The sequence below is a fragment of the Streptosporangium sp. NPDC006930 genome, assembly GCF_040635605.1.
Classification (GTDB): domain Bacteria; phylum Actinomycetota; class Actinomycetes; order Streptosporangiales; family Streptosporangiaceae; genus Streptosporangium.
In genome coordinates this window covers 173015-219029 of sequence record NZ_JBEYID010000014.1, presented here as the reverse complement: position 1 = coordinate 219029, position 46015 = coordinate 173015, and the positions used below count along the sequence as shown (strand labels likewise).

The following is a 46015-nucleotide window of genomic DNA, read 5'->3' as shown; positions in this document are numbered from 1 at the left end:
CAAACCGCCCCCGCACCTTACCCCGATGCCCCGCCCCCCGCCACCCCTGGGGCCCGTTTTAACTGGTTGGGGTGGCCACGATGGGGGGGGCGGGGGCCCGGCCGGGCCACCTCCCCCTCTCAGGACGTCACTGCTCGCCGGTGAGCGCCGTCACCAGCTCCGCGGCGGTACGGCAACGGTCGAACAGCTCGCCCACGTGGGCCTTGGTGCCGCGGAGCGGCTCAAGGGTGGGGACGCGCTGCAGCGACTCACGGCCGGGGATGTCGAAGATGACCGAGTCCCAGGAGGCTGCGGCCACCGACTCGCTGTACTGGCTCAGGCAGCGGCCTCGGAAGTAGGCCCGGGTGTCGTTGGGCGGCACCTCGATGGCCCTCTGGACCTCCTCCTCGGTGACCAGGCGCTGCATGCGGCCCCGGGCGACCAGCCGGTTGTAGAGCCCCCGGTCGGGACGGATGTCGGAGTACTGGAGATCGACGAGCTGCAGACGCGGGTGCGACCAGGGAAGGCCGTCACGGGTCCGGTATCCCTCCAGAAGCTCCAGCTTGGCCACCCAGTCGAGTTCGCCGGACAGCTGCATCGGATCCTCCGCCAGGCGGGTGAGGACCGACTCCCAGCGCTCCAGGATGTCCTTGGTGGGCTCGTCCAGGCCGTTGGCGCTGCGCTCCTCGGCATACTTGCGCGCGAGCTCCAGGTATTCCATCTGGAGCTGCACGGCCGTCAGTTTGCGACCGTCGCGCATGGAGATCTCGTACTTGAGCGTGGGGTCGTGTGAGACCGCGCGCAGGGCCTGGACGGGGTTGTCCACGGCGAGGTCGCGGGTGAAGTAGCCGTCCTCGATCATCGCCAGGACGAGCGCGGTGGACCCCAGCTTCAGGTAGGTCGAGATCTCCGACATGTTGGCGTCGCCGATGATGACGTGCAGGCGACGGTATTTCTCCGGGTCGGCGTGGGGCTCGTCCCGGGTGTTGATGATCGGCCGCTTGAGCGTCGTCTCCAGCCCCACCTCGACCTCGAAGAAGTCGGCCCGCTGGCTGATCTGGAAGCCCTCGCCCCGGGAGTCCTGGCCGATGCCGACCTTGCCCGCGCCGGTGACGACCTGCCGGGAGACGAAGAACGGCGTCAGGTGCCTGACGATGTCGGCGAACGAGGTGGCCCTGCGCATGAGGTAGTTCTCATGGCAGCCGTAGGAGGCGCCCTTGTTGTCGGTGTTGTTCTTGTAGAGCTGGATCGGGGCGTTGGCCGGCATCGCCGAGGCGCGGACCGCCGCGTCGTGCATCACCCGTTCACCCGCCTTGTCCCAGATCACCGCCGCCCGAGGATTGGTGCACTCGGGTGTGGAGTATTCGGGATGGGCATGGTCCACGTACAACCGGGCCCCATTGGTGAGAATCACGTTCGCCAGGCCGAGGTCCTCGTCGGTCAGCTGGCTCTGGTCCGCCACCTCCCGCGCGAGGTCGAACCCCCGTGCGTCCCGCAACGGGTTCTCCTCCTCGAAGTCCCATCGCGCGCGCCGTGCCCTGGCGGCCGAGGCCGCCAGATAGGCGTTCACGACCTGAGAGGAGGTCACCATCGCGTTGGCCCCCGGCTGTCCGGGCACGGAGATGCCGTATTCGGTCTCGATGCCCATCACCCGCCGTACCGTCATGCGCACCCTCTGTTCGTCAGGGACTGTTTCTCTCCGTGGTATCTATTCCCGACCCTAGACCCTTCACTATGCCCGGTGGTCGGACAGTTATGGCACCGAAGCCTTTTCGCCCGTTGCGAGGGGGATCGAGGAGAGCGCGGGGAGCTGTGACGGGGACGGGGATGCGGCCCCTCTCCGCCTCATGGATTTGACGAACTCCTGAAGCGGACGCTCGGCCACCCGGTACACCAGATAGGAGAACGCCGTCGCGGCCAGCACCGTGACCAGGGCGGTCAGCGGGGGCGGCAGCACGTCCCGCAGGGCGGGGACGATCAGGACCGCGGCCGGGGTGTGGAACAGGTAGAGCGGGTAGGTGAGCGCGCCCAGGACGACCAGGCCGCGCCAGCGCAGCCATCCCAGCCATCCCAGCGCCACCATGGCCATGAGCACGTAGAAACCGACCACCGTGGCGACCACGGCCCACTCGGGCACGGGCATCGCGGCGTAGCCGACCTTCTCGACGCGCCCGGCCACCCGGTCGATCGCCGCGCTCACGGCCAGGCCGCCGCTGATCCCGGCCAGGCACCACAGGACGAGCCTGGGACCGAACCTCGTCATCAGGAAGAACGCCATGCCGCCGACGAAGTACGCCGCGTACTTGGGCATGACCACGAGCTCGACCCACGCCTCGTCGCTTCCGGCGAAGAACCCGGCCGCCAGCAGCCAGACGCCCATGAAGACCAGGCAGCGGTTGAGCGTCACCCCGACGATCACCAGGATCGAGATCAGTACGTAGAAGCGGAGTTCCACCCAGAGCGACCAGTAGACGCCGTTGGCGTCGTAGACGCCGAGGGCCCGTTGGAGCATCGTGAGGTTGATCCCGTACTCGCCGAGGCTGAGCTTGGGATCCAGGGCCGTGGCGGCGGTCAGCCCGTACACCGCGGCGGTGACGGCCACGCTGACCCAGTAGGCGGGGTAGAGCCGCACCAGCCGGGAGAGGGCGAACGCCCCCAGGCTCCGCCCCCAGATGCTCATCAGGATCACGAACCCGCTGATCATGAAGAACAGCTCGACGCCGAGGATGCCGAGCCCGGAGACGGTGGAGATCGCCGGGAACAGTTCGGCCGGGCGGTCGCCCCACACCGAGGCGAAGGCGATGAAGTAGTGGAAGGCGAGCACCGCGATGGCGGCGAAGAAGCGCAGGAGGTCGAGTTCGGCGAGGCGGCCACTTCCCCGAAGCGCCTCGCGAGACCCCGTGCCGTTCACCGGGCGGCCGGGCCGGAATGTTCACGCACGCCACTTGGACGGCGTCTCGATCATTCGGGTTCCCCGTGACGGCTGTCTATTTCCGGCCATTTCCGGGGCGGGTGTGAAAGGAGAGCCGAATACACGAGGACAAAAAGGTTTAAACAGGACAAAACCCACAGGCCGTCGAATGTGTTGCGGCAGGCATGACGACGCCGACGGCGCGGCCCCCGAGGGGAACCGCGCCGCCGGTCACACGTGGTTACAGGTATTGACCGGTGTTGGCCACCGTGTCGATGGAGCGTCCGGCCTCTGTGCCCTGCTTGCCCGTCACGAGGGTGCGGATGTAGACGATCCGCTCGCCCTTCTTGCCGGAGATGCGGGCCCAGTCGTCGGGGTTGGTGGTGTTGGGCAGGTCCTCGTTCTCGGAGAACTCGTCCACGCAGGCCGCCAGCAGATGCTGGATCCGCAGGCCCTTCTGGCCGGTCTCCAGGAACTGCTTGATCGCCATCTTCTTGCCCCGGTCGACGATGTTCTGGATCATCGCGCCGGAGTTGAAGTCCTTGAAGTACAGGACCTCCTTGTCGCCGTTGGCGTAGGTCACCTCAAGGAAGCGGTTCTCCTCGCTCTCGGTGTACATCCGCTCGACGACCCGCTGGATCATGCCGGAGATCGTCTCCTGGCGGTTGGAGCCGTGTTCGGAGAGATCCTCGGCGTGGAGCGGGAGCTCAGGGATGAGGTACTTGGAGAAGATGTCCTTGGCCGCCTCGGCGTCCGGCCGCTCGATCTTGATCTTGACGTCCAGGCGGCCCGGCCGCAGGATCGCCGGGTCGATCATGTCCTCACGATTGGAGGCGCCGATCACGATGACGTTCTCCAGCCCCTCGACGCCGTCGATCTCCGACAGGAGCTGGGGAACGATGGTGTTCTCGACGTCGGAGGAGACGCCCGAGCCTCGGGTCCGGAAGATCGAGTCCATCTCGTCGAAGAACACGATCACCGGGGTCCCCTCGGAGGCCTTCTCGCGAGCCCGCTGGAAGACCAGGCGGATGTGCCGCTCGGTCTCGCCGACGTACTTGTTGAGAAGCTCGGGACCCTTGATGTTGAGGAAGAAGCTCTTGCCGGACTGGCCGGTCTTCTCCGCGACCTGCTTGGCCAGGGAGTTGGCGACGGCCTTCGCGATGAGGGTCTTACCGCAGCCGGGCGGCCCGTAGAGCAGGACACCCTTGGGCGGGCGGAGCTTGTGCTCGCGGAAGAGGTCGGCGTGCAGGTACGGGAGCTCGATGGCGTCCCGGATCTGCTCGATCTGCCGCATGAGCCCGCCGATCTCCTCGTAGGAGATGTCGGGCACCTCCTCCAGGACGAGCTCCTCGACCTCGGACTTGGGGATGCGCTCGTAGACGTAGCCCGAGCGCGGTTCGAGCAGCAGGGAGTCACCCGCCCGGATCGGCTGGTCCAGCAGCGACTCGGCGAGCTTCACCACCCGCTCCTCGTCGGCGTGTGAGATCACCAGCGCGCGCCGGCCGTCCTCAAGGAGCTCCTTGAGCATCACGATCTCACCGAGGTCCTCGAAGCCGAGGGCCTCTACGACGTTGAGCGCCTCGTTGAGCATGACCTCCTGGCCACGCTTCAGCGACTCGACCTCCACCGCGGGGCTCACGTTCACCCTGAGTTTGCGGCCACCGGTGAAGACCTCCACCGTGCCGTCTTCTCTGGCTTCGAGGAACACACCGAACCCGGACGGCGGTTGTGCCAGCCGGTCTACCTCCTCCTTCAAGGCGACGATCTGGTCTCTGGCCTCCTTGAGGGTGGCCACCAGACGCTCGTTCTGGCCGGTTACGGCCGCGAGGTTCGCCTGCACGTCATGGAGACGCTCTTCGAGAATCCTGGCCTGCCGGGGAGACTCCGTCAGCTTCCGACGCAACGCGGTGATCTCCTCCTGCAGGAAGGAGACCTGTGTTGTGAGGTCGGCGACCTCCCGTTCGCGCTGCGCGGCACGAGCTTCAGCGTCGTCGCGAGCTGCCACGGCGTCACCTCCTTCCCAGTCGAGACCGACTACTCAAAACCCTACCCATCTAAGGGCTGTCCCTTACCTGGCTGAGCGGTGTTCATATGACTACATTAAGTGCGTGATGATTAATCCCTTTTGGGGGTTTTAGTCCTAGAAGTATAAGAACACGAAGGTCTGCTCCCATGTCACGCTCCGACGGACCGTCGTGGCCGAATCGTCATCATGTGGCGGAAGACGTGGAAGTCGCGGACTCCTCGCCATGTGCCCCCTTCGCCGGACGTCTACGTCGAGGTGGTGGCGTCACCCCGTCGGCCATGCGACGGGCCGTGACCAGAAACCCGGTGTGGCCGACCATCCTGTGGTCGGGCCGCACGGCCAGTCCCTCGACATGCCAGTCACGAACCAGGGTCTCCCACGCATGGGGCTCGGTGAAACTCCCGTGCTCCCGCAGAGTTTCGACCGTACGCGAGAGCTGGGTCGTGGTCGCGACATAACAGCAGATCACGCCACCGGGCGTGAGTGCCCGGGCCGCGGCGTCCACACATTCCCACGGGGCGAGCATGTCCAGGATGATCCGGTCGACGTCGCTCTCGTCCAGAGCCTCGACGAAGTCGCCGACCACCAGGCGCCACTGCTTCATCGGGCCGCCGTAGAACTTCTCCACGTTCTTGGTGGCGATCTCGGCGAAGTCCTGGCGCCGCTCGTACGAGGTGAGGGTGCCCTCGGAACCGATGGCGCGCAGCAGGAAGCAGGTGAGCGCGCCGGAACCGACACCCGCCTCCACCACCCGGGCCCCGGGGAAGATGTCGGCCATGGCCACGATCTGGGCCGAGTCCTTGGGATAGATCACCGCCGCGCCTCGCGGCATGGACAGTGTGTAGTCCTGCAGGAGATGTCTGAACGCCAGATACTGGGTGCCGCCGGACGAACGCACCACCGAGCCCTCGGGCCGGCCGATCAGCTCACTGTGCGGGATCCCGCCCTTGTGCGTGTGGAACACGCCGTCTTCCTTCAGCGTCACCGTGTGACGCTTGTTCTTGGGGTCGGTGAGCTGAACCTGATCCCCGGCCTGAAACGGCCCATGCCTGCGAAAACCCATGACCGCAAGGTTATCGGCGCGCGACGGTGTCCTCGGACGGTCCGGAACACGGCCACGCGGGCAGGACGGGCGCGAACCTCGGGGCGCCGGGAGGGCGAAGCGAGAGAGATCGGAGAAGGGACGAGGAGGGAGGGGACAGGGCGGAGAGGGCGGAGGTCATCCGCAAATTGATTCGCCCTCATAAGAGGGCACCTGGTAGCTGTTATGGCGTGTTTTCCCATGATGTGATTCCGGCCGGCCCTGTCGTCCTGAGGCCGCTCGCCCCGGCCGACGCCGAGGCGATCACCCGGGCCTGCGCCGACCCGGAGATCGTCCGCTTCCTCCCTCTCGTCCCCGTGCCGTACACCCGGGACGACGCCCTTGAGTACATGGAACGGTGCCGCCAGGAGTGGCAGACAGGAGGTGCCCCGTTCGCGATCGCGGACGCGGCGACGGGTGAGTGGCTGGGCAACATCGGCCTCATGGCCCGTCCTCGCGGGGGCATCGAGATCGGCTACCTGGTCGCCCCGTGGGCGCGGGGCCGCGGGGTGGCCACGGCCGCCACCGCCGCGCTGACCGCGTGGGGGTTCCGCCACGGGGTCGAGCGCGTCGAGTTGCTCGCCAACGTGGAGAATCTGGCCAGCCAGCGGGTCGCCCTCGCCGCGGGGTTCCACCACGAGGGCGTGCGGCGCGGGGCCGAGGAGCAGCGTGACGGCACCCGGCACGATTTGGTGGGCTTCGCACGTCTGCGCGGCGACTCCGGCGAGCGCGTGCCGCCCCTGCTGCCGGAGTTTCCCGGCGGCTCGCTCACCGACGGGGTCGTACGGCTCAGGCGGCTCACCGTCTCCGACACCGCCGACTACCTGGCGCTGCGGAACCTGCCCGACGTCGTGAGGTACAGCGTCCCTTCCGAACCCTCCACATTCGAGAAGGTCGAGGAGCGCTGCCGTACCGCGGGCGCGGACTGGCTGGCGGGCAGAGGCGCCGAGGTCGCGATCCTGGACGCCGCGACGGGCGCGTTCGCCGGGGACATCCAGCTCACCGGGGTGATCCCCCCGCTGGGACAGGCGATGACGGGCTACAGCCTGCGACCGGAGTTTCGCGGCAGGGGCTTCGCCACCAGGGCGGTGAACCTGCTGGTCGGCTGGGTCTTCGAGCACACCCCCCTGGCCAGGATCATCGCGGGCACCTCTCCCGGCAACGTCGCCTCGCACCGCGTGCTGGAGCGCGCGGGCTTCACCCGCGAGGCGCTGCTGCGCGGGATGCTGCCTGGCCCGGACGGCACACGCCTGGACGACCTGCAGTGGTCTCGCCTGCGAGACGACGCCCGGCACTAGCCCGGACGACGCCCGGCGCCGGCCCCGATCGACCCGCGGTGATCGTCCGCCGCGCTGGATCGCCACGCCCGCGACTCCCGGCGCCGGCCGTACACCGTCACGGAAGTCGCGGGCGATCCGAAACGTCCGGCCGCCCCAGAAAGGCCCCGGCCGGGTCTCAGTCGGCGCCGAAGCGGGCCCTGAGCTTGGCGTAGGCGGCGTCGGTGCCCTGGAGTGCCCGATCGATGTCGGCGTCGGTGTGGGCCGCAGACAGGAACCAGTTGTGCCACGGGTGCAGGTAAACCCCCTCCTCCAGGCAGGCCGCGGCCCAGAACATGCCCTTGTCCAGCGTCGCGTCGCCCTCGAAGGAGAGCCACGGGATCTGCACCGGCCCCGTCTGGTTGACCGTGAAGCCGTGGGAGGCCGCCTGGGCGGCCAGGCCCTCGCGCAGGCGGGTGCCCGCGCGCTCCATCAGGGCGATGCCGTCGATGGCGCGCAACGTCTCGATCGTGGCCTTGGCCGCGGCCATCGGAGCGGCGTTGAACCAGAAGGAGCCGGTGGAGTAGAGCGTCTGGGCGGGCCCGCGCAGGGAGTCCACACCGGTGACCGCGGCGATCGGGTGGCCGTTGGCCATGGCCTTGCTGAAGGCGTACAGATCGGGGCGCACGCCCAGGGGCTCCCAGGAACCACCCAGGTCGATCCGCCAGCCCCCGCGCACGTCGTCGATCACCAGAGCGGCGCCGATCCGGTCTGCCAGGGCCCGCACCCCCCGGGCGAACTCCGCGGCGACGAGTTCCTGGTCCTCGAACGAGTCGTGCTTGAACGGCGTCACGATGATCGCGGCGACGTCGCCCTCCGCCTGGGCCGCGGCGGCCTCGACACTGGCGAGGTCGTTGTAGGTGAACTCGACCAGGTCGGCACGCTCGTTGGGAGTGGTCCCCGCCGGGCTGGGCGTGCACCACGGGTCGGCCCCGTGATAGGCGCCGTGCGCCATGAGGACCTTGGTCCTGCCGGTGGCGGCGCGGGCGACCATCAGTGCCTGGGTGGTGGCGTCGGTGCCGTTCTTGGAGAACATCACCCAGTCGGCCTGCGGGACGGTCTCCACCAGCAGCTCGGCGAGCTCCACGTAGACGGGGCCGGGACCGTTGAGGCAGTCGCCCGCGGCGAGCTGTGCGGCGACGGCGCCCTCGACTGCGGGATGGCGGTGACCGAGCACGACGGGTCCCCACGAGCACATGAGATCGACGTACTCACGTCCGTCGGCGTCACGTTGGCGGCATCCCTCTCCCCCGACGAAGAACTGCGGGTAGGCGGGACCGTGCAGGGCCGCGTTGAGATGGCCGTACATGCCGCCGGGGACGACCTTGGCGGCCCGCTCCCTGAGTTTGGCGTCGATGGACATGCGCCGTCCTTTCGTCTCTGGTCATGCCTGGATGGGTTCGGCCGCTCCCCGCCGCCCGTACGGTCGCGGGGCCGGGGGCCGTGAACGGCGAGGTCACTTCTCGTCCCGTAGCTCCCTCGCACCGTCCAGACCCGCGTCCGAGCCCAGGCCCCCGGCGACGCGGGCGGCCAGCGCGGTGCCGAGCCGCGCGGCACCGGCCACGTCACGGCCGTCGACCAGACCCGCGACGAACCCGGCGCAGTAGGCGTCGCCGCAGCCGGTGGTGTCGACCACGGGGACGTCGAGGGCGGGAACGCGGGTGACGCCCTTCGCGTCGGCGATCAGGCTCCCGTCCGCGCCGAGCGTGACCAGGACGGCCGAGGCCCCCTGCGCCAGCAGTGCGTTCGCGGCCTCCTGCACATCCCCCGCCTCACCGGCGCCGCTCATCAGCAGTGCCTGCTCCTCGTTGGGCAGGAGGTAGTCGACGTGTGGAAGGAAGTCGCGGACCCCCTGCATGAGATCCGGCATGTTGGACAGCAGGTCCATGGTGACGATGGTGCCCGCCGCTCGCGCCTCGTCCAGCAGCGCGAAGAACGCGGGGTCGTACAGGCCCCAGGTGACGTCCATGCCGCCCAGGTGCACGACCCGCGCGCCGAGGACGGTCTCACGGGCGACGTCGGCGGTGGACAGACCCAGGTTCGCGCCGGGAACGTGGAAGGACGGGCGCCCGCCGTCAGGACGGATCGGCAGGATCGAGGCGGCGGTCTGCTCCCCCCGCCTGCGGACGATCCCGGTCACGTCGACCCCGCGCCGCCCCATCATCATGACGAGCAGGTCGCCGAGCTCGTCGTCCCCGATCGCCCCCACCGAGGCCACCGGGACGCCGAGCGCGGCCAGGTCGACGGCGGTCGCGGCGGCGGCGCCCGCGGCGGTGACACGGATCTGCTCCAGCAGGTGGGTGTCCTGGCCGGCGGGGATCGACTCCACCGGTCTGGCGAGCACGTCCACGATGTGCGCACCGAGGGTGACGACGGTCATATCGAGTCCTCCTCATGTCTTCAGCGGATAATAGACGGGCGACCGACTAAAATGTCAACGAATCCGTTCAGGGAGGAGCGAGGTGCCGAAGATCGTCAACCACGGCGAGCGCCGCGAGGAGGTCGTGGAGGCCGCGCGCCGCGTCATCCTGCGCGAGGGCATCGAGGCCGCCACGACCCGGGCCATCGCCAGGGAGGCCGGTTACTCCAACGGCGTGCTGACCCACTACTTCGCCGACAAGGACGACATCATGCTGTCGGCGCTGCGCTCCTCGCACCGGCGCATCGTGGAGCGCCTGCGCGGCAAGCTGGCCGGTCTCACCGGCCTGGCCGCGCTGCGCGAACTCCTCCTCGACAACCTCCCGCTGGACGACGAGCGCGCCCGCGAGAGCGGGCTGGAGATCGGCTTCTGGAGCCGCAGCATGACCAGCCCGGCGATGCTGGAGGCGCAGCGCGCCGAGGCCGAGGAGCTGCGCTACCTGGTACGCAGCCTGCTCGGCGCGGCGGCCGCCGACGGAGAGATCACCACCGCCGACGACCTCGACGACGTCACCGAGCGGCTGCTCGCCCTCGTCGACGGACTGAGCGCGCACCACCTGCTCTATCCCGACAGGCTCGACGCCGCGCGCCTGGAACGGATGCTCGACGCCGAGCTGGACCGCCTCCGTCCCACCGGCGCGTAGGCCCGCACGGCCGGACGGCCCTGCCTGTCCCGGGACGAGGGCCCCCGCGCTCCCCGGAGAACGCACCGGGCGGCCGGACACCGGCCGGCCCTGAGCTCTCAGGGCCGGCACCCGCGGAGCGTCCCGGACCGGCGGGGACCTCCCCGGAGCCGCGGGACTCTCAGGCCAGCAGGGCGTAGAGCCGGTCGGCCACTCCCCTGGCGGTGGGCCGCTTGGCCGCGTCGCCAAGGCATGCCTGGACCAGGTCCGACAGCTCCGGTTCCAGGCTCGGGTGGATCGACGGCGTCGTGCTGTACACCTTGCGCAGGGTCAGCAGCGGGTCGTGGGTGGGCAGTTCCCCGTAGAGACCGTTGCCGCTCACCGCCCAGTGCAGCGTCGCGCCCAGCGACCACACATCGCCCCCGGGGGTCGGGGTCTCCCCCTGCAGCAGCGTGGGGTCGGTGAACTCCACCGAGCCGATGTCCCCCATCCCGGTCACCGTCGCCCCCGGCATCAGCACCTGCGACAGGCCGAGGTCGGAGAGCTTGCCGCCGTCCTCGGTGAGCAGCACATTGCCGGGACGGATGTCACGGTGAACGATGCCCTCCTCGTGCAGCGCCTGCGCCGCGTGGGACACGCAGGCGACCGCGCGCAGCACCCGCTCACGCGAGGGACGCTCCGCGGGACGCGCCAGCGAGCCACCCGGCAGGTATTCCATCGAGTAGTAGAACACCCCGCCCTGCTGGCCCGCGTCGTAGAGCCGCACCAGGTAAGGGGAACGCACCGCGGCGAACGCCTTCAACTCCCTCGTGGCGCGGCGGAACGCGTCGTTCCCGGTGCCGCCCACCACCTTCACCGCGACCAGGTCCGCCTCGACGGGCAACCGTTCCGGCCTCTTCGCCAAGTAGAACTCGCCGTGGTTGCCCGCCCCCAGTGACCGGACGAACTCGTAATCGGCGATGCCTTCCACCAACGGTCTCCCTCCATACCCACGCGACGTTCGCGGCGACATCCCCCACACGGTAACGTCGCCTTCGACATTCTCGGGGCTTTTCTTTGCATACGGAAAGCGTGCTCGCAAGTGCTGCACATGGATCTGCTCCTGCTCGACCTCGTCATCGTCCTCGCGGCGGCCCGGCTGTTCGGAGCACTGGCCAAAAGGCTCGGCCAGCCCCCGGTCATCGGCGAGATCGTGGCGGGCATCCTGCTGGGCCCCACGCTGCTGGGCCCCCTCATCGGTGACCAGCTGTTCGGGCCCGAGATGCGGCCCCCGCTGCAGGCGCTGGCCAACGTCGGCCTCGTGCTGTTCATGTTCGTCGTCGGCCTGGAGCTGGACCAGAAGCTGGTCAGGGGCAAGGGCCGGATCGCGGTGACCGTGGCGCTCGGCTCGACCGTGGTGCCCTTCGTCCTGGGGTGCGTGCTCGCGCTCAGCATCGCGGGCGAGCACGTGGGCCGCGACAGGACGCTGCCGTTCGTGCTGTTCATGGGGGCGGCGATGGCCGCCACCGCGTTCCCCGTGCTGGCCAGGATCCTCACCGACCGGGGAATGCAGCGCATCACGCTCGGCGGCCTCGCCCTCGCCTCCGCGGCCGTCATCGACGTGCTCGCCTGGACCGTTCTGGCGGTGGTCGTGGGCATCGCCGGGGCGGGAGAGGCCGAAGGGCAGTGGAAGGTCCTGCTCGCCCTGCCGTACGCGCTGGTGATGTTCCTGGTGGTCAAGCCCCTGCTGGCCCGTCTGGTGCCCGCGTACGAGAAGGCCGGGCGGCTCACGCCAGGGCTGCTTTCGCTGGTGCTCATCGGCCTGATCGGGTCGGCCTGGGCCACCGAGTGGATGCACGTCCACTTCATCTTCGGGGCGTTCGTGTTCGGCGCGGTGATGCCCCGCGAGGGAGCCGAGCGGCTCAACCACGAGATCCTGGAGCGGCTGGAGCAGCTCGCCGTGCTGCTGCTGTTGCCGATGTTCTTCGTGGTGGCGGGTCTCAACGTCAACCTGCGCGAGCTCGACCTGTCCAGCCTCGGCACGCTCGCCGCGATCCTGGCCGTCGCGATCGGCGGCAAGCTGCTCGGCTCCTACGCCGCCGCCCGGACGCAGCGGCTGCCCGGACGGCAGTCCTGGACGCTCGCGGCCCTGCTCAACACGCGAGGACTCACCGAGATCGTCATCCTCACCGTCGGCCTGCAGAAGGGCGTGCTCGACGACGAGCTGTATTCGCTGATGGTGGTCATGGCCCTCGTCACGACCGCGATGACCGGCCCGCTGGTGCGCAGGCTCTACCCCGACAGGCGGGTGGCTCGCGACATCGCCGACGCCGAGCGCGCCGCCCTGGGGGTGACCGCCGCCCACCGGGTGCTGGTGGTCGTGCCCGACCCTCCCGCCGAGCAGGCCCCGCTCGTCGGCCTGGCCACCGCCCTGGCCCTCTCGACGTCCCCGTCGACCCCTTCCGAGGTGGTCCTGGGCCACCTGCGCCCCTACCCCTCGGGGCGCCTGGAGGTCGGCATCGGCCTCTCCTCGGAGCTGGCGGAGCTGACCGAGATCCTTCACGAGCTGGAGACACTGGCCGCCACGGTTCGCGAGCGCGGCTCGGACAGCAGGGTGGTGAGCCGGTTCAGCGCGGACGTGGCGGGCGAACTGCCGGGGCTGGCCTCCGGTGCCCGTCCTGACCTGCTGGTGCTGCCCGCCGACGTCCCCGGCTACGCCGGTATGCGCGACGGCGCCACCTGCCGCGTGGTGACCGTGGCCGTGCCGGTGCCGCCGTCCGCGTTCGAGCAGGCCGGGCCCGGTTCCGAACCGGTGGCGGTGCACTACGGCCCGGGCGGCGACGCCGCCGCCCACGTGGCGCTCGGCCTCGCGACGCTGTGGGGACGTCCCCTCGTCGTCATCGGAGGGAACCGGGCCTCGGCGCTGGCCAAGCGGCTGGCCAAGCTCGGAGTGGAGGCCACCTCGGGCCCGGTCCCCGAGGGCGCGCTGGTCGTCGCCGCCGACACGGCGAACGTCCCCGAAGACGTCCATCTACTGGTCCGCGCCGAGCAGGACCCCGACCCCGTCGACTGGGCCGAGGCGGTCTCCGCCCTGCGCGCCCCGATCCCGCAGCCCTGACGCCTCCCCGCCGACTCTGCCCCCGGTTCGGACCGCCTGTCGCACCTCCTGGCCACCTGCTGCTGCCCGCATCCCCCTGAACGCGTATCGGCGGCACGGCCCACGGCCGTGCCGCCGAAAAAAGGCGAGAGGCGTTCCTCAGCGGTTGCGGTGCGACTCGTAGCGCATGGTGCGTGAGACGCCGATCCGCACGGTGGTGCCGGGCAGGATCGCGACCGGCTCGTTCGGCGGGATGTCGTAGAAGTTGGGGTCACCGGGCGGCTGGATCTGGGTGCCGTTGACCGACCCCAGATCGACCAGGTTGACGTCCCAGCCGTCCAGCGCCACCCGCAGGTGACGGCGGGAGACCGAGCCGTCGGGGCTGGTGACCTTGGCCGCGCGCACCGAGCCGTCCGCCACCTCGGGAGCCCGCTCGGGGTCACGGCCCACCAGATAGTCGGTGTCGAGCCGCAGCGTCAGACCGTCGTCCAGGAGCAGCACCCCCAGCGGCGGGCGCGGCCCTTTGTAGGGGACGAGGGTGCGCTGGACCAGCGCGATGCCACAGACCGCGCAGTAGGGGACGCGAGGGTCGTTGAAATGGTCGTTCTTGCAGTCGACCCCGTAGACCAGCGGCCGCGCCTCGGGCTCGGCCGCCGGGCCGGGCGCGGGAGCGGCGGAGGGTTCGTTTCCCGGCTGCGCTCCCCCGGGCGTCAGCAACTCGTACTCGAACGGCTGGTCGCGCACGTCGATGGGGTCGCCGCCGATCCCGCTCGCCATGGCGGTGTCGATGTCCTCGTGGTGGACGACCGCCGGAGCGGGCCCGCTGGAGGGACCGCCGGACTGCACCCCCGGGTGGCCCGGAGAGGAGAGCGGGCCCTGCGGCATCGGCTCGGAGTGCCATCCCTGCGGCTGCGGCTCGCGCCGCGGCTCCGCGGGCGGGGCGGCCGACGGATAGGGATCGGCCGGGCCCATGGGATAGGGCGGAGGCTCCGGAGGTGCCGACCACGCGGGGGGTGCCGACCGCTCGGGCGGCGCGGACATCGGGATGGACTCGGGGGCCGCGGGCTCCATCCGGGGGGCGGCGTGCTGTGCCTGCTGGGCATGCTGTCCCTGGGGGGCGGCGGACTCCGCCCGTGGCACGGCACGCGGGGCGGCGCCCGGCTCGGTCGGATCGCACGAGACCCCACCCGCGACGATCACCCCGGCGTCCAGCCGGGAGAGCGGGTGCGCGGCCTCCGCATCGGGCAGGCGCAGCTCCACCCGGGTCACCGGGCCGGGGACCAGCCGGTCGGACCAGGTGAGCGCGTCGCGCCCCGCGAGCTGGATCTCACCGTTCGCGCCGGTCACCGACGCGAACGCGGGGCCGCTGACCAGGACGGCCACTCCCCCGCCGACGGGGCCGGCGACGGCGCACGCCACCGGCTCACCCATCATGGCGGCGAGGATCTGGGCGACGCGGCGGGCCAGCGCCCTGCCGTCGCCGCCGGAGGCCGCGGTCTCCCGCAGCGCTCCCAGCAGATCCTCAACGACGGCCTCGGCCGCGTCGCACACCAGCAGCAGGCCACCCTCGTGGGCCACCAGCCCGTTGCCCGGAAGCGGACGCACCACTCCGAAGCCCTGGTCGGTCACAGAACTCTCCCTCCCCGGAAACGCCATCGGATGAACGGCACCCTCATGGGACCGTTCGTCACCAACCAGATGCATACCCAGACGACGGTGAAATGCGTCCAGAAGGCGGCCGGTGGGACCGGATCGATGAAATCAACTGCACCGGACCGTAGCAAAAAGTACAGCACAAGACCTTCGGGCACGAGCGTCAGCAGGCCGAAGAGAGTCGGCCAGTCCTTCTCCCATCTGAACTGCATCAGGAAGTGGTATATCAGCTCCCAGACGACCCCCAGCACGGCCACCGCCGCGATGACCAGGAGGCCGTTGACGTAGCGGCCGGAGAGCGGCCCCGAACCGGGGAGCAGGGGAACGATCAGCAGGGTGATGAACACGCCGACGGTGGCGAGCATGAGAAGGCGCGTCTGAATACGGCCCAGCAGTGTCGGAACCACGAGAACTACTCCTTACACCGGCGAGTTGCGGGCCCATTTGAACCACTGCGAGGTCGACCGTAGCGGTCCCATCTTCTTGACGAATCCACGCTTCGCCAGGTCGTCCGCTATCTCCTGTGCCGCGATCTGCAGGCCGAGGAAGGTGTCGACGCCGGGGAAGTAGCCGCCGAGCGTGGCCGACCCCGAGGCGTAGAGGGCACCGTCACCGTTGGCCGTCCCCTTCACCTCGAAGTGTCGCTCCACCTCCAGCCTGCCCACCGGGTTGCGGAACGCCCCGCCGTGCTGCAGCAGGTCCGCGAAGATCCGGTGCTCGGCGATGTCGGCCTCGAGGCCCGTGCAGTCGATGATGTAGTCGGACACCGGCTCACGGACGATGCCGTCGCTGCTGCGCACGTAGCTGACGAGCCGCCCGTCGTGGCTCTGCTCCACGCGGTCGACGGTGCCCTGCACGGGGTGGTAGTAGCCGCCGCTGCGGCCCGCCCGCATCTGCTCCTGCCAGCGCCGCCTGAAGGGGGTGTTGGTGCCTCCCATCTCCTTGTACTTCCTCGCCCGGTCGGCGCCCTCCAGCTTGCGCATCTGCGCCTTGAGCTGGCCGCCCCACACCGACTTGGGATAGTTGAAGCCCTGGTAGGCCCAGCCGTCCCCGCCCTTGCGGCGCGACCAGATGTGCGGCCCGTGGGAGCCGCTGACGAACGTGCGGAAGATGTGAATGACCTGGGTCTGCAGGTTGTGTCGCTCCCGGTCGTCGAACAGCCGCTGGAGCACCCGGGAGGCGACGATGCCGCCACCGCGGATGACCACGGTGCCCGGCCGGGTCTTCAGGAACTCGTAGACCTGCTCGTGCGGCTCGTAGGCGTTGACGACGCGCTGGTAGTCACCGTGCTTGGTGCGGAACTCCTGCAGGTCCGGCAGGAACTTCAGACCCGGATAGCCGATCGCGATGTGCACGAAGCGCGACCGGAAGATGATGCGCTTGGTCGGCGCCGCGCCGTCGGGCGGGGTGACCACGGTGAAGTAGCCGCCGCCCGCCCTGCGGCGGACCATCCGCACCTGCCCCTTGACCAGCATGTCCCAGTAGTTGATGCGCTTGGCCTCGCGTTCGAGGTTCTCGAAGACGGTGCCGGCGCGCGGGGTCCAGTAGTCGTTCAGGAGCGGCTCGGTGAGGATCTGCCACAGGTATGACGGATTCTTCTCCTTCCACGCCTCTTCCAGGGCGTAGGAGGGGAAACCCCACAGGTTGTCCGGGCGGGAGGAGGAGTCGGAGCGGATCCGCTCACTCCGGGGGATCTGCGAGCACCTGGTGAGGAACTCGTAGGTCTGCCACGGATGGTCGATGTTGGACACCACCCGCATCTGCGAGGTGGGAACGCCGTAGATCCTGAGGTAGTCGAGCGTCACGAAGGATCCCATGCCACCACCGACCGTGAGGAAGGGGATGTCGTACATGGGGATGCCCGCGGCCGCGACCATCTGATCGGTCCATTCGGGGGCGCCGAGAAGATCCGGCGTCAGATCACCGGCAGGCGCCGGTGTTTGGGGGGGTGCCAATTGACGTCCCTTAAGCTACGTGGCCAGCCCATTCGCTGGCCAAAACCCTAGTCCTGGTGAGAGCCGAAGACGAGTGGGACGAACAGGTACGTTCCTCTCCTGTCATCCCCTGTCATCGGCGAGTATCCAGTGAGACGCCTGTAAACCACCTGTGGTTCGCTTAAACCCCGCTGAACACGCGGTTCACATCCGAGGTCGCGAGCACGCCGAAGATCTCGCCGCCACGCTCCACCAGGAGATACTCCCCGGCCGGGGCTTCGCGCATGGCGTCGATCAGCGGCTCCCCCTCCAGGTCCGCGGCCAGCACCAGCGACGGCTCCAGGCTGCGCGCGAGCGAACCCGCCGTCACCCAGGGGCGACGGCTCTCCGGGGTGGACTCCACCGCGACCTCGTTGACGATGCCCGTGGGATGACCCTCGTGGTCGACCACCACCATCGCCCCCGCCTGTGCCTCCGCGGCCCGCCGCAGGGCCTCGGCCAGCGGCACGTCGCCGGTCACCGCGATGGCCCGCCTGGCGAGGGCGCGGGCGTTGACCTCGGGGATCCGGGCCCGTACGCGGGCGCCGCGCAGCGACTGGGTGGCGCCGAACCAGATGAAGGCGGCGAGCAACAGCGACCAGATGAGCATCAGGCCCGGTTCCTGCCCGGCCACCAGCGTCAGCCCGACGGGCAGTACGACCAGGGCGATGGCCAGCACCCGGCCAGCCCAGGCCGCCGCGACCGTGCCGGAGAGCGGCTTGCGGGTGATCTTCCAGACGCCCGCCCGCAGCATGCGCCCGCCGTCGAGCGGCAGCCCCGGGAGCAGATTGAAGATCCCGACCATCAGGTTGGCGAGCCAGAGCTGGAAGACCAGGACGCCGGCGATCGTGCCGGGGTCGATGACGTAGGAGGCGGCGAATCCGATCGCGGCCAGCCCGAGCGAGAGCAGCGGCCCGGCGAAGGCCACCATGAACTCCCTGCCCGGGGTCTCCGGCTCGCGCTCGATCTCCGAGACACCGCCGAGCAGGTAGAGCGTGATGCGCCGTACCGGCAGGCCGTACATCCTGGCCACCACGCAATGTGCCAGCTCGTGCAGGAGCACCGAGACGTACAGCAGCACCGCGAAGACGAACGCGACGACATAGGTGAGCGGGATGCTCAGATCGGGCAGCCTGTAGGCCACCACGCTCTGGAACGAGTAGGTGATGAACGCCGCCACGATGAACCAGGTCGGCGAGACGTAGATCGGGATGCCGAACGGGCGGCCCATCAGCAGCCCTGGATTGTCCTGGCGTGGGCTGTCGCTGCTCACCGCTGCTTCACCATTTCCTCGTTCAATCCACCCTCAGTCCTCGATGGTACGCGCCATCGGGCCTCCGGTAGACGCCACGGGGGCACCTCGGGCACAAACTGTCGTCACCGTGACCTACAGTGCGGTCATGTCACCGACCGAGCCCACGATCGTCGGAGCCCTGTCGCCGTCGCGCGCGGGTGACTTCATGACGTGCCCACTGCTCTACCGCTTCCGGGTGATCGACCGGCTTCCCGAGCCGCCGTCGCCCGCCGCGGTGCGCGGCACGATGGTCCACTCGGTGCTGGAACGCCTGTACGACCTTCCCGCCCCGCAGCGCACGGTCTCCGCGGCCCACGACCTGCTGGAGCCCCAATGGCACAGGCTCCAGCAGGAGGATCCCTCCTACGCCGGGATGTTCACCGGCGACGACGACCGCGCCGAGTGGCTGGCCCAGGCCCGCGTCATGCTGGAGCGTTACTTCACCCTTGAGGACCCCACCTGTCTGGAGCCCGCGGAGCGGGAACTCTACGTGGAGGCGGTGCTCGGCAGCGGCCTGATGCTGCGGGGTTACATCGACCGGCTGGACGTGGCGCCCACCGGTGAGGTCCGCGTCGTCGACTACAAGACCGGCAGCGCCCCGGGTCCCGCCTTCGAGGCCAAGGCGCTGTTCCAGATGAAGTTCTACGCGCTGGTCCTGTGGCGGTTGCGCGGCTCGGTGCCCCGCATGCTCCAGCTGATGTACCTCGGGGGCGGCGGAGAGGTCCTGCGCTACACCCCCGACGAAGCCGACCTGCTGGCCACCGAGCGCAAGGTCCAGGCCCTGTGGCAGGCGATCGAGCGCGCGCTGGAGACCGGCGAGTGGCGCTCCAGGCCCAGCAGGTTGTGCGACTGGTGCAGCTACAAGGACCTGTGCCCGGAGTTCGGCGGCACTCCCCCGCCCGTTCCCGAGCGGCAGCCGGGCGACACCGTGCGCAGCAACCGGCGGTCCGCCAAGATCTCGAGGGCGGCCACCGACGAGCTGTAGTGACCGTGGTGGCGGCGCCGGAAGCCCTTCCGGCGTTCTCCCCCGCGCTCTTCGACCCGGCCTCACCGCGCTCCCCGCTCCGGTTCCCGGGTGGGTCTCTCCGCGTGGCCTTCCTGCTGTTTCGCGGAGCGGATCCTTCGTGGGGATGAGGGTGATATCCGCCTCTGGCAGGGTGGCGCCGGTGGAAGGGCGCCTACATTGATTGTGTGCGCGACACCATCGGCAGCCTGCGGACGTGGTTCCACGGGCACCCGCTGATTCCCGACGTGATCTTCGGTGGAGCGCTGGCCGCCGCCTCGGTCCCCTTCGCCCACGTGGCCCACGTCTTCGGTGATCCCGACCGTCTGAGGGAGCCCGACGCGATGGGCCTCGGCCTGATCGTGGCGGGCTGCCTGTCGGTGGCACTGCGCGGCCACCGGCCGTTCCTGATGCTCTTCCTGGTCTGCGTGGCAGAGGTCACGCTGACCTCCACGGGACGCAACCCCTCCCTGCTCTGGCTCGTCACCCTGGTGCTGGTCTACACGATCGCCGGCCGGCGCGGCCTGGCTCTCAGCCTGTGCGCCCCGGCGCTCGCCCTCGCCGGTCACCTCCTGTCGGCGGCGGCGGGGGGTCGGCTCGGCGAGTGGAGCGGCCATCTACTGATGGCCGTCTTCACCGTCTCCCTGTGGATCGCGGGCCGGAGCGTGCTGCTGCGCCGGGCCTACCAGGCGGAGCTGCGCGACCGGGCGCGGCGCATGGAACGCGTCAGGGAGGCCGACACCCGGGCGGCGAGGGCCGAGGAGCGCTCCCGCATCGCCCGCGAGCTTCACGACGTGGTCGCCCACCATGTGAGCGTGATGACCGTCCAGGCCGCCGCGGCGCGCCGGGTGATGGCCGGCAACCCCGAGGGGGCGAGAGAGGCGCTGTCGGCGATCGAGGAGCTCGGCCGGACGGCGATGGCGGAGATGCGCAGCATGGTGGGCGTGCTCAGGACCGAGGGGGCCCTCGTCGAGCGCAGCCCGCAGCCGGGGGTGCGTGAGATCCCCGCCCTGGTCGACCAGATGCGCGAGGCGGGGCTGCGGACGCAGCTGTGCATCGAGGACGAGCGGGCCACCCCGGAGACGGCAGGAGCGGCGGAGGCGGCGGGGACGGCAGGAGCGACAGGGACGGCGAGAACGGCGAGAACGCTGCCTCCCGGTGTCGACCTGGCCGCGTACAGGCTCGTCCAGGAGGCCCTCACCAACAGCCTGCGGCACGCGGGGCCGCAGGCACGGGCCTGGGTGAGGGTGCGGCACGAACCGGGCGGACTGGCCATCCAGGTCGAGGACGACGGCCTCGGCCCGCAGGCGCGCGAGGATGACGCGGAGGCGACCGGGCACGGATTGGCGGGTATTCGCGAGCGTGTCGCCCTCTATGGTGGACTTCTGAGGATCGGCCCGCGCGACGGGGGCGGATTCGAGGTCAATGCCCGGTTTCCCCTCAAGGACACGTGATGACGATCAGGGTGCTGCTGGTGGACGACCAGCCACTGCTGCGCACCGGCTTCCGCCTGATCCTGGAGGCCGAGGCCGATCTCACCGTGGTCGGCGAGGCCGGAGACGGCAAGGCGGCACAGGACCAGTCGCGGGCGCTGCTGCCCGACGTGGTGCTGATGGACGTCCGGATGCCGGGGGTGGACGGCATCGAGGCGACCCGCAGGATCGTGCGGGAGGCCACCGTGGGCGCGCACGTGCCGCGGGTGCTGGTGCTGACGACCTTCGACCTCGACGAGTACATCGTGGAGGCGCTGCGCGCCGGGGCGAGCGGGTTCCTGCTGAAGGACGTCCCGCCCGAGGAACTGGTGCAGGCCATCCGGGTGGTGGCGGCGGGCGACGCCATCGTCGCGCCGAGCGTCACCAGGCGGCTGCTGGACAAGTTCGGCGCGCACCTGCCCTCGGTGCACCAGCAGTCGACCCCCGCGCGCCTTGACCGGCTGACCGAGCGCGAACTGGAGGTGCTCCGGTTGATCGCCAAGGGCATGTCCAACGCGGAGATCGCCGCCGAACTGGTGGTGAGCGAGACGACGGTGAAGACCCACGTCGGCAACGTGCTCACCAAGCTGGGCCTGCGCGACCGCGTCCAGGCCGTCGTCCTGGCGTACGAGACCGGTCTGATCACGCCGGGCGCGCTTCCCTGACGCCCCTCACACGCCCGCGCCGGTCCTGGCCGCCCCTCACACGCTCGCGCGAAGGCGCCAGGGGCGCCCGGTCGCGCGGGCCCTCACGCACCCGCCCGCGCGGCGTACGGGAGCGCGGCGAGTGCGGTCAGCTCGAGACGGCCTGCAGAGGCGGTTGCTCCGTGGAGGCGTTCTCCGGGAAGTGGCAGGCGACCTGGTGCCCCGGGGCCAGTGTCTCCAGTGGCGGTTCCACCGTCTTGCAGATCTCCTGGGCCTTCCAGCACCGAGTGTGGAACCGGCAGGCGGGCGGCGGGTTGAGCGGGCTGGGCACGTCGCCCTGGAGGCGGATGCGCTCACGGTCCCTGCGCCGGGCCGGGTCGGGGACGGGCACCGCGGACATCAGCGCGGTGGTGTATGGGTGCATGGGCGACTCGTACAGGTCCTTGCGGTCGGCCAACTCGACGATCTTGCCGAGATACATGACCGCGACCCGGTCGCTGATGTGCCGGACCACCGACAGGTCGTGCGCGATGACCACGTAGGTCAGGTCGAGCTCGTCCTGCAGGTCCTCCAGGAGGTTGACCACCTGTGCCTGGATCGACACGTCCAGCGCGGAGACCGGCTCGTCGGCGATGATGAGCTTGGGCTTGAGTGCGAGCGTGCGGGCGATGCCGATGCGCTGGCGCTGGCCGCCGGAGAACTCGTGCGGGTAGCGGTTGTAGTGCTCGGGGTTGAGCCCGACCAGCTCCAGGATCTCCTGGACCGCCTTCTTGGTGCCCTGCTCGGTCTGGATCCCCTGGATGCGGAACGGCGCGCCGACGATGGCGCCGACCGTGTGGCGGGGGTTGAGCGAGGAGTAGGGGTCCTGGAAGATGATCTGCACGTCGCGCCGGAGCGGCCGGATCTTGGACTGCGACATGTGGGTGATGTCGTGTCCCTCGAAGACGATCTTTCCGCCGGTCGGCTCGATGAGCCTGGTGATCATGCGCCCCGTCGTGGTCTTGCCGCAGCCGGACTCGCCCACCAGGCCGAGGGTCTCACCCTTCAAGACGTCGAAGCTGATCCCGTCGACCGCTTTGACCGCACCGACCTGGCGTTTGAGCAGGCCCTTGGTCACCGGGAAGTGCTTCTCCAGCCCTTGCACTGACAGAATTGGCTCGGTCACAGACTTTCCGTTCGTCGAACGCACGGCCTGGGCAACGGGTGTGTCGGCTCGCTCGCTCACGATGACCCCAGGTTCGCTTTGATCTCGTTCTCCCAGATGTCCCGCCTGACCTCACGGGGCAGGTGGCACCGGACCAGATGGCCGCCCTCGCCCTCGATCAGCTCGGGCACCTCGGTGTTCGCCCTTCCGCCGGTACGGTCGGCGTATTCGCAGCGCGGGTGGAAGGCACACCCGGCGGGCACGTTGATCAGGGAGGGAGGAGTGCCCTTGATCGGCAGCAGCCGTTCGGTCCGCTCCCTGTCCAGACGTGGCATCGATCCCAGCAGACCCCAGGTGTAGGGATGCTCCGGCCGCTCGAAGATGCTCTCCGACGTGCCGTACTCGATGCCCTTGCCGCCGTACATCACCAGGATGTCGTCCGACAGCTCCGCGACGACACCCAGGTCGTGGGTGATGACGATCAGCGCGGCGTTGAAGTCACGCTGCAGGTCGCGCATCAGGTCCAGGATCTGCGCCTGTACCGTCACGTCGAGGGCCGTGGTCGGCTCGTCCGCGATGAGGAGCTCCGGGTCGCAGGAGAGCGCCATGGCGATCATCGCGCGCTGGCGCATGCCGCCGGAGAACTCGTGCGGATAGCTGTCGACGCGCCTGTCCGGCTGCGGGATGCCCACCCGGCCCAGCATGTCGATGGCGTGCTTGCGCGCGACCTTCTTGCTGACCTGATTGTGGATCCGGTACGCCTCCACGATCTGCGCGCCCACCGTGTAGAAGGGGTGCATCGCCGAGAGCGGATCCTGGAAGATCATCGCCATCTTCTTGCCGCGCAACGTCCTGACGTGGTCGGCCGAGGCGGTGACGAGTTCCTCACCGTCCAGCCAGATCTCGCCGGAGATCTTCGCCCTTCCTCCCTTGTGCAGGCCGAGGATGCCCAGCGAGGTGACACTCTTGCCGGATCCGGACTCGCCCACGATGCCGAGCGTCTTGCCGCGCTCCAGCTGGAAGGAGAGCCCGTCCACGGACTTGACGAGGCCGTCGTCCGTCGGGAAGTGGATCCGCAGGTCCCTCAGTTCGAGAAAGCTCGACGGAGCGCTCATCCAAGCCTCACCCTCGGGTCGACCACCGCGTACAGCAGGTCGACGATCAGACTGGCCAGCACGACGAAGAGCGCCGCGACCATGGTGACACCCATGATCTTCGGAAGGTCGTTCGTCACGATGGCCTGGACGGCGTAGTCGCCGATGCCCTTCAAGGAGAACGTGCTCTCGGTGAGCACCGCGCCACCGAGCAGCAGGCCGAGGTCCAGACCGAAGATCGTCAGGATGGGTGTCAGCGCGGCGCGCAGCCCGTGCTTGACGACCACCCTGGACTCGCGCATGCCCTTGGCCCTGGCCGTGCGAATGTAGTCCTCGCTCATGGTCTCCAGCATTCCCGCCCTGGTCAGACGCGCATAGGACGCGGCGTAGAGGAACGCGAGTGTGATCCATGGCAGGAGGAGGTTGTAGGCCCACTGCGCTGGATTCTCAAAAAACGGCGTGAAACTGCCACCCGGCGCGGTGATGCCCAACCCGTAACTGAAGACGACGAGGGAGACGATGCCGGTGAAGAAGATCGGCAGAGAGACCCCGGCGAGCGCGATGCTCATCGCCGCCCGGTCGAAGATCGTGCCTTTTCTCAGCGCCGACAGCACGCCCGTCGCGACGCCGCCGAGCAACCAGATCACCGAGGCGCCCAGTGCGAGCGAGAGGGTCACCGGGATGCGTTCCACCAGGTCGGGCCAGACAGGCTGTCTCCTGATGAAGGAGTAGCCGAAACAGGGGGCGGGGCACTCCTCGATGGAGGCGCCGGTGTCGAACTCCGAGCCGACGAAGACGCCTGAGATCCAGCGGCCGTACTGCACGGGAACCGGGTCGTTGAACCCGAGTTTCTCCGCCGTGACCGCGATCATCTCCGAGTCCGCGGACCTGCCCATGTAACGGCTGGCGAAGTCCTCGGCCGTGGCACCCGCGATGCGGGGAATCACAAAGAAGATCGAGAACGTGACCATGCTCACGATGACGAGCATGAGCAGCGCGCCGACCAGGCGGCGGATGATGTAAGTGACCACAGTCCCCCCGGCTCCAGGGGCCGGCCCAGCGGGCCGGCCCCTTCAAGCCTCGACTAACCGAACTCGACTAACCGAACTGGATTTCCGACGCTTACTGGACACCCAGGTTCAGGTAGTCGTACATGTCGAACGCACCGGTGACGAAGACGTTCGTCGCCCCCTGGGGACGGACGAGGACGCCCTTGGACCAGACCGAGGGCAGCACGTAGGCCTGCTCCATCACCCTCTGGTCGATCTCGCCCCAGATCGCGTCACGCTTGGCGACGTCGTTCTCCTGGAGTGCCTGATCGATCTTCGCGTCGATTTCCTTGTCCTTGATGCTGAGGTTGTAGTTACCGCCCGACTCACGGATGGTACGGCTGTCGACGATCTGCGACATGAAGCCGAAGCCGTCGTTCCAGTCGGCGCCCCAGCCGTTGGTGGCCAGGCCGACGCCGTTCTTCTTCACGAAGTCCGGCTTGCCGGCGTAGAGCGCGAAGTAGTCACCGGTGGGGTAACCCTTCAGCGTCAGCTTGATGCCGGCCTTGGCCAGCGCCTGCTGGAGCGACTCGGCGGTCGCCTTCTCCTTCGGGCGGTCGGCGCGGTAGGCCATGGTGGTCTCGAAACCCTCGGGCTTGCCGCACGCGGTGAGGGCCTCCTTGGCCTTCTCCACGTCGCCGGTGCCGGTCGGGTAGAGGTCCAGCTTCTTCCAGCCTCCGATCGACGGCGGCATCAGACCGGTCGCGATGTCACCACCGGCGAACTCACCGCCGTAGGCGTTCTGCAGGCCCACCCGGTCGGCGGCGAAGATGATCGCCCTGCGGCAGTCCACGTTGTCCAGCGGGGCCACGTCGGAGATGATCGAGGTGTACCAGGTGCGGGCGCCGGTGGGGTTGTCCGATCGGGCCTTCAGCGTCGGGTCGCCCAGCACGCGGCCGAGCGCGGCGGGCTGGACGCCCGAGCCGGCGAGGTCGATGTGCAGGTCGCCGGAGATGATCCGGTTGTCCAGGTCGTCGGCGTTGACGCCGAGGGAGATCTCGTAGCTGTCCGGCAGCGCCTTGCGGATCGGGTCGGTCGCCGGGTCCCAGTGCTCGTTGCGGACCAGGGTGTACTGCTTGCCCGCCTCGACCTTGTCGAACTTGTAGGGACCGGAGGCGATCACGTGATCACGGTACTTGACGCCGGTGTCCTTGGCCTGAGGGACCGGGATCGTGCCGGGCAGCGCCGCGAAGTTGTCGAAGCCCGCGTAGGCCTTCTTCAGGTGGAAGACGATCGTCTGGTCGTCCGGCGTCTCGATCGCGGAGTCGGTGTTGACGTCCGGAGTCTTGTAGACGCTCTTGAAGTCCTTCGGCAGGTCCAGCCAGTCGTTGAAGTACGTCGGGCCGTTGACCAGGGTCTCCTTGTCCATGGACCGCAGGACCGCGTACTTGACGTCCTTGGACGTGATCGGCGTGCCGTCCTCGAACTTCAAGCCGGCGCGAAGCTTGTAGGTCCAGGTCTTGTTGTCGTCACTCGACTCGCCCAGGCTCTCGGCCAGGTCGGGGGAGAGCTTGCGGCCCTCGGCGCCGGGGGCCGGGGTGTAGGTCACCAGCGAACGGCCGTAGATCCGGACGAGGTTCCAGGAGAGCGCGTAGTAGGTGTCACCGGGGTCCACCGAGTCCCAGTCCTCGGAGATGGCCATCTTCAGGACGCCACCCTTCTTGTCGGAAGGGTTGAACACCGCCTCGAGTCCGGCGTTGAACGCGTCCGCGGCCGCCGGCGCGCCCGACGAACCGTCGGCCGGCTTCGTCTCGCCGCCGCCACCGCCACCGCAGGCGGAGAGCCCCAGGGAGAGAGCGGCACCCGCGGCCGCGAAGGCCACTGCGGATCTCTTGTTCATTTACTTGCACCCCTTGTTAATCCGGGAGAACGGGAGGTTGAAGGTCAGCGGGACGCTTTCGGGTCGAGGGCATCGCGCAGCCCGTCGCCGAAGAGGTTGAAAGCCAGCACCGTGATAAAGATCGCCATGCCAGGAAAGAACATGAAATGCGGCACGTTATAAAACTTCACCGCTTGTGAGAGCATGCCTCCCCAGGTCGCCGTGGGCGCCTGGATACCGACTCCCAGGAACGAGAGCGCGGCCTCGAACAGGACGTTCGTGGGAATGAGCAGCGTCGCGTAGATGAGGATCGGCGCGATCAGGTTCGGCAGGATCTCCCGGAACAGGATGTACGGTCCGCGGGCGCCCAGGCTGCGGGCGGCGTCGACGAACTCGCGTTCCCTCAGTGACAGTGTCTGGCCTCTGATGATCCTGCCGATGTAGGGCCAGTTGAAGAAGCCGATCACGAAGATCAGCAGGCCGATGCGCAACGTGTCGCCCGTCACGCCGAGGCTCTGCTCGAACTGGCCGAGGACACCGACCAGGGCCATCGCGAAGACGAGAAGGGGGAAGGCGAGGAAGACGTCCATCGTGCGGCTGATCAGGGTGTCGACCCAGCCGCCGAAGTAACCGGCCATCACTCCCATGACGGTGCCGATGACCACCGAGAGCACGGTGGCGAGGACCGCGATCAGCAGCGAGATCCGTGCTCCGTAGACCACCCTGCTGAAAAGGTCGCGGCCGTTGACCGGCTCCACCCCGAACAGGAAGTCCCCACTGATGCCCGTACCGCCCTGGGGGGTCATGGTGGAGGTGTCGATCATCTCCTGGTGGAACTCGTTCGGCGGGTGGCCGAACACGTCCACGATCAGCGGAGCGAATATCGCGGTGAGGATCAGCAGGACGACCACGCCGGCGCCGGCAAGCGCGACCTTGTCGCGCTTCAGACGCATCCATGCGATCTGTCCGAGCGATCGGCCTTGGATGGCTTTCACGCCCGCTCCCGCGAGCACTGCCTCCGGCGGGACCTCGGGAGCCTTACCGGGGGCGTCGAGCGGTGCGGTCATACAGTTGGCCCCCTGGATCCCAGACGACGTCGTCCGTTAACGCGTTCCCCGGGTCGGGGTAGCGCGCCGTTAGTCTACGGGCCGTTATTAGTGGTCCCGAGGGCAGAATCTATGGGCTGAACTGCGCTGACCAGTCCCCTGAGGCGCTATGTGGCTCAACTGTGATTCACGCGAAATTCATTCGTTTTGATCTTGAAGGTAATGTCCGGACGCCGTTCCGCTTCTGTCTCGGATTCGTGACATTGAAATGAGACGCTTACGCAGCGTCACCCGATCCCGTGACGCTTGAGGATGTCCTCGACATCGGAGAAGTCGTCATCGGCGGCCGGCTTCGCCGCGGGCTTCGATCCGGCGGCCCGGGACACGGGCGAGGGCGCGGGCGTGCGCTTGGGGAGCGGCTGCGTGGCGGCCGTCGCACCGGGCGTGCCCGATGTCACGGCCTCGCTCCGCACCGGGGCGCCCGTGGCGGACGCCGGGGATGTCCCGGACGCCGCGGCCTTGAGGCGGCGGCCACGCATGAAACCGGAGATCAGGAAGAGCAGCACGGACAACCCGGTCACCGCCACCCCGGACCACACCACGGGGTTGAACACCAGACCGGTGAGGAACCCGCCGATCGCCGTGCCGATCCGCCACACGGTCGGCAGCGCGCCGGTCAGGTAGGCGGCGACGGGCAACAGCGACCAGGCCACCGCACGCAACCCCGCCGCGGCGCCCCGGCGGCGCATCAGCAGGAAACTCAGCACCAGCCCCACGCCGGTGACCCCGGCGCAGAGCGGCAACCACGCGATCTGTTCGTACGACACAGCGGACCGCCCCTCATATCGGCTTACCCGGATATCCATCCTGGCACGTCGAATCGGGACGGGCCCTCCTTCCTGAGGAGGGATCGCCCCCTAAGGGATACGGCCCGGCTCGCGTGAAATATCAGGGACGACCCCCATCGGACCGTCCCCGGGGAAGCCGTCCGCCCTGTCGGCTACCCGGTGAGGAGTTCTTCGTGGAGGGACTAACCGTCGGAGGTACCTGCGACGGAGGACCCACGGGCGGGTGGCTCGGCGAAGGGCGGCTCGCCGAGGGAGAGCGAACGCAGTACCGCCACGTCGACCTCCAGCAGCGAGCCGACGACGAGGCGGCCGGGCGCGGAGGGAATCGGCAGCACGCTCGGCACCGCCACCACCCGGCAGCCCGCGGCGGTGGCCGACGTCACCCCATTCGGGGAATCCTCCAGGGCGACGCAGCGGGCCGGATCGACACCCAGCAGCCGGGCCCCCGTCAGGTAGGGCTCGGGGTGGGGCTTGGTCTTGGTGACGTGGTCAGCGGTGACCACGTGGTCGAAGTTGTGCTCGCCGATGCTCTTCAGGCACGCCTCGGCGATCGGCCTGGCCGAGGAGGTGACCAGGGCGGTGGCCAGCCCCTCCTCGCGCACCTCCGACAGCAACTCCAAGGCCCCGGGCATCATCTCCACCCCACCCGAGAGCTTGGCGATCATGCCCTCCAGCATCCAGGTCTCCACCTCGGCGCAGCCGGCGTCACCACCGGAGATCCGCAGCATGTAGGCCGCGGTGACCGCCATGGAGCCGCCCACCGTGTTCTCCTGGTGGGCCTCCCCCCACTCGCCGCCGAGTCGTTCCATCACCTCGGTCTCCACCTGAAACCAGATCTTCTCGCTGTCGACGAGAAGCCCGTCCATGTCGAAGAGAACAGCTTCCATTTCCCGTGAATCCTCCTGGCCGATCACACACCGGTCATACGTTGAAATAGTTGGCTTCGGGATGATGGACGATCAGCGCCGACGTCGACTGCTCAGGGGGAGCTGGAACTCCTCCGACAGCTCGACACCGATCCTGGCCGGATCGAGCAGCCCCGTCAGCTGCACCTGGTCCTCCAGGTTGGGGCAGGCCGGATAGCCGAATGAGTATCGAGGGGAGCTTGGTGCCCGGTCCGATGGAGCCGAGCACGAAGCGGGGGCGGCCGGGGGTGGAGTGGGCGTCGGCGGCCTCGCGGGCGACGCGGGCACCGGCCTCGGAATACTCGAAGACACGCTCGGAGATGTGGTATTCGCCGAGAGCTGAAGGATCGGCGCCGAAGGTGTTGGGCTCGACGCGGTCGACCCCCACCTCGAAGTAGGCCTTGCGCACGGCGCGGACGCTGTCGGGGCGTGTGACGTTGAGCACCTCGTTGCAGCCCTCGTGGCCTCGGAAGTCGTCCATGGTGACGTCGTGGGCCTGAAGCGTCGTCCCCATCGTCCCGTCGGCGACCGTCACGCGCTCGGCCAGGACCTCACGGAGAGACGGGCTGCTTGTCATGGGGCAAGCGTACTGGGATCCGTCCGGGCGCTGATTGTTCTTGACAGTGACTGAACTTATCCAATTAATTGCGCTAATTTCCTAAGCATTTCCTTATGTGCTGATGATGGATGATCGCACCATCCCCATCGGTTCCTGCCGCCCCTGCCCGCGCGGGCGATTCCCCGGGGCGCCAAGGGCGCCTCTCTCGGCCGATGGCTGAGAGCCCGGCGAGCCCGGCGGACCCTCGCGAGGATGGTGAGGCTCGGCGCGCGGACCGCAACGTCCTGATCGTCCACACCGCGCCGGGAAGGTGACGTGAAGGCCCCCTCACCACATAGGCTTAGCCGGATAGGGCGTGAGGTGAGAAGGAGGGGGCGCGTGATCGAGATCGAAGGTCTGCCCGAGCTCGTCGACCCGGTGATGATCGCCGCGTTCGAGGGGTGGAACGACGCGGGTGAGGCTTCGAGCGGAGTGATCGCGCATCTGGAGGACGAGTGGAAGGCGACCCCGCTGGTCTCCCTGGACCCGGAGGAATACTACGACTTCCAGATGACCCGCCCGATCGTCGAGATGGGTGAGGGGCTGACGCGCTCCATCACCTGGCCGACCACCAAGCTGTCGGTGGCCAGACCCCCGGGCGTCGACCGCGACGTGGTGCTGCTGCGCGGCATCGAGCCCAACATGCGCTGGCGTGCGTTCTGCGAGGAGATCGTGCTGGTCTGCCGCGAGCTGGGAGTCGAGCTCGCGGTTCTGCTCGGCGCGCTGCTCAACGACTCGCCGCACACCCGCCCGGTGCCGATCGTGGGATCGGCGACCGACGAGGGCCTGGCCAGGGCGATCAACCTGGAGCTGAGCCGCTACGAGGGACCGACGGGCATCGTCGGCGTCCTCCAGCACTCGCTGGGCGCCGCCGGGCTGCACGCCGTGTCGCTGTGGGCCTCGGTGCCCCACTACGTGGCCCAGCCGCCCAACCCGAAGGCCACCATGGCACTGCTCAGCCGGATGGAGGACCTGCTCGACATCCCGATGCCGCTGGGCGAGCTGGCCGAGGAGTCCCGGGCCTGGGAGCACGGTGTCGACGAGCTCGCCTCCCAGGACAGCGAGGTCGCCGAGTACGTCAAGGAGCTCGAGGAGCGCAAGGACGCCGCCGAGCTGCCCGAGGCGAGCGGCGACGCCATCGCCGCCGAGTTCGAGCGCTATCTGCGCCGCCGCGACCGTGACTCCGACGGCTGAACTCACGGCGTACGGTTACCACCGGACGCCCTTTTTCGCCTAGGTTGAATCCAGTTGATCCTGGGGTCAGGCCCGGGCCGACAGCACTGATCGGGCGCGTCCCGGACCCTCGGGGACGCCGAACGGCAAACCGGACGTCGGTGACTCCACGGCCAGGAAGGACACGGCCTCCCGCGAGGGGCCGACGGACGACGCATCACTGCCACGACCACCTGTCCATGTGACTGCGCACGTTAGGGCGATCATGGCGACTCCCTATATCGACCCCTACCACAAGACCGCCGACCCGCACAGGAACGCGCAGGACGCGCGGCTCCGCGTCCTCGAGCTGGCCGCGTTCATGAAACGCGAGGAGGCCGACGACGCCTCGCAGCCGCGCTCCCGGGGCACCGCCTCCGGACACGCCGTCGACATGTTCCTCGCCCTGCTGCAGGACCGGCTCCCGGTCTGGCGGCGCATTCTCGACGACCTGATGTATCTGGTCGGCAAGGGCCGGGTGAGCGAGAACCTTCTGCCCATCGCGCGAGCCGGCATCGACTACTACTGCGAGGTCCAGTCGGCGGCGCTGCCCGCCTTCACCTCCCCCTCGGTCACCGTCCGGTTCCGCGAGGCGATGCGCGACAGCGACATCGACCCGATGTCGGAGATCATCCCGCTCGCCACATATCTCGCGGCCGAGGAGCGGGCGGGGCGCCTCTCCCCCGGGGTCGTCCCGGTCGCCAGCGCCAGGCTGCTGCTCGCCGGGTGCTTCCGCCACGCCTACTACGAGATACTTCTCGGCCCCGACTTCCTGCCGTCGCGCGACGAGGTCGCCGAGGAGATCGTCCGGGAGCTGAGGCTGGAGCCCCAGCGAGACTGATCGGCCCCCGGGACCACCGGCGCCAGGTGCCCCCCGCCTGAGCCGGGACGTTCGCGCTCCGGCGCTGCCTGGCGTGCCCCGGCCCCCGCCGCCACGGACGTCCGGCGGGCCTGGCCGCCTTTCGAGGCCACCGACGCCAGGCGGGCCTGGTCGAACCGGGCCCACACCAGCGCGGCCAGGTCGGCGTCCACCCCCAGGGGTGCGGCGACCAGGTCGCCGCCGGACGCCTCCAGGCGGTCCTGGAAGAAGCCGGGAGCCAGGAGATAGGAGGCGAGCGCGATCCGCGGCGCGGGTCCCGAGCGCAGCCGATCCAGTGCCTCGGCGACCGAAGGGGCGCCCGTCGCGGCGAAGGCCGCGGTGACCGGACGGGAGAGCCGGACCGACAGCAGCCGGGCCGCCGCCCGCACGTCGGCGAGCGCGGCGGGATCGGACGACCCCGCCGCCCCCAGGATCACCGAGTCGGCCGCCCTCAGCCCGGCGGCGGACAGCCGCCTGGCGAGAACGGCGGCGAGCAGCGGGTGCGGCCCCAGCGGCGGCGCCACCACGGCGTCCGGCCTGGCCGCGGCCACCACGGAGGGCAGGTCGATGTGCACGTGGTAACCACCCGCCAGCAGCAGCGGGACCACCACGACGGGGCCGGGCAGTCCGGGAAGCATGTCGGCGAGCAGAGGTGCGCTGATCTCCAGGAACGCCTGCTCCACACGTGTGCCCCGGCGACCCCTGCGCACCAGGTCGCGCAGGCCCGCCAGGGTCTCCTCCCCAGAAGAGCTGCGCGTGCCGTGCCCGGCCAGGACCAGAGTCGTCACAGGCCTTCGCCCCGGTCGCAGGCCAGGCGGTAGCCGCGCTTGACGACCGTCTCGACGATCCCCGCGGGGCCGAGGGCGCGGCGCAGGCGGGTGATGGCCATCTCGACCGCGTGTTCGGCCGAGTCGCGCGAAGGGCCGCCGGGGAGCACGGTCCTCAGATCCGAGCGGGCCACCACGTGTCCCGGCTTGTCCGCCAGACGCTTGAGGACCGCCATCGGCGCCGGCGGCAGCGGCTTCAGCTCGCCGTCCACCGCGACGGCGTGGCCGCGAATCTCCAGCTGGTGGCCCCCCGCGACCAGACGGGTGACGCTGTGCTCGGGCAGGTGCCTGGCGAGGGCACGGGCCAGCGTGCCCAGGCGGGAGCGCTCGGGCTGCACGGTGGGCACCCCGCGCGCCTCCAGCGGCCCGGCGGTGACCGGGCCCACGCAGGCAGCGACGACCGGTCCCGCGAAGGCCGCGATCAGTGCGTCCTCCAGGCCGTCGGCGCGGGCGGAGTTGAGCATGGCCAGCACGGCCGGGGCGCTGGTGAAGGCCACCGCGTCCACCCCGCCGGAGATGGCCTGGCTGACCAGCCGCCGCAGCGGCGAGACGTCACGGTAGGGCAGCCACCGGTAGACCGGCACCTCGATGACCTCCGCGCCCGCCTCGCGCAGCGCGGTCACGAAACCGGTCAGCGGCTCCCCGTGCAGTTGTACGGCGATGCGGCGGCCGCGCAGGTCCTGGGCGAGCAGGTGCTGCTTGACCTCCTCGCACGACTCCGTGGGCGGGGTCCAGTGGTCGACCAGGCCCGCCGCCCTGACCGCCCCGCGCGCCTTGGGCCCTCGGGTCAGCAGCCTGGCCGAGGTCAGATGCTCGGAGAGGTCGCCGGAGAGCCCCCAGCCCTCGGCAGCGGCCATCCAGCCGCGGAAGCCGACGCCGGTGGTGACCACCACGTCGTCGATCGGGGCCGACAGGCTGGCACGGGTCGCGGCCAGCAGGTCGGCGTCCTCCGCCAAGGGAACCAGCCGGATCGCCGGGGCGCGCACCACCCTGGCGCCCCTGCGTTCCAGCAGTGCGCAGAACTCCTCGCGCCGCCGGGTGGCGGTGACCCCGATCGTGAACCCGGCCAGCGCGTCGGGCGCGGTCTCGGGAGAGCCGATAGGACTGTCCAGAACGGCCATGCTCATCTGTCGTTCACCACTCCTCGCTCGATGTTTCCTCGGTATCCGGCCGTCCGCGACTCCACGCTGCCCGCCCCGCACCCGCCCGCGCTCACGCGGAGCCCACCTCCACCGTTGTGCCGGTGACGCGGATCGAATAGGTCGGCACGGCCACCGCGGGATCGTCCAGGCACACCCCCGTCACGAGGGAGAACACCTGCTTGTGCATGGGGGAGGCCACCACGGGCTCTCCGGCCCTGGTGCCCACGATCCCGCGGGACAGGACGTGGGCGCCGCTGAACGGATCGAGGTTGCCGATCGCGAACAGGGAGCCGTCGAAGGCGCGGAACAGCGCGATCTGCCTGTCGCCGACGAGCGCGCACGCTCCGCGCTCGGGCAGCAGGTCGGTGTAGGAGCAGACCGGGGTCCAGCGGGTCGTCTCCAGGTCTTCTCTCAGTGCTGTCATCGGTGAAGGTCTCCTCTCCTCGGGTCCTCGGGATGCGACGGTCACGGTGACGGTCCGGTACGGGCGGGCAGGGCTCAGAACGGTCCGGGACCGCTCAGGAACGGACGACCTCCAGCGGGATCAGGATCGGTTTCACCTGGTCGCGCTCGGTCTCGAAGGCGATGGACGGGTCCGGGGTCCCGGGTGCGTTGACGAAGGAGACGAACCGCCGCAGCTTCTCCGGGTCCTCGATCGTGGCACGCCACTCGTCGGCGTAACCGGCCACGTGCCGCTCCATCTGGGTCTCCAGGTCGGCGCAGATCCCGAGGGAGTCGTCCAGGACGACCTCCCTGACGTAGGCCAGGCCCTGGGCCTCCAGCCAGGCGGAGGTGCGCTGCAGGCGGTCGGCGGTGCGGATGTAGAACATCAGGAACCGGTCGATGACGCGGACCAGCTCCTCGGTGCTCAGGTCGGAGGCGAACAGGTCGGCGTGGCGCGGGGTGAAGCCGCCGTTGCCGCCCACGTAGAGGTTCCAGCCCTTCTCGGTGGCGATGACGCCGAAGTCCTTGCCGCGGGCCTCGGCGCACTCGCGGGCGCAGCCGGAGACGGCCGACTTCAGCTTGTGCGGCGAGCGCAGGCCCCGGTAGCGCAGCTCCAGCGCGATGGCCATGCCCACGGCGTCCTGCACCCCGTAACGGCACCAGGTCGAGCCGACACAGGACTTCACCGTGCGCAAAGCCTTGCCGTACGCGTGCCCGGACTCGAAACCCGCGTCCACCAGGCGCTTCCAGATCAGCGGGAGCTGCTCCACGCGGGCCCCGAACAGGTCGATCCGCTGCCCGCCGGTGATCTTGGTGTAGAGACCGAAGTCGCGGGCCACCTCGCCGATCACGATGAGGCTCTCCGGGGTGATCTCCCCGCCGGGGATGCGCGGCACCACCGAGTAGGTGCCGTTGCGCTGGATGTTGGCCAGGAAGTGGTCGTTGGTGTCCTGCAGGGCGGCCTGCTCGCCGTCGAGGATGTGGCCGTTGCCGAGCGAGGCGAGGATCGAGGCGACGACGGGCTTGCACACGTCGCAGCCGCGCCCGGTGCCGTGCTCGGCGATGAGGTACGAGAACGTCGTGATGCCACGCACCCGGACGATGTCGAACAGCTCCGCCCTGCTGTACGCGAAGTGCTCGCACAGTGCCTTGGAGACCTCGACGCCCGAGGAGACGAGGATCTGCTTGAGCGTCGGAACGCAACTACCGCAGGTGGTGCCGGCGCGGGTGCACGCCTTGATGCCGGGGACGTCGGTGAGGCCGTGCTCGGCGATGGCCTCGCACACCTGTCCCTTGGTGACGTTGTTGCACGAGCAGACCTGCGCGTCGTCGGGGACCTCCATGTTCGCCGGGCCGCCGGTGAACAACAGCTCGCTCGGCGACCCCGGAAGGTCACGGCCGACGAAGGGCTTGAGGGTGTTGTACGGGGTGGCGTCGCCGACGCAGATCCCGCCGAGAAGGGTGCGGGCGTCGTCGCTGACGAACAACTTCTGGTAGACCCCGCCCACCGGGTCCATGAAGGTCACATCCAGCGCGCCCTCCATCGCACCGAACTGGGCGACCTCCACACCGAGCAGCTTGAGCTTGGTCGACAGGTCCGCGCGGGTGAAGACCGCCTCGCCCCCCATGATGCGGTCGGCGGCGACCTCGGCCATCGTGAAGCACGGCCCCGCCAGCCCGTAGACCACACCCTCGTGCAGGGCGCACTCGCCGACCGCGTAGATCGCCGGGTCGCCGGTGCGCATCCCGTCGTCCACGGCGATCCCGCCGCGCCCGCCGACCTCCAGGCCCGCCTGCCTGGCCAGCTCGTCGCGCGGCCTGACGCCCGCGGAGAAGACCACGATCTGCGCCTCGACGGTCTCGCCGTCCGGCTTGACCAGGCCCGCGACCCGCCCGTCCGGACCCGCGACGATCTCCTTGGCCCCCGCCTCGGTGTGCACGCTCAGGCCGAGCGCCTCCACGTGGCCGCGCAGGACGGCGCCGCCGCCCTCGTCGACCTGCCGGGGCATGAGCCAGCCGCCCATCTCCACGACGTGCGTCGCCAGCCCCAGGCCCCGCAGCGCGTCGGCGGCCTCCAGCCCCAGCAGCCCGCCGCCGATCACGATGCCGCTCGTGGCGCCCGAGGCGGCCTGCCTGATCGCGTCGAGGTCGTCGATCGTGCGGTAGACGAAGCAGCCGTCCAGCTCCCTGCCCGGCACCGGTGGCACGAACGGGCTGGAACCGGTGGCCAGCACCAGCACGTCGTACGGCTCTCGGTGCCCGTCGGCGGTGGTGACCTCACACGCCTCCCTGTCGATGCGCACGACCCTGGACGACAGCCGCAGCACGACCCCTTCCGGCGTCGGATAGGTGAGGTCCTCGATGCTCCTGCCCGCCAGGTAGGAGGTGAGCGCCACCCGGTCGTACGCCGGCCGGGGCTCCTCCCCCAGCACCGTGATGTCGCCCGCGAAGCCCTTGGCGACCAGCGCCTCGACCAGCCGGTGCGATGTGGGTCCGTGTCCTACCACGACGAGCCGTGACATGGCCGCGCTCCTTTTCCCGTACGCTCCGCTGTCGTCTTCCCGTACGTTCCGCCGTCGTCCGCCCGTCCCTCGGGACCGGTCGTGGCGCCGCTCTTCCCTGCCCGCGGCGCGACCGTCTCTCCCGGGGGACGGGCGCCCTGACGTGAGGCGATGATGGTGACGGTCTCGTCCGCCGCGGCGTTTCGGCCGTACCGCGAAGCGCGGTGGGGGCGGTACGCCGTCGTCCCAGCCTTCACACGCGTCTGGGGGGGAAGTGAGACCGACATGGATCCGATGGTGCTTTCAGGTGGTTTCACGGCGTGGTCTCCCCTGTTACCGATGTGCTACAAGCCGCTAACCGCGTTCACATACGCGATGAGGCCGATGTGAGTTGTCCGTCGGCAGGGTCGGTGTCGGATGTGAGCGAAACCGGTTACCTGTCACGCCGGCGATCACACGCGCGCCGCCGCCAGGCTCGGCACCGATCCCGCGGTACGCAGGTAGCAGGCCCAGGTGATGACCGCGCACACCATGTAGAAGGCGGCGAAGGATGCGAGTGCGGCACCCGCTCCCCCGGTGGCGGCGATGGAGCTGCCGAAGCCACGGTTGATGAAGAACCCGCCGAAGGCGCCGATCGCGGAGATGATCCCGATCGCGGCGGAGGCGTCCCGCTTCCCGACGGCCACGGCGGCCTCGTGGGCCTCGGTACCCGCCGCGAGACCCGCCACGGCCTTCGCCCGGAAGATCGCCGGGATCATCCGGTAGGTGGAGCCGTTGCCGATGCCGGTGGTGGCGACCAGGAGCATGTAGGCGCAGAAGAACAGTGCGAAGGCGTGCTGGGACAGGCCCTGCCAGACCAGCGCCGCCGCGCCCGCCATCGCGGCGAAGTTGAAGAACGTCACCCGCGCCCCGCCGAGCCGGTCCGACAGCCAGCCTCCGATCGGGCGGACCAGCGAGCCGAGCAGCGGGCCGATGAAGGCCAGCGCGACCAGGGATGCCTGCTCGGGGAACTGGCTCTTGATGAGCAGCGGGAACGCGGTGGAGTAGCCGATGAAGGAACCGAAGGTGCCGATGTACAGGACCGACATGATCCAGGTCTGGGCCCGGCCGGCGACCTTCAACTGGTCCGCGGGACTGGCCTTGGCGGAGGTCAGGTTGTCCATGAAGAAGTAGGCGCCGATCGCGGCGGCCAGGATGAACGGGATCCAGAACAGTCCCGCGGCGGCCAGGCCGAACGCCCCGATCACCAGGGGCATGACGAGCTGCACGGAGCTGACCCCGATGTTGCCGCCCGCCGCGTTGAGCCCGAGCGCCGAGCCCTGCCTGTCCTGGGGATAGAAGTAGGTGATGTTGGCCATGCTGGAGGCGAAGTTGCCGCCGCCCAGGCCCGCCGTGGCCGCGATGACCAGGAATACCCAGTAGGGGGTGGCGGGGTTGCCGACCGCGACGGCGAGCAGCACCGCGGGCACGAGCAGGAGCAGGGCGCTGACGACGGTGAAGTTCCTGCCGCCGAACCTGGCCGGGGCGAAGGTGTACGGGATGCGCAGCGCGGAACCGATCAGGTTGGGCAGGGCGACGATCCAGAAGAGCTGGTCGGTGGAGAAGTCGTAGGAGCCGAGTTGCACGGCCACGATGCTCCACACGGTCCACAGCGTGAACCCGAGGTGCTCGGCGAAGATGGAGAAGACCAGGTTCCTGCGGGCCACCTTCCTGCCCTGTCCTTGCCAGAAGTCGGGGTCGTCGGGCCGCCAGTCGCTGATCCAGGGCTTGGCCATCGTTCGTTCCTCCTGCGATTTCGGGGGCTTCGATCCCGAAATCTAAGAGGACGGCATTACGCACATTTACTATCTGTGATGGTGCGCCGGTTACGTGTAACTAACCATGGAAATACGCAATGCACAGGTCGCACCCTCGCAACATTCCGGAAACACAAAGGGGTGACGCAGTAACGATTGAGTCAGGGCGGCAACGGGAACCGTCTTCGACGTCAGTCCGTCCGCTTCGGGGAGTGCGCGTGGCCGTCCAGCCGATCCGACTGTTCGACGATCCCGTGCTCCGCACGGTGTCCGAGCCGGTGACCACCTTCGACCGCGAGCTGCGCGTCCTGGTCAAGTCGCTCCAGGCCACGATGCGGGCCGGCACGGGCCGAGCGGGGCTGGCCGCCCCACAGATCGGCGTCCCCTTGCGGGTCGTCGTCTACGAACTGGACGGCAAGTCCGGCCATCTGGTGAATCCGCGCCTTGAGCTGTCCGATCGGAAGATCGTGGCCGATGAGGCCTGCCTGTCCGCGCCGGATCGCTGGTGGCCACTGGAACGCTCCTACATGGTCACCGCCCGTGGCCGCGACATGTTCGGCAAACCCGTCACCGTCCGCGCCCTGGGCATGCTCGCCCGCGTCCTGCAGCACGAGGCCGACCACCTCGACGGCACCCTCTTCGTCGACCACCTCCCCGAGGAGGATCGCGAGCGCTTCCTCGACTCCATTTCGTGACTTGCGCATCACTGCAGCCTCGGATAGGATTGCATGGTTGCAGTCGTAGCTCTCAGTTTAGCCTTATCATCTCAAGTGCTTATGAGAAGTCCGCCGACAGCGGACGTTACACAGTTTCTCCGGATGGTTTCCGCGGGTGCATGGTAGGGTCCGCAACGCAGCCCCGTGCCGCCGACCTGGTGGTTCGGTGAGGCTCCCAATGAGGAGAAGTAGTTTTGTCTGAGGGCACCGTTAAGTGGTTCAACGCCGAAAAGGGCTTCGGATTCATCGCACCGGATGACGGCACCGCCGATGTCTTCGTGCACTACTCGGCTATCAACTCCGGCGGCTACCGCAGCCTGGAGGAGAACCAGCGTGTCAGCTTCGTCACCACGCAGGGCCAGAAGGGCCCGCAGGCCGACCAGGTTCAGGTCATCTGATCTGGTTTGACCTCAAAGGCTTCAGACTGAGCCCGCACCGCTCGCGCGGTGCGGGCTCAGTCGTCTCTCGGGCGCGGACGACCGTCGGCCCCTAGAGTTCGACCCCGAGCAGCGCGTCCACGGTCTTCCTGACGAGGATCGGCGCGTCCGGGTCGTTGCCCCCCTCCGACAGGGCCCGCTCGGCCCAGTCGTCGACGGCCGCGAGGGCTCCGGGAGCGTCCAGATCGTCGGCGATCCGGGCGCGTACCCTTTCGAGCACGACCCCGGCGTCGGGGCCGGTCTGCAGTCCCGCGGCCGAGCGCCAGCGCGCCAGCCGCACCTCCGCCGAGGCCAGCTGCTCCGAGGTCCACTCCCAGTCGGCACGGTAGTGCTGGGCCAGCAGGGCCAGCCGGATGGCCATCGGGTCGGTCTCCTGGCGCAGGCGGGAGACGAAGATCAGGTTGCCCTTCGACTTGGACATCTTCTCGCCGTCCAGGGCGACCATGCCCGCGTGCACGTACGCCCTCGCGAACGGCCACTCCCCGCAGGCCACATGGCCCTCGTGGGCGCCACACTCGTGATGGGGGAAGATCAGGTCGGAACCGCCACCCGCGACGTCGAAACCACTGGACAGGTTCGCCAGGGCGATCGCGGTGCACTCGATGTGCCAGCCGGGCCTGCCCAGGCCGAAGGGAGAGGGCCAGGACGGCTCCCCCGGGCGCTCCGCGCGCCAGAGAAGCCAGTCGAGCGGATGCTTCTTGCCTGGCCGGTCCGGATCTCCCCCGCGCTCGCCGAACAGGGCGAGCATGCGCTCCTCCGAGTAGCCGGAGACGGCGCCGAACTTGGGGGCCGCGGCCACGTCGAAGTAGACGTCGCCGTGGAGCTCGTAGGTCGCGCCCTTGTCACGCAACGACACGATCAGGTCGGCGACCTGATCGATCACCTCGGTCACGGCGACATAGTCGCGCGGCGGCAGGACGCGCAGCGCCTCCATGTCGGTCCGGAACAGCTCGATCTCGCGTTCGGCCAGGTCACGCCAGTCGATGCCGGTCCGCCCCGCACGTTCGAGCAGGGGGTCGTCGACGTCTGTGGCGTTCTGGGTGTAGTGCACCTCATGACCGGCGTCGCGCCAGGCACGATTGACCAGGTCGAAGGCGAGGTAGGTGTTGGCGTGGCCCAGATGGGTGGCGTCGTAGGGCGTGATGCCGCAGACGTACATCCGTGCCGTGGGACCCGGCTTTGTGGGGCAGACCTCTCGCGCGGCGGTGTCGAACAGCCGCAGCGGGACACCGGCACCGGGAAGCCGAGGAACCTTCGGCTCAGACCACGATCTCATGATAATGAAGCCTATCCAGCAGATAGACCACCCCGGTTGGCGCGGGGTGGTGGGTATACGGGGCACTCACCTCAACTCCGGAAGCCGACCGGATCATTCCGTGAGGATCTCGCGGAAGGCGCCGGGATCGCGAGGGTCGGCGGTGAAGTCGTAGCGCACGCCGCCGGGTGCCAGGGCCAGCAGGGTGACGGACCCCGAGCCGAAGATCCGTCCGTCGGGCAGCTCGTGATGGACGATCATCGTGCGAGGATCCTCGGAGGAGATCCCCGCCCCCGTGGCGAGTTCCCTCCACTCATCCCATGGACCGTCGAGCTTCGAGGGGCGGCCCGCTCCTGCGAACAGGGGGCGGAAGAACGCCACGCGCTCGTTCTCCTCACCGCGCTCCCACCCGCCGTTGACGATCATGTGGGTTCCCGGGGGAAGGTCGTCCCTCTTCAGGGTGATCCCGTCCCAGTGCCACAGTCGAGCCCCGCCGGGATCGGCCCGTAGCAGGTGGAAGGGGTCGTAGTGACCGAGTTCACCCTCCGTCGGCCGGCCTCCGTCGGCCGCCAGGAGAGCCAGGTCGCCCCGTGAGCGGCGGGACTCCTCCGGAGCGAGCACGCCGAGCCCGTTGAGGAGGGCACCGACCCTCCGGGCCCCGGGGTCGACGGCCAGCCAGGTGCCGCCTCCCAGGAGATCGCACCCGCCGATCAGGCCGGGCCGGCTCTGTGGCCAGTGCCGGGCCGGGGGAACCCAGGGGCGGGCGGTGAACTCGTCGCGCACCCCGACCACGATCAGGGGGATCTCGGCGCTCGGATCGATACTGACGACAACCGTGCACATGCCCGGAGGGTACGCCCTCGCGGGAGGCGGGCTCGGACCGGGGTCACGCTGCCCACGGGAAGACCGCGGTAAGGCCGCGCCAAGGCAAGGGCGCGGGCGTCGCCGCGCGCGGGCGGCGAGGCGCCTCAGATCGGCGGCCAGGGGATGGCGGGCCAATCCTTGGAGGGCAGGGGGTGCAGGCCGGTGTCGAGGAGCCTGCGGACCCTCGCCCAGGTGGCCTCGACCTCGTGGAGGGTGAGGAGCTCACGGAGGCGGCGGCCGAGGCGGCCCTGCTCCAGGTCGGCCTCAAGGCGGGTCAGGGCGTTCATCGCCTCGCGGGACAGGGGCTTGCCGCGCCACTGCCAGAGCACGGTGCGGAGCTTGTCCTCCGCGGAGAAGGAGACCCCGTGATCGACGCCGTAGACATGGCCGTCGGCGAGCGGCAGCAGATGGCCTCCCTTGCGGTCGGCGTTGTTGACGACCGCGTCGAAGACGGCCATCCGCCGCAGGGAGGGCTGGCGGCTGCGGATCAGCACCATCAGGTCGATCTCGGGGTCGGTGTCGATCCACAGCTGGCACATTCCCGGGCCGAAGGGGCCGTCGCGGTAGACGGTGGGCGGCACGATCCGCCAGCCGATCGCCGCGGAGACCTCGTAGGCGGCGACCTCGCGGGCGGCCAGGGTGCCGTCGGGGAAGTCCCAGAGGGGGCGTTCGCCCCGTACCGGCTTGTACACGCACGCCGCCGCGAGCCCGCCGAGCCTGACCGAACAGTAGAGCGTCATGTTGGTCGCCTCGACCAGGCGGCCCGCCACATCCAGTTGGCCGTCACGGAGCAGACGCGTCGCGGTCTCGTCGTCCAGCCCCGCGGCCGGCGCCGCACTCAGCGTCGGCTCGCTCTCAGCACTCATTCGCCTCCTCCAGCAGATGAAGCGCTACTACCCCGGTAACCGTTGAGCCGCACACAAATATGCCCCTCGGCATCGAGAGGCTGGGCGCAGAGCGGGCAGGGCGGGCGACCGGCGGCGACGAGAGCCATGGCCCGCTTGGTGAAGGCCCTCGCGGCGCCGGGACTGATGTGCACGCGCAGCACCGTGGGCTCGACGATCGGGGACGGCTCGAACTCCTCATCCTCGGCGACGGCCTCCTTGGCCTCGATGACCACCTGTGCGGCCTCGGAGTCCCAGGCCAGAGCCATGACACCGACGCGGAAGTCCTCGCTGATCGGCACATCGAGGGGGGCGTTGTCCGTCAACGCGGCCGGGGCGACGGCGGGGACGGCGGCACCGCCCTCACCTCGCCGCAACACCTCGTCGAGCAACTCGTCGAGACGATCGGCCAGCGCCGCGACCTGGAACTTCTCCAGCGCCACGGTGGTCAGCCTGCCCTGGCCTCGCGCCTGCAGGAAGAAGGCTCGTGATCCCGGTTGCCCCACGGCACCGGCCACGAACCTCTCGGGTGGATCGTAGTCGAAGACCGGCATAGCCTGACCCTACGTGGTTCCGGATCCGCCGCCGACTGCGGCATCGCTCCCGGTGGGATTTTCTCCCCCCTCCTCACCGTCCGAACCCTCCGGAAGGCGTAATCCGGCCACATCTCCACCCAGGTCGTTGAGTCTGAGCACGAAGGGACGCAAGGGGGTGTAGCGAATGGCGGTGAGCGACGCCGGATCAGCGGTTATCCGCTGGAACTGGTCCAGATGGAGCCCCATGGCGTCGGCCACGATGGCCTTGATCACATCTCCGTGGCTGCAGACGAGATAGACCGCCTTCGGACCGAGGCGCTCGTTCCACTCCCTGACGGCCGCCACGGCGCGATGCTGGACGGCGGCCAGGGACTCTCCCCCGGGGAACGTCACCGCGCTCGGGTGGGCCTGCACGACCGGCCAGAGGGGATCCTTGGCGAGCTCGGCGATCGGGCGGCCCGTCCAGTCGCCGTAGCGGCACTCGCCGAAGCGCTCGTCGGTCAGCACCTCCGCCTCCCGCCGTCCCTCGGCTACCGCCTGGGCGGTCTCCTGGCAGCGTTCCAGCGGGCTGGAGACGATCGCGTCGAGTTCCAGGGAGGTGAGCCGCGCGGCGAGCGCCTCCGCCTGGGCCCGTCCCGCGTCGCTGAGGTGGACATCCGGGGTCCAGCCCGCGAGGACCGGGCCGGTGAGGTGGGTAAGGCCGTGTCTGGCCAGCAACAAGGTCGTCACGCGGGCAAGTCTTGCAGTCCTCGCTCCACTACTTTTAAGTGGCCGGGCGGTAATCTGGCCGGATCATGGAGCAGCGCTATGTGGGCCGGAGCGGCTTGTCGGTGTCCCGCCTGGGACTCGGGACGATGACGTGGGGACGTGACACCGGCGCCGAGGAGGCCGCGGCACAGCTCCGCACGTTCGCCGAAGCCGGCGGCACGCTCATCGACACCGCCGACGTCTACACGGGCGGCGACGCCGAACGGCTGCTCGGGCGGCTGCTGCGCGACTCCGTGCCGCGTTCCGAGCTGGTGCTGTCCACCAAGGCCGTGCTCACCCCGGCCGGGCGCAGGCCGCGCGACGCCTCCAGGAAGCACCTGGTGGCCGCGATCGACGCCTCCCTGACCCGCCTGGGCGTGAACGAGGTCGACCTGTGGCAGCTGCACGCCTTCGATCCCGACGTCCCGCTGGAGGAGACTCTGGCAGCCGTGGACGCCATCGTGTCCTCGGGGCGGGCCGCGTACGCCGGGGTGTGCGACTACGCGGGATGGCAGCTGGCGACCGCGGCCGTGGGGCAGCGGGCGGTGCCCGGCAGGGTGCCGATCGTCGCCGCCCAGGTCGAGTACTCACTTCTGGCCAGGGAGGCCGAGCGCGAGCTGATCCCCGCCGCCGAGCACGTCGGCGCGGGGGTGCTCGCCTGGTCGCCTCTCGGGCGTGGAGTCCTCACCGGGAAGTACCGTACGGGCATCCCCGCCGACTCCCGGGCCGCGACCCCGCACTTCGCCGACTTCGTCACCCCCTACCTCGACGAGCGGTGCCGACGGGTGGTGGAGTCGGTGGCGACCGCCGCCGACGGGCTCGGCGTCTCACCGCTGTCGGTGGCCCTGTCGTGGGTACGCGACCAGCCGGGGGTGTCCTCGGCCATCGTCGGCGCCCGCACCCACGCGCAGCTGTCCGGGGTCCTCCAGGCCGAGGATCTGACGCTGCCCGTGGAGATCAGGGAGGCACTCGACGACGTGTCCGCGGACTGAGGGAAGGGCCGAGACGAGGGCGGCCCACCGCGAGAACCGAACGAGAATTCGTCTCGCGTATCACTAGTCGATACCGAATGGAAACTTTCCGCGGAAAAAGCAGGCCTCCCTACAAAACTGTCAGACAGATGGCGGGGGCATCCGGATGTCGGTGAGACGCCATGGCCGATGTCCGCCCCGGGGCGAAGGAGACGAGTGCGAACTGCGATGGCGGCAGGCGTTCTGGCGCTGGCACTGGGAGGTGGGGTCCCGGCGGTCGCGATCGTGCCCGTGAGCGCCGCGCGGGCGAGCGCCGTCCCGCGCGTGGACGACTGTGATCACGGAGGGCTGCTGGGCCCCGTGACCGGCGGAGTCTGCCGGGTCGTGGACGGCGTCACGAAAAAGGTCGAGGACGGTGTGGGCGACGTCGTCCGCGGTCTGGAAAAAGGTGTCGACGACCCCGGAAGCCGTGGTGAGGACGCCGCCTCCCCGTCCTCCCGCGGAGACTCCGGCCGGAGCGACGCCGGGACGAACACCCCGGCACCGGCCGCCTCGGCGTCCAAGAGCCCGCCGGACAGGCCGTCCACCGCGCAGGAGAAGAAGGAGCCCTCCGGTGACGCGCGGACGCCCCGGCCTCAGGGCACCGAAGCCTGCCGGTCCGCGGCGGCCTCCACCACCTGCGCGGAGACGTCGGCGACCACCTCTGTCGGGGAGCCCGACCAGGCCGCCTCGTCCAAGGTGTCACCGAGCCCTACCCCTTCGGCGCCCCCCTCCGCGACCCCTTCGGCGAGCCCTTCGCGGCACGAGGACGCCACACCCGCGCGCAAGAGCCCGGTTCCCGTACCGACCGAC

At 69.5% G+C, this 46015-nt stretch carries 41 protein-coding genes (1 of these 41 only partly in view); 12 read left to right on the top strand and 29 right to left on the bottom strand.

The window, feature by feature from the left end; genetic code table 11:
• Window positions 1-127: 127 nt before the first annotated feature.
• From dop to ABZ664_RS24650, 4 genes are all read right to left on the bottom strand, one after another.
• On the bottom strand, window positions 128-1645 hold the full coding sequence (gene dop / locus ABZ664_RS24665) for a depupylase/deamidase Dop (RefSeq protein WP_350948294.1): 1518 nt from the start codon (window positions 1643-1645) through the stop codon (window positions 128-130).
• 87 nt (window positions 1646-1732) lie between these two features.
• Window positions 1733-2890, bottom strand: a complete 1158-nt coding sequence (locus ABZ664_RS24660) for an acyltransferase (protein ID WP_362514354.1) — start codon at window positions 2888-2890, stop codon at window positions 1733-1735.
• Between the two features lie 241 nt (window positions 2891-3131).
• Window positions 3132-4895, bottom strand: a complete 1764-nt coding sequence (gene arc / locus ABZ664_RS24655) for a proteasome ATPase (RefSeq protein WP_362514351.1) — start codon at window positions 4893-4895, stop codon at window positions 3132-3134.
• A gap of 205 nt (window positions 4896-5100) precedes the next feature.
• Window positions 5101-5979, bottom strand: coding sequence for a tRNA (adenine-N1)-methyltransferase (locus tag ABZ664_RS24650; RefSeq protein ID WP_362514348.1), 879 nt, complete (start codon window positions 5977-5979; stop codon window positions 5101-5103).
• Window positions 5980-6188: 209 nt separating this feature from the next.
• Between ABZ664_RS24650 and ABZ664_RS24645 the strand changes: the two genes are divergently transcribed.
• Window positions 6189-7295, top strand: coding sequence for a GNAT family N-acetyltransferase (locus tag ABZ664_RS24645; protein WP_362514345.1), 1107 nt, complete (start codon window positions 6189-6191; stop codon window positions 7293-7295).
• Window positions 7296-7452: 157 nt separating this feature from the next.
• On the opposite strand, the gene ABZ664_RS24640 is transcribed toward ABZ664_RS24645, so the two are convergent.
• Together ABZ664_RS24640 and ABZ664_RS24635 are read right to left on the bottom strand one after the other, a co-directional pair.
• On the bottom strand, window positions 7453-8676 hold the full coding sequence (locus ABZ664_RS24640; RefSeq protein WP_362514341.1) for an aminotransferase class III-fold pyridoxal phosphate-dependent enzyme: 1224 nt from the start codon (window positions 8674-8676) through the stop codon (window positions 7453-7455).
• A gap of 93 nt (window positions 8677-8769) precedes the next feature.
• Complete coding sequence (locus ABZ664_RS24635; protein WP_362514338.1) at window positions 8770-9693, bottom strand: PfkB family carbohydrate kinase; 924 nt, start codon at window positions 9691-9693, stop codon at window positions 8770-8772.
• Between the two features lie 82 nt (window positions 9694-9775).
• On the opposite strand from ABZ664_RS24635, the gene ABZ664_RS24630 reads away from it, so the two are divergent.
• Complete coding sequence (locus tag ABZ664_RS24630) at window positions 9776-10375, top strand: TetR/AcrR family transcriptional regulator (RefSeq protein WP_362514335.1); 600 nt, start codon at window positions 9776-9778, stop codon at window positions 10373-10375.
• Window positions 10376-10535: 160 nt separating this feature from the next.
• On the opposite strand, the gene ABZ664_RS24625 is transcribed toward ABZ664_RS24630, so the two are convergent.
• On the bottom strand, window positions 10536-11324 hold the full coding sequence (locus ABZ664_RS24625; protein WP_362514331.1) for a serine/threonine-protein kinase: 789 nt from the start codon (window positions 11322-11324) through the stop codon (window positions 10536-10538).
• Window positions 11325-11444: 120 nt separating this feature from the next.
• Between ABZ664_RS24625 and ABZ664_RS24620 the strand changes: the two genes are divergently transcribed.
• Window positions 11445-13451 carry a cation:proton antiporter gene (locus tag ABZ664_RS24620; RefSeq protein ID WP_362514399.1) on the top strand — a complete coding sequence of 669 codons (2007 nt, stop codon included), beginning with the start codon at window positions 11445-11447 and terminating at the stop codon, window positions 13449-13451.
• A gap of 138 nt (window positions 13452-13589) precedes the next feature.
• Here ABZ664_RS24620 and ABZ664_RS24615 read toward each other — a convergent pair whose 3' ends face one another.
• From ABZ664_RS24615 to ABZ664_RS24600, 4 genes are all read right to left on the bottom strand, one after another.
• On the bottom strand, window positions 13590-15059 hold the full coding sequence (locus tag ABZ664_RS24615; protein ID WP_362514328.1) for an FHA domain-containing protein: 1470 nt from the start codon (window positions 15057-15059) through the stop codon (window positions 13590-13592).
• Window positions 15056-15490, bottom strand: a complete 435-nt coding sequence (locus ABZ664_RS24610; RefSeq protein ID WP_362514325.1) for a hypothetical protein — start codon at window positions 15488-15490, stop codon at window positions 15056-15058. The genes ABZ664_RS24615 and ABZ664_RS24610 overlap by 4 nt, the downstream gene beginning before the upstream one ends.
• Window positions 15491-15502: 12 nt before the next feature.
• Window positions 15503-17038, bottom strand: coding sequence for a hypothetical protein (locus ABZ664_RS24605; protein ID WP_362514322.1), 1536 nt, complete (start codon window positions 17036-17038; stop codon window positions 15503-15505).
• A gap of 160 nt (window positions 17039-17198) precedes the next feature.
• Window positions 17199-18287 carry a site-2 protease family protein gene (locus ABZ664_RS24600; RefSeq protein ID WP_362514395.1) on the bottom strand — a complete coding sequence of 363 codons (1089 nt, stop codon included), beginning with the start codon at window positions 18285-18287 and terminating at the stop codon, window positions 17199-17201.
• A gap of 169 nt (window positions 18288-18456) precedes the next feature.
• Here ABZ664_RS24600 and ABZ664_RS24595 point away from each other — a divergent pair, with 169 nt between their 5' ends.
• The 3 genes from ABZ664_RS24595 to ABZ664_RS24585 all read left to right on the top strand — a co-directional run bounded on the left by ABZ664_RS24595 (window position 18457) and on the right by ABZ664_RS24585 (window position 21490).
• On the top strand, window positions 18457-19335 hold the full coding sequence (locus tag ABZ664_RS24595; protein ID WP_362514319.1) for a RecB family exonuclease: 879 nt from the start codon (window positions 18457-18459) through the stop codon (window positions 19333-19335).
• Window positions 19336-19541: 206 nt separating this feature from the next.
• On the top strand, window positions 19542-20807 hold the full coding sequence (locus ABZ664_RS24590) for a histidine kinase (protein ID WP_362514314.1): 1266 nt from the start codon (window positions 19542-19544) through the stop codon (window positions 20805-20807).
• Window positions 20807-21490: a response regulator transcription factor gene (locus ABZ664_RS24585; protein WP_362514311.1), complete on the top strand. Its 684-nt coding sequence runs from the start codon at window positions 20807-20809 to the stop codon at window positions 21488-21490. The genes ABZ664_RS24590 and ABZ664_RS24585 overlap by 1 nt, the downstream gene beginning before the upstream one ends.
• A 127-nt stretch (window positions 21491-21617) precedes the next feature.
• Here the strand turns inward: ABZ664_RS24585 and ABZ664_RS24580 are convergent, their stop codons facing one another.
• The 8 genes from ABZ664_RS24580 to ABZ664_RS24545 form a co-directional block, all read right to left on the bottom strand.
• Complete coding sequence (locus ABZ664_RS24580; protein WP_362514308.1) at window positions 21618-22634, bottom strand: dipeptide ABC transporter ATP-binding protein; 1017 nt, start codon at window positions 22632-22634, stop codon at window positions 21618-21620.
• A 56-nt stretch (window positions 22635-22690) separates the two neighbouring features.
• Window positions 22691-23728, bottom strand: coding sequence for an ABC transporter ATP-binding protein (locus ABZ664_RS24575; protein WP_362514304.1), 1038 nt, complete (start codon window positions 23726-23728; stop codon window positions 22691-22693).
• Window positions 23725-24738 (bottom strand): ABC transporter permease, encoded by a 1014-nt coding sequence (locus ABZ664_RS24570; protein WP_362514301.1) that lies wholly within the window; start codon window positions 24736-24738, stop codon window positions 23725-23727. The genes ABZ664_RS24575 and ABZ664_RS24570 overlap by 4 nt, the downstream gene beginning before the upstream one ends.
• A 91-nt stretch (window positions 24739-24829) precedes the next feature.
• Window positions 24830-26596: an ABC transporter substrate-binding protein gene (locus ABZ664_RS24565; protein WP_362514298.1), complete on the bottom strand. Its 1767-nt coding sequence runs from the start codon at window positions 26594-26596 to the stop codon at window positions 24830-24832.
• Window positions 26597-26640: 44 nt separating this feature from the next.
• Entirely contained in the window at window positions 26641-27642 is a 1002-nt protein-coding gene (locus ABZ664_RS24560; RefSeq protein ID WP_362514295.1) for an ABC transporter permease, read from the bottom strand.
• Window positions 27643-27908: 266 nt separating this feature from the next.
• Window positions 27909-28448 carry a cellulose synthase gene (locus ABZ664_RS24555; protein ID WP_362514292.1) on the bottom strand — a complete coding sequence of 180 codons (540 nt, stop codon included), beginning with the start codon at window positions 28446-28448 and terminating at the stop codon, window positions 27909-27911.
• 203 nt (window positions 28449-28651) lie between these two features.
• Window positions 28652-29356, bottom strand: coding sequence for an HAD family phosphatase (locus tag ABZ664_RS24550; RefSeq protein ID WP_362514289.1), 705 nt, complete (start codon window positions 29354-29356; stop codon window positions 28652-28654).
• Window positions 29357-29390: 34 nt separating this feature from the next.
• Window positions 29391-29951 (bottom strand): homocysteine S-methyltransferase family protein, encoded by a 561-nt coding sequence (locus ABZ664_RS24545; protein WP_362514286.1) that lies wholly within the window; start codon window positions 29949-29951, stop codon window positions 29391-29393.
• 360 nt (window positions 29952-30311) lie between these two features.
• Between ABZ664_RS24545 and ABZ664_RS24540 the strand changes: the two genes are divergently transcribed.
• Both ABZ664_RS24540 and ABZ664_RS24535 read left to right on the top strand, forming a co-directional pair.
• Window positions 30312-31166: a PAC2 family protein gene (locus ABZ664_RS24540; protein ID WP_350947671.1), complete on the top strand. Its 855-nt coding sequence runs from the start codon at window positions 30312-30314 to the stop codon at window positions 31164-31166.
• Window positions 31167-31410: 244 nt separating this feature from the next.
• Entirely contained in the window at window positions 31411-32025 is a 615-nt protein-coding gene (locus ABZ664_RS24535) for a hypothetical protein (RefSeq protein WP_362514282.1), read from the top strand.
• On the opposite strand, the gene ABZ664_RS24530 is transcribed toward ABZ664_RS24535, so the two are convergent.
• The 5 genes from ABZ664_RS24530 to ABZ664_RS24510 form a co-directional block, all read right to left on the bottom strand.
• Window positions 31929-32831: a sirohydrochlorin chelatase gene (locus tag ABZ664_RS24530; protein ID WP_362514279.1), complete on the bottom strand. Its 903-nt coding sequence runs from the start codon at window positions 32829-32831 to the stop codon at window positions 31929-31931. The two genes, ABZ664_RS24535 and ABZ664_RS24530, sit on opposite strands and share 97 nt — an antisense overlap.
• Window positions 32828-33997, bottom strand: a complete 1170-nt coding sequence (locus ABZ664_RS24525; RefSeq protein ID WP_362514276.1) for a uroporphyrinogen-III synthase — start codon at window positions 33995-33997, stop codon at window positions 32828-32830. The genes ABZ664_RS24530 and ABZ664_RS24525 overlap by 4 nt, the downstream gene beginning before the upstream one ends.
• Before the next feature lie 85 nt (window positions 33998-34082).
• A complete protein-coding gene (nirD, locus tag ABZ664_RS24520) occupies window positions 34083-34436 on the bottom strand; it encodes a nitrite reductase small subunit NirD (protein WP_362514273.1) in 354 nt (117 codons plus the stop codon).
• Between the two features lie 94 nt (window positions 34437-34530).
• Window positions 34531-36978 carry a nitrite reductase large subunit NirB gene (nirB, locus tag ABZ664_RS24515; RefSeq protein ID WP_362514270.1) on the bottom strand — a complete coding sequence of 816 codons (2448 nt, stop codon included), beginning with the start codon at window positions 36976-36978 and terminating at the stop codon, window positions 34531-34533.
• A gap of 431 nt (window positions 36979-37409) precedes the next feature.
• On the bottom strand, window positions 37410-38732 hold the full coding sequence (locus ABZ664_RS24510) for an MFS transporter (RefSeq protein WP_362514267.1): 1323 nt from the start codon (window positions 38730-38732) through the stop codon (window positions 37410-37412).
• Window positions 38733-38971: 239 nt separating this feature from the next.
• Here ABZ664_RS24510 and def point away from each other — a divergent pair, with 239 nt between their 5' ends.
• A complete protein-coding gene (gene def, locus ABZ664_RS24505; RefSeq protein WP_362514264.1) occupies window positions 38972-39448 on the top strand; it encodes a peptide deformylase in 477 nt (158 codons plus the stop codon).
• Between the two features lie 215 nt (window positions 39449-39663).
• Window positions 39664-39867 carry a cold-shock protein gene (locus tag ABZ664_RS24500; protein WP_344903117.1) on the top strand — a complete coding sequence of 68 codons (204 nt, stop codon included), beginning with the start codon at window positions 39664-39666 and terminating at the stop codon, window positions 39865-39867.
• 91 nt (window positions 39868-39958) lie between these two features.
• Here the strand turns inward: ABZ664_RS24500 and mshC are convergent, their stop codons facing one another.
• From mshC to ABZ664_RS24475, 5 genes are all read right to left on the bottom strand, one after another.
• Window positions 39959-41188 (bottom strand): cysteine--1-D-myo-inosityl 2-amino-2-deoxy-alpha-D-glucopyranoside ligase, encoded by a 1230-nt coding sequence (gene mshC, locus ABZ664_RS24495; protein WP_362514392.1) that lies wholly within the window; start codon window positions 41186-41188, stop codon window positions 39959-39961.
• Window positions 41189-41275: 87 nt separating this feature from the next.
• A complete protein-coding gene (locus ABZ664_RS24490) occupies window positions 41276-42004 on the bottom strand; it encodes an NRDE family protein (protein ID WP_362514260.1) in 729 nt (242 codons plus the stop codon).
• 125 nt (window positions 42005-42129) lie between these two features.
• Window positions 42130-42891 carry an SCO1664 family protein gene (locus ABZ664_RS24485; RefSeq protein ID WP_362514257.1) on the bottom strand — a complete coding sequence of 254 codons (762 nt, stop codon included), beginning with the start codon at window positions 42889-42891 and terminating at the stop codon, window positions 42130-42132.
• Window positions 42888-43463 carry a DUF3090 domain-containing protein gene (locus tag ABZ664_RS24480; RefSeq protein WP_362514254.1) on the bottom strand — a complete coding sequence of 192 codons (576 nt, stop codon included), beginning with the start codon at window positions 43461-43463 and terminating at the stop codon, window positions 42888-42890. Before ABZ664_RS24480 ends, ABZ664_RS24485 begins: the two co-directional genes overlap by 4 nt.
• A gap of 9 nt (window positions 43464-43472) precedes the next feature.
• Window positions 43473-44174: a histidine phosphatase family protein gene (locus ABZ664_RS24475; protein ID WP_362514251.1), complete on the bottom strand. Its 702-nt coding sequence runs from the start codon at window positions 44172-44174 to the stop codon at window positions 43473-43475.
• A gap of 65 nt (window positions 44175-44239) precedes the next feature.
• On the opposite strand from ABZ664_RS24475, the gene ABZ664_RS24470 reads away from it, so the two are divergent.
• Both ABZ664_RS24470 and ABZ664_RS24465 read left to right on the top strand, forming a co-directional pair.
• Entirely contained in the window at window positions 44240-45184 is a 945-nt protein-coding gene (locus tag ABZ664_RS24470) for an aldo/keto reductase (RefSeq protein ID WP_362514248.1), read from the top strand.
• 195 nt (window positions 45185-45379) lie between these two features.
• Window positions 45380-46015 carry the 5' portion of a hypothetical protein gene (locus ABZ664_RS24465; protein WP_362514245.1) on the top strand. The gene runs 339 nt beyond the window's last position, so the window shows 636 of its 975 coding nt (coding positions 1-636); the start codon lies at window positions 45380-45382; its stop codon lies off the right edge, out of view.

Bases quoted from the DNA above. Each gene is read 5' to 3' on its own strand.
- dop (WP_350948294.1), bottom strand. From the start codon at position 1,645: ATGACGGTACGGCGGGTGATGGGCATCGAGACCGAATACGGCATCTCC.
- ABZ664_RS24650 (WP_362514348.1), bottom strand. From the start codon at position 5,979: ATGGGTTTTCGCAGGCATGGGCCGTTTCAGGCCGGGGATCAGGTTCAG.
- ABZ664_RS24640 (WP_362514341.1), bottom strand. From the start codon at position 8,676: ATGTCCATCGACGCCAAACTCAGGGAGCGGGCCGCCAAGGTCGTCCCC.
- ABZ664_RS24635 (WP_362514338.1), bottom strand. From the start codon at position 9,693: ATGACCGTCGTCACCCTCGGTGCGCACATCGTGGACGTGCTCGCCAGA.
- ABZ664_RS24620 (WP_362514399.1), top strand. From the start codon at position 11,445: ATGGATCTGCTCCTGCTCGACCTCGTCATCGTCCTCGCGGCGGCCCGG.
- ABZ664_RS24600 (WP_362514395.1), bottom strand. From the start codon at position 18,287: ATGGGCCGCCCGTTCGGCATCCCGATCTACGTCTCGCCGACCTGGTTC.
- ABZ664_RS24595 (WP_362514319.1), top strand. From the start codon at position 18,457: ATGTCACCGACCGAGCCCACGATCGTCGGAGCCCTGTCGCCGTCGCGC.
- ABZ664_RS24585 (WP_362514311.1), top strand. From the start codon at position 20,807: ATGACGATCAGGGTGCTGCTGGTGGACGACCAGCCACTGCTGCGCACC.
- ABZ664_RS24575 (WP_362514304.1), bottom strand. From the start codon at position 23,728: ATGAGCGCTCCGTCGAGCTTTCTCGAACTGAGGGACCTGCGGATCCAC.
- ABZ664_RS24565 (WP_362514298.1), bottom strand. From the start codon at position 26,596: ATGAACAAGAGATCCGCAGTGGCCTTCGCGGCCGCGGGTGCCGCTCTC.
- ABZ664_RS24560 (WP_362514295.1), bottom strand. From the start codon at position 27,642: ATGACCGCACCGCTCGACGCCCCCGGTAAGGCTCCCGAGGTCCCGCCG.
- ABZ664_RS24550 (WP_362514289.1), bottom strand. From the start codon at position 29,356: ATGGAAGCTGTTCTCTTCGACATGGACGGGCTTCTCGTCGACAGCGAG.
- ABZ664_RS24545 (WP_362514286.1), bottom strand. From the start codon at position 29,951: ATGACAAGCAGCCCGTCTCTCCGTGAGGTCCTGGCCGAGCGCGTGACG.
- ABZ664_RS24535 (WP_362514282.1), top strand. From the start codon at position 31,411: ATGGCGACTCCCTATATCGACCCCTACCACAAGACCGCCGACCCGCAC.
- ABZ664_RS24525 (WP_362514276.1), bottom strand. From the start codon at position 33,997: ATGAGCATGGCCGTTCTGGACAGTCCTATCGGCTCTCCCGAGACCGCG.
- nirD (WP_362514273.1), bottom strand. From the start codon at position 34,436: ATGACAGCACTGAGAGAAGACCTGGAGACGACCCGCTGGACCCCGGTC.
- nirB (WP_362514270.1), bottom strand. From the start codon at position 36,978: ATGTCACGGCTCGTCGTGGTAGGACACGGACCCACATCGCACCGGCTG.
- ABZ664_RS24510 (WP_362514267.1), bottom strand. From the start codon at position 38,732: ATGGCCAAGCCCTGGATCAGCGACTGGCGGCCCGACGACCCCGACTTC.
- ABZ664_RS24490 (WP_362514260.1), bottom strand. From the start codon at position 42,004: ATGTGCACGGTTGTCGTCAGTATCGATCCGAGCGCCGAGATCCCCCTG.
- ABZ664_RS24485 (WP_362514257.1), bottom strand. From the start codon at position 42,891: ATGAGTGCTGAGAGCGAGCCGACGCTGAGTGCGGCGCCGGCCGCGGGG.
- ABZ664_RS24480 (WP_362514254.1), bottom strand. From the start codon at position 43,463: ATGCCGGTCTTCGACTACGATCCACCCGAGAGGTTCGTGGCCGGTGCC.
- ABZ664_RS24470 (WP_362514248.1), top strand. From the start codon at position 44,240: ATGGAGCAGCGCTATGTGGGCCGGAGCGGCTTGTCGGTGTCCCGCCTG.